At 44.1% G+C, this 57,671-nt stretch carries 57 protein-coding genes, 1 tRNA gene and 2 pseudogenes (1 of these 60 running past the window's edge); 31 read left to right on the plus strand and 29 right to left on the minus strand.

Annotated elements, in window-relative coordinates; translation table 11 throughout:
• Together JCM15907_RS11080 and JCM15907_RS06020 are read right to left on the minus strand one after the other, a co-directional pair.
• Positions 1-547, minus strand: a 547-nt coding sequence (locus tag JCM15907_RS11080; protein ID WP_036885584.1) for a hypothetical protein, incomplete at its 3' end; no start/stop codon positions are given.
• On the minus strand, positions 547-837 hold the full coding sequence (locus tag JCM15907_RS06020; RefSeq protein ID WP_025843112.1) for a hypothetical protein: 291 nt from the start codon (positions 835-837) through the stop codon (positions 547-549). The genes JCM15907_RS11080 and JCM15907_RS06020, both read right to left, overlap by 1 nt.
• 172 nt (positions 838-1,009) lie before the next feature.
• Between JCM15907_RS06020 and JCM15907_RS06025 the strand changes: the two genes are divergently transcribed.
• The 8 genes from JCM15907_RS06025 to JCM15907_RS06060 all read left to right on the plus strand — a co-directional run bounded on the left by JCM15907_RS06025 (position 1,010) and on the right by JCM15907_RS06060 (position 5,643).
• The gene (locus JCM15907_RS06025) at positions 1,010-1,927 is read left to right on the plus strand and encodes an HK97 family phage prohead protease (protein ID WP_025843113.1); all 918 of its coding nucleotides are present in this window, start codon (positions 1,010-1,012) and stop codon (positions 1,925-1,927) included.
• 25 nt (positions 1,928-1,952) lie between these two features.
• Positions 1,953-2,750, plus strand: a complete 798-nt coding sequence (locus JCM15907_RS06030) for a hypothetical protein (protein ID WP_025843114.1) — start codon at positions 1,953-1,955, stop codon at positions 2,748-2,750.
• A 1-nt stretch (position 2,751) separates the two neighbouring features.
• A complete protein-coding gene (locus JCM15907_RS06035; protein WP_025843115.1) occupies positions 2,752-3,144 on the plus strand; it encodes a hypothetical protein in 393 nt (130 codons plus the stop codon).
• Between the two features lie 164 nt (positions 3,145-3,308).
• On the plus strand, positions 3,309-3,473 hold the full coding sequence (locus JCM15907_RS13010; RefSeq protein ID WP_159099922.1) for a hypothetical protein: 165 nt from the start codon (positions 3,309-3,311) through the stop codon (positions 3,471-3,473).
• Entirely contained in the window at positions 3,473-3,817 is a 345-nt protein-coding gene (locus tag JCM15907_RS06045; protein WP_025843116.1) for a hypothetical protein, read from the plus strand. The genes JCM15907_RS13010 and JCM15907_RS06045 overlap by 1 nt, the downstream gene beginning before the upstream one ends.
• Positions 3,774-4,148 (plus strand): hypothetical protein, encoded by a 375-nt coding sequence (locus JCM15907_RS06050; protein WP_148297474.1) that lies wholly within the window; start codon positions 3,774-3,776, stop codon positions 4,146-4,148. The genes JCM15907_RS06045 and JCM15907_RS06050 overlap by 44 nt, the downstream gene beginning before the upstream one ends.
• Position 4,149: 1 nt before the next feature.
• A complete protein-coding gene (locus tag JCM15907_RS06055; protein ID WP_025843118.1) occupies positions 4,150-4,611 on the plus strand; it encodes a phage tail tube protein in 462 nt (153 codons plus the stop codon).
• 192 nt (positions 4,612-4,803) lie between these two features.
• A complete protein-coding gene (locus tag JCM15907_RS06060; RefSeq protein WP_025843119.1) occupies positions 4,804-5,643 on the plus strand; it encodes a DNA adenine methylase in 840 nt (279 codons plus the stop codon).
• A 234-nt stretch (positions 5,644-5,877) separates the two neighbouring features.
• Here the strand turns inward: JCM15907_RS06060 and JCM15907_RS06065 are convergent, their stop codons facing one another.
• On the minus strand, positions 5,878-6,351 hold the full coding sequence (locus tag JCM15907_RS06065) for a PaaI family thioesterase (RefSeq protein WP_036885586.1): 474 nt from the start codon (positions 6,349-6,351) through the stop codon (positions 5,878-5,880).
• Between the two features lie 289 nt (positions 6,352-6,640).
• On the opposite strand from JCM15907_RS06065, the gene JCM15907_RS06070 reads away from it, so the two are divergent.
• The 15 genes from JCM15907_RS06070 (at position 6,641) to JCM15907_RS06140 (ending at position 15,449) form a co-directional block, all read left to right on the plus strand.
• Positions 6,641-6,943 (plus strand): hypothetical protein, encoded by a 303-nt coding sequence (locus JCM15907_RS06070; RefSeq protein ID WP_148297475.1) that lies wholly within the window; start codon positions 6,641-6,643, stop codon positions 6,941-6,943.
• Positions 6,944-7,058: 115 nt separating this feature from the next.
• Positions 7,059-7,421, plus strand: coding sequence for a hypothetical protein (locus tag JCM15907_RS06075; protein WP_025843122.1), 363 nt, complete (start codon positions 7,059-7,061; stop codon positions 7,419-7,421).
• 67 nt (positions 7,422-7,488) lie between these two features.
• Entirely contained in the window at positions 7,489-7,797 is a 309-nt protein-coding gene (locus tag JCM15907_RS06080) for a hypothetical protein (protein ID WP_025843123.1), read from the plus strand.
• A gap of 186 nt (positions 7,798-7,983) precedes the next feature.
• Complete coding sequence (locus JCM15907_RS06085) at positions 7,984-8,166, plus strand: hypothetical protein (RefSeq protein ID WP_148297476.1); 183 nt, start codon at positions 7,984-7,986, stop codon at positions 8,164-8,166.
• 160 nt (positions 8,167-8,326) lie between these two features.
• Positions 8,327-9,430, plus strand: a complete 1,104-nt coding sequence (gene ychF, locus JCM15907_RS06090; RefSeq protein WP_025843125.1) for a redox-regulated ATPase YchF — start codon at positions 8,327-8,329, stop codon at positions 9,428-9,430.
• A 78-nt stretch (positions 9,431-9,508) separates the two neighbouring features.
• On the plus strand, positions 9,509-10,690 hold the full coding sequence (locus JCM15907_RS06095) for an N-acetylmuramoyl-L-alanine amidase family protein (RefSeq protein ID WP_081773812.1): 1,182 nt from the start codon (positions 9,509-9,511) through the stop codon (positions 10,688-10,690).
• Positions 10,691-10,739: 49 nt separating this feature from the next.
• Positions 10,740-11,183, plus strand: a complete 444-nt coding sequence (locus JCM15907_RS06100; RefSeq protein ID WP_025843127.1) for an MlaD family protein — start codon at positions 10,740-10,742, stop codon at positions 11,181-11,183.
• Positions 11,144-11,641, plus strand: a complete 498-nt coding sequence (locus JCM15907_RS06105) for a hypothetical protein (protein WP_159099923.1) — start codon at positions 11,144-11,146, stop codon at positions 11,639-11,641. Before JCM15907_RS06100 ends, JCM15907_RS06105 begins: the two co-directional genes overlap by 40 nt.
• 2 nt (positions 11,642-11,643) lie before the next feature.
• Entirely contained in the window at positions 11,644-12,501 is an 858-nt protein-coding gene (locus JCM15907_RS06110) for a hypothetical protein (protein ID WP_025843129.1), read from the plus strand.
• A 15-nt stretch (positions 12,502-12,516) separates the two neighbouring features.
• Complete coding sequence (locus JCM15907_RS06115) at positions 12,517-13,191, plus strand: DUF4271 domain-containing protein (protein WP_025843130.1); 675 nt, start codon at positions 12,517-12,519, stop codon at positions 13,189-13,191.
• A 25-nt stretch (positions 13,192-13,216) separates the two neighbouring features.
• A complete protein-coding gene (locus JCM15907_RS06120) occupies positions 13,217-13,972 on the plus strand; it encodes a uroporphyrinogen-III synthase (protein ID WP_025843131.1) in 756 nt (251 codons plus the stop codon).
• A complete protein-coding gene (locus JCM15907_RS11085) occupies positions 13,962-14,459 on the plus strand; it encodes a ribonuclease P protein component (RefSeq protein ID WP_051522416.1) in 498 nt (165 codons plus the stop codon). Before JCM15907_RS06120 ends, JCM15907_RS11085 begins: the two co-directional genes overlap by 11 nt.
• A gap of 26 nt (positions 14,460-14,485) precedes the next feature.
• Positions 14,486-14,749 carry a membrane protein insertion efficiency factor YidD gene (yidD, locus tag JCM15907_RS06130; protein WP_161782528.1) on the plus strand — a complete coding sequence of 88 codons (264 nt, stop codon included), beginning with the start codon at positions 14,486-14,488 and terminating at the stop codon, positions 14,747-14,749.
• A 143-nt stretch (positions 14,750-14,892) separates the two neighbouring features.
• Complete coding sequence (locus JCM15907_RS06135) at positions 14,893-15,270, plus strand: TatD family hydrolase (RefSeq protein WP_025843134.1); 378 nt, start codon at positions 14,893-14,895, stop codon at positions 15,268-15,270.
• Positions 15,261-15,449 (plus strand): hypothetical protein, encoded by a 189-nt coding sequence (locus tag JCM15907_RS06140; RefSeq protein ID WP_025843135.1) that lies wholly within the window; start codon positions 15,261-15,263, stop codon positions 15,447-15,449. Before JCM15907_RS06135 ends, JCM15907_RS06140 begins: the two co-directional genes overlap by 10 nt.
• Positions 15,450-15,563: 114 nt before the next feature.
• Here JCM15907_RS06140 and JCM15907_RS06145 read toward each other — a convergent pair whose 3' ends face one another.
• Genes JCM15907_RS06145 through JCM15907_RS11090 form a run of 3 tightly spaced genes read right to left on the minus strand, consistent with a single transcriptional unit; the run spans position 15,564 to position 19,660 of the window.
• Positions 15,564-16,586, minus strand: coding sequence for a hypothetical protein (locus tag JCM15907_RS06145; protein ID WP_025843136.1), 1,023 nt, complete (start codon positions 16,584-16,586; stop codon positions 15,564-15,566).
• Between the two features lie 34 nt (positions 16,587-16,620).
• Positions 16,621-17,313: a hypothetical protein gene (locus JCM15907_RS06150; protein WP_025843137.1), complete on the minus strand. Its 693-nt coding sequence runs from the start codon at positions 17,311-17,313 to the stop codon at positions 16,621-16,623.
• On the minus strand, positions 17,306-19,660 hold the full coding sequence (locus tag JCM15907_RS11090) for a TonB-dependent receptor (RefSeq protein WP_025843138.1): 2,355 nt from the start codon (positions 19,658-19,660) through the stop codon (positions 17,306-17,308). The genes JCM15907_RS06150 and JCM15907_RS11090 overlap by 8 nt, the downstream gene beginning before the upstream one ends.
• A gap of 665 nt (positions 19,661-20,325) precedes the next feature.
• Between JCM15907_RS11090 and ung the strand changes: the two genes are divergently transcribed.
• From ung to JCM15907_RS11095, 6 genes and pseudogenes are all read left to right on the plus strand, one after another.
• On the plus strand, positions 20,326-20,994 hold the full coding sequence (gene ung, locus JCM15907_RS06160) for a uracil-DNA glycosylase (RefSeq protein WP_199897231.1): 669 nt from the start codon (positions 20,326-20,328) through the stop codon (positions 20,992-20,994).
• Positions 20,995-21,186: 192 nt separating this feature from the next.
• Positions 21,187-22,908, plus strand: a complete 1,722-nt coding sequence (locus tag JCM15907_RS06165; RefSeq protein ID WP_025843140.1) for a glutamine--tRNA ligase/YqeY domain fusion protein — start codon at positions 21,187-21,189, stop codon at positions 22,906-22,908.
• A gap of 31 nt (positions 22,909-22,939) precedes the next feature.
• Positions 22,940-23,623: a DedA family protein gene (locus tag JCM15907_RS06170; protein WP_025843141.1), complete on the plus strand. Its 684-nt coding sequence runs from the start codon at positions 22,940-22,942 to the stop codon at positions 23,621-23,623.
• Positions 23,604-24,527 (plus strand): hydrogen peroxide-inducible genes activator, encoded by a 924-nt coding sequence (locus JCM15907_RS06175; protein ID WP_025843142.1) that lies wholly within the window; start codon positions 23,604-23,606, stop codon positions 24,525-24,527. Before JCM15907_RS06170 ends, JCM15907_RS06175 begins: the two co-directional genes overlap by 20 nt.
• A 101-nt stretch (positions 24,528-24,628) precedes the next feature.
• Positions 24,629-26,344 (plus strand): phosphoethanolamine transferase, encoded by a 1,716-nt coding sequence (locus tag JCM15907_RS06180; protein WP_025843143.1) that lies wholly within the window; start codon positions 24,629-24,631, stop codon positions 26,342-26,344.
• Between the two features lie 95 nt (positions 26,345-26,439).
• Positions 26,440-27,395 (plus strand): annotated as a pseudogene (locus JCM15907_RS11095) (NAD-dependent epimerase/dehydratase family protein).
• Positions 27,396-27,630: 235 nt separating this feature from the next.
• Here the strand turns inward: JCM15907_RS11095 and JCM15907_RS11100 are convergent.
• Positions 27,631-28,170 (minus strand): CD225/dispanin family protein, encoded by a 540-nt coding sequence (locus JCM15907_RS11100; protein ID WP_025843144.1) that lies wholly within the window; start codon positions 28,168-28,170, stop codon positions 27,631-27,633.
• A 406-nt stretch (positions 28,171-28,576) separates the two neighbouring features.
• Positions 28,577-29,953, minus strand: coding sequence for a tRNA (N6-isopentenyl adenosine(37)-C2)-methylthiotransferase MiaB (gene miaB, locus JCM15907_RS06200; RefSeq protein WP_025843145.1), 1,377 nt, complete (start codon positions 29,951-29,953; stop codon positions 28,577-28,579).
• Between the two features lie 497 nt (positions 29,954-30,450).
• Here miaB and JCM15907_RS06205 point away from each other — a divergent pair, with 497 nt between their 5' ends.
• Together JCM15907_RS06205 and pckA are read left to right on the plus strand one after the other, a co-directional pair.
• Complete coding sequence (locus JCM15907_RS06205; RefSeq protein ID WP_025843146.1) at positions 30,451-31,941, plus strand: butyryl-CoA:acetate CoA transferase; 1,491 nt, start codon at positions 30,451-30,453, stop codon at positions 31,939-31,941.
• Between the two features lie 51 nt (positions 31,942-31,992).
• On the plus strand, positions 31,993-33,603 hold the full coding sequence (gene pckA / locus JCM15907_RS06210; protein ID WP_025843147.1) for a phosphoenolpyruvate carboxykinase (ATP): 1,611 nt from the start codon (positions 31,993-31,995) through the stop codon (positions 33,601-33,603).
• Between the two features lie 159 nt (positions 33,604-33,762).
• On the opposite strand, the gene JCM15907_RS06220 is transcribed toward pckA, so the two are convergent.
• The 21 genes and pseudogenes from JCM15907_RS06220 to JCM15907_RS06320 form a co-directional block, all read right to left on the minus strand.
• The gene (locus JCM15907_RS06220; protein ID WP_025843148.1) at positions 33,763-35,166 is read right to left on the minus strand and encodes a YihY/virulence factor BrkB family protein; all 1,404 of its coding nucleotides are present in this window, start codon (positions 35,164-35,166) and stop codon (positions 33,763-33,765) included.
• Positions 35,167-35,283: 117 nt separating this feature from the next.
• On the minus strand, positions 35,284-35,847 hold the full coding sequence (locus JCM15907_RS06225) for an isochorismatase family protein (protein WP_036885588.1): 564 nt from the start codon (positions 35,845-35,847) through the stop codon (positions 35,284-35,286).
• Positions 35,844-37,502 (minus strand): tetratricopeptide repeat protein, encoded by a 1,659-nt coding sequence (locus JCM15907_RS06230; protein WP_242396824.1) that lies wholly within the window; start codon positions 37,500-37,502, stop codon positions 35,844-35,846. The genes JCM15907_RS06225 and JCM15907_RS06230 overlap by 4 nt, the downstream gene beginning before the upstream one ends.
• A gap of 46 nt (positions 37,503-37,548) precedes the next feature.
• Positions 37,549-39,963, minus strand: a complete 2,415-nt coding sequence (locus JCM15907_RS06235; RefSeq protein ID WP_051522417.1) for a YfhO family protein — start codon at positions 39,961-39,963, stop codon at positions 37,549-37,551.
• A gap of 137 nt (positions 39,964-40,100) precedes the next feature.
• Positions 40,101-40,316 (minus strand): hypothetical protein, encoded by a 216-nt coding sequence (locus JCM15907_RS13850; RefSeq protein ID WP_306305479.1) that lies wholly within the window; start codon positions 40,314-40,316, stop codon positions 40,101-40,103.
• The gene (locus tag JCM15907_RS11105; protein WP_306305480.1) at positions 40,304-41,074 is read right to left on the minus strand and encodes a glycosyltransferase family 2 protein; all 771 of its coding nucleotides are present in this window, start codon (positions 41,072-41,074) and stop codon (positions 40,304-40,306) included. Before JCM15907_RS11105 ends, JCM15907_RS13850 begins: the two co-directional genes overlap by 13 nt.
• A gap of 20 nt (positions 41,075-41,094) precedes the next feature.
• Positions 41,095-42,570, minus strand: a complete 1,476-nt coding sequence (cysS, locus tag JCM15907_RS06245; RefSeq protein WP_025843152.1) for a cysteine--tRNA ligase — start codon at positions 42,568-42,570, stop codon at positions 41,095-41,097.
• A 315-nt stretch (positions 42,571-42,885) separates the two neighbouring features.
• Positions 42,886-42,957, minus strand: a tRNA-Met gene (locus tag JCM15907_RS06250).
• Positions 42,958-43,209: 252 nt separating this feature from the next.
• Entirely contained in the window at positions 43,210-44,376 is a 1,167-nt protein-coding gene (locus JCM15907_RS06255; RefSeq protein WP_148297480.1) for a hypothetical protein, read from the minus strand.
• Between the two features lie 269 nt (positions 44,377-44,645).
• Positions 44,646-45,887 carry a hypothetical protein gene (locus tag JCM15907_RS06260; RefSeq protein WP_025843154.1) on the minus strand — a complete coding sequence of 414 codons (1,242 nt, stop codon included), beginning with the start codon at positions 45,885-45,887 and terminating at the stop codon, positions 44,646-44,648.
• Positions 45,884-46,396, minus strand: coding sequence for a T9SS type A sorting domain-containing protein (locus JCM15907_RS06265; RefSeq protein ID WP_081773815.1), 513 nt, complete (start codon positions 46,394-46,396; stop codon positions 45,884-45,886). The genes JCM15907_RS06260 and JCM15907_RS06265 overlap by 4 nt, the downstream gene beginning before the upstream one ends.
• 1,146 nt (positions 46,397-47,542) lie before the next feature.
• Positions 47,543-48,625: an RluA family pseudouridine synthase gene (locus JCM15907_RS06275; protein WP_025843157.1), complete on the minus strand. Its 1,083-nt coding sequence runs from the start codon at positions 48,623-48,625 to the stop codon at positions 47,543-47,545.
• Positions 48,626-48,642: 17 nt separating this feature from the next.
• A complete protein-coding gene (locus JCM15907_RS11110; protein ID WP_025843158.1) occupies positions 48,643-49,242 on the minus strand; it encodes a PASTA domain-containing protein in 600 nt (199 codons plus the stop codon).
• 99 nt (positions 49,243-49,341) lie between these two features.
• The gene (gene mraY, locus JCM15907_RS06285) at positions 49,342-50,601 is read right to left on the minus strand and encodes a phospho-N-acetylmuramoyl-pentapeptide-transferase (protein ID WP_025843159.1); all 1,260 of its coding nucleotides are present in this window, start codon (positions 50,599-50,601) and stop codon (positions 49,342-49,344) included.
• A 13-nt stretch (positions 50,602-50,614) separates the two neighbouring features.
• Positions 50,615-52,113, minus strand: a pseudogene (locus JCM15907_RS11115) (UDP-N-acetylmuramoyl-L-alanyl-D-glutamate--2,6-diaminopimelate ligase).
• Between the two features lie 28 nt (positions 52,114-52,141).
• Positions 52,142-52,348: a PASTA domain-containing protein gene (locus JCM15907_RS06295; RefSeq protein WP_025843160.1), complete on the minus strand. Its 207-nt coding sequence runs from the start codon at positions 52,346-52,348 to the stop codon at positions 52,142-52,144.
• A 5-nt stretch (positions 52,349-52,353) separates the two neighbouring features.
• The gene (locus JCM15907_RS11120; protein ID WP_025843161.1) at positions 52,354-53,910 is read right to left on the minus strand and encodes a peptidoglycan D,D-transpeptidase FtsI family protein; all 1,557 of its coding nucleotides are present in this window, start codon (positions 53,908-53,910) and stop codon (positions 52,354-52,356) included.
• A 38-nt stretch (positions 53,911-53,948) separates the two neighbouring features.
• Positions 53,949-54,458 carry a penicillin-binding protein 2 gene (locus JCM15907_RS06305; RefSeq protein ID WP_025843162.1) on the minus strand — a complete coding sequence of 170 codons (510 nt, stop codon included), beginning with the start codon at positions 54,456-54,458 and terminating at the stop codon, positions 53,949-53,951.
• A gap of 18 nt (positions 54,459-54,476) precedes the next feature.
• Positions 54,477-55,136, minus strand: a complete 660-nt coding sequence (locus tag JCM15907_RS06310; RefSeq protein WP_025843163.1) for a hypothetical protein — start codon at positions 55,134-55,136, stop codon at positions 54,477-54,479.
• 342 nt (positions 55,137-55,478) lie between these two features.
• Positions 55,479-57,281 carry a M6 family metalloprotease domain-containing protein gene (locus JCM15907_RS12320; protein ID WP_025843164.1) on the minus strand — a complete coding sequence of 601 codons (1,803 nt, stop codon included), beginning with the start codon at positions 57,279-57,281 and terminating at the stop codon, positions 55,479-55,481.
• A 75-nt stretch (positions 57,282-57,356) separates the two neighbouring features.
• Positions 57,357-57,671: the end of an Omp28-related outer membrane protein gene (locus tag JCM15907_RS06320; RefSeq protein ID WP_025843165.1), read on the minus strand. The gene runs 1,602 nt beyond the window's last position; 315 of the gene's 1,917 nt are visible here — the last part of the coding sequence; its start codon lies off the right edge, out of view; it ends in the stop codon at positions 57,357-57,359.

Genomic DNA, 57,671 nt, shown 5'->3' on the forward strand with positions numbered 1-57,671 from the left:
TCACACTCTTACCAGGATCTCCTTTCTCTCCTCTTACTGACACCTTAAAGAGCTCATCTTTTGCCAACACTGATGCGACAGAAAAAGAGTCAGGTATTATGGTTAATATTGAGTAGGGGTTATAGACAGATAGCTCTCCTTTTATCTCTTTGTCCTGATATATGTTTACGAGTACAGGAGGCAGGAAAGGGAAATGCCTTAGAACATCTGCAAAATTAATTTTACAAACAATCGATGCATAAATAGATACACCAGGAAGATCCTCTTTCCTTAAGTTGACCTCCCATCCTGTAGCGGTCCACTCGCTATCTGTAACACTCCAAAGGGGAGTTATATCCCTTAATTGAGATGTAAAGTCTATGCCATTAGCGGAGAAAAGACGTGCATTAAGAGTCGTTTCTTGAAGTCCTTGATTAAAATGTACTCCATTTGTCGATTCAAGTAGTAGCGTCCAACCTTGCGGGAGAAGATGTGTATAAGATTCCTCTTCTTCCGCATTTTGTTTATGCTTACTATAAATTTTTTTTGCCGCTCTGAGGTAGATCATTACTTAAACTGCAAATCGATAGAATTAAGCTGTTCGAACGAGATGTGATCTGCAAACTCCTCGTGACTGGCAAAAGGGAACTCCTTTTTATCTACTCTTGCCGATGACTTACAGATACAATAGAGGAGGATAGCTGAGTCCTCAAGATTGGATTCGTCGAATTTATCAAGTTCTCTACCCGTCTCTTTTTTGAATGATAGTAGTACTCCCATGCTCATACGCACGTTGTACTTTATACCTGCTACTTCGATGTAATTCTTTTTCTCCTGAGAGGTCTCTGTTTTTTTCATAATAAGGTCTATGTTGAATTGAAATTCAATGCAAACTTAAACCCTTAAACAGCAGATAATAAAACAGATAGGACACTATGTCCTATCCGTTTCTATGTCTGTTTGTAAAAGTCAAATTTTGCACCAGAAATAATGCAACAAATAATGCAACAAATAATGCAACAAATAACACATGAGAATCATAATTAACGATGAATCGGTTACAAATGATCGTGGCTGGAGACTATCGAATGCAGGGGTGGATTTGACTCGTTATAAAAACAATCCTGTTTTCCTACATGACCATGAAACCAAATACCTAATCGGTCGCTGTGTTAATCTACATGTAGAAGGGAGTCTTTTAGTTGGAGATATCGAATTTGATGAAGAAGACGATCTCGCCAAAGAAGTCAAAAGAAAAATGGAGAAAAACTTTTTACGAGGTATTTCCCCAGGATTTCACATCGAACAAATGGGTTTTGGAGAAGAGTTCGATACTGTTGAAAAGTGGGAACTCGTGGAGATATCAGCTGTAACTCTACCGTCTAATCGTGCAGCAGTTAAACTCTATTCAAGGCATGGTATTTCTCTTAATGAAGATGAGGTAAAAGAACATGTAGCACAACTAAAGTCAAACTTTAATCTTAATAATACAATGAACAAACAACCAGAACAGATTGCTCTTTCATCGGAAGCCTATATCGCTCTCGGCTTGGACACAACTGCAAAAATGGTAGATGTCTCGGCTAAAGTCATTGCGTTGTCTGCCGAGTGTGTAGAACTCAGACAAAAGTTACAAGCACAGGAAGATGCCGAACGAGATGCTCTTATTTCTTCTGCAGTAAGTGATGGGCGCATCAAAGAGGCGGACAGAGATACCTACAAAAAATTGTACGCATCAGACAAGGAACTCTGTAAGAGTGTGCTTGCTTCGATGACGCCAGCGACCTCTCTCTCTGCTCAAGTACATCAATCCTCAAAAGGTAGTTCTCATTACGAAACTCTCTCTTGGGATGAACTCGACAAGCGTAATATGCTTGCTTCCCTCAAACGAGCCAACCCAGAACTCTTTACAAAGAAGTACAAAGAACGCTTTGGAACTTCTCTATAACATAACCTAATAAATCTTACAACACATGCCAATTCTTGTAGAAATTTGGATTAATACATTGGTCGGTAATCTTTTTGCTGACGACTCCATCTTATCAAAAGCCGTTGACCACTCTGAATTTGTTTCTGGACATTCCGTACATGTCCCTAATGCAGGTGCTCCCGCGGAAATTGTTAAAAATCCGACTTCTTTCCCCGTTGAAGTCGGCAAAAGAGAGGATACAGATCTCAAATATGATATTGATACCTATGCGATTAAACCGATTCGTGTAGGTCGAACAGAAGAAGTCGAACTCTCTTATAACAAACGTGAATCTGTAGCAGGAGACGCACGTTCAGCACTTCGTGAAGAGGTCGCTGTCGACACTGTGAAAAAATGGTGTGAGACTGCGAAAAAGAAAGTGGTGAAAAAGCCATCCGAATCGGTTAAAGATTGGATCAAAACCGCGGCAAAACAATTCAAAAAGGACAAAGTCCCATTTGTGAACCGCTATGTCATGTTGACGGAAGATGGATATTATGACTTTTTGGATTCTCTTTCAGAAAGCGAAGCAACAGCCTTTTCTGCATCAGCTGATGTGGCAAAAGGAACCCTTGGTAAGTACTATGGATTTGAGATTGTGCAAGAAACAATCTTACCTACAGGTGTAGAAATGTTTGCTTGGCAAAAGCAGAGCGTTTCTGTTGCGAAAGGGGAAGTAGAACTTTTTGAAGATGAAGGCAGCCCCACAATGTATGGTGATGTGATTTCTGGACAAGTTCGTGCAGGTGGTTCTCTCGTGCGCAACGATGGTAAGGGTTCTTACGTTGTGAAGACTGCTTAATATGGGAGAAATAAAACGTAATAACCCTGGAAACATTCGCCCTGCAAAAGTAAAGTGGAAGGGCGAATGTACACGACCAGGACAACCCTTTTGCGAGTTCCAATCGATTGAATATGGCTGTCGAGCAATGCTGAAGTTGCTTTCAATCTATATGACAAAGCATGGACTTACAAGCATACAAGCTATTATATCAAGATGGGCTCCACCTTCGGACAACAATAATACACAGGCATATTGTGGTTATGTTGCTCGTATGACTGGCTACAAGACAACGCAAGTTTTAGTGTCAAATAAGCAAACACTTATCAATCTTGCAAAGTCTATGACCAGGGTGGAACATGGAATAAATCCCCCTGCAGATGATGTTTGGAATAAAGCATGGCAACTTCTTTAAGTAGCTTTTTTCTGCTCTTTATAACCTATATAGGTTTTTTCCAAAACCTATATACCTTTTGCCGAAAACCTATATACCTTTTTTCACAGACCTATATAGGTCGTTTAGGAGCTTAGCAAGAAGACTCTAACCACTATTTAATTACCATTTAACACACCAATGAAATGACACTGATTATTGCATTTTTCTTAGGCTTCATCTTAGGGTTCCTCTTAGGTTATTATACACGCTATAATCAACTTGAACGACGTATAGAAGACATACAACTTGCGCAAGAGTCTCTACACATAGAACTTCGAGAAATGCGTAATCAGTTGCCTCCCTTCTGATGAACGACTTAGTACAAATCATTATTTCCCTAATCGGAGGCGGAATTGTAGGACAGTTGATAAATCTAATCCTCTCACGACGAAAGCGTAAAACGGAAGGTATTGAGACGTATTCAGAGACAATAGATAAACTTCTTGAAAGTAACTCTCGCTTAATTCAAGAACAAATCAAGTTGAGAGAGCATATCGCAAGACTCTCTGTAAAATGTCCTGTCTCTTTTCCATCTGCTGTAAACCAACCCCTTTATATGAAGCGTCGTATCCCTCCCATTAAGCCAACACAATCGAAACCAATTGACTATGAAGAGAATTTACCCGTTGATGCTCCTGATGAGCCTCCTTAGTCTCTCTCTTATCTCATGCAAAACCCGCTACATACCCGCAGAAATACATCACTATCACACCTCCGATTCTGTACGTAGCGAGCGAGACACAATCCTAATTCGTGATAGTGTTATCGTGCAACTTGCAGGAGATACCGTGGTAATAAGAGAAGTAAGAGAAAAAGAGCGTATCAGAGAAGTAGAGCTAAACAAAAGACGAAATGACTCTATCTCTCCTCCACAACCAATTTCTCCAACTCTCTACACAAACTCAAAACCAACACAAGAAGTGCCCTTCTTCTTTTATGTAGTTGCTCTTCTTGTAATAGTAATCATGATTAAAAACAGATAAAATGGCAGGACAAAAAAGAACTGGATATGTAAACGGGAGTGATATCGTACTCCTTGTAAATGTTGCCAAATCGGGAGCGGAAAGCTATAAGGTACTCTTAGGGGCAAAACAACACAAACTCTCTGTTAAGTCCAACACGAAGACAATCGTGGATAAGGACATGGGGAATCCCAAATTCCAAAAAAAGTCTGTAAAGACAATAGACGTCTCTATCAGCGTCGATTGCTTTGTGAAACTTAGCGATGATGGTATTAGCGCACAGGAAATCGAAGACTTGCTCTATGAAGGAGCAGAAGTAAAGCTGCGCTATGGATTCCGTAAAACTCAGCAGGGAGACACGTACAGAGAAGGATTTTTTATCATTGACTCTTTCGAAGAAACCTCTTCCGCTCAAGAGGAGATGACATTTACAGCTTCTTTCTCCAACTCAGGAGAGGTAAAGCGAGTAGCAGCTTCCGTATAAACAATCGAGGGGACGTAAAAAGCCCCTCGCCTTCTATCCACTTGTCGCCAAACATTCTTGGATAGAACAAAGGGTGCCAAACCACCAGCGAGGGGAATATATCCCAGGGTGGTTTGGCACCTATTATTTTCAAAAAAGAATGTTTGGCACTACAAAAGTAGTGCATTTATACAGAACCTAAATCTTAAAACTATGATTAAATACACTGCTTCTGCTCCTCTTCCTTTTGCTGGTCAAAAGCGAAGATGGATAAAACCTCTTGCACAGCTGCTGCAGACAACCCCTCCTCCTAATGTTATTGTAGACTTGTTCGGAGGCTCTGGACTACTCTCGCGACTTGCAAAAGATATTTTCCAAAATACTCGAGTAATCTATAATGATTATGATAACTTCTCCGAGCGTCTTAAACATATTGATGAGACCGAACTTCTGAGACAAGAAATAGCAACTATCCTCTCACCTCTTGATAGAGATAAACGCCTACCTGATGAGTATAAGGCTCGAGTTCTACAATCTGTCTATCGACACCAAGAGCGTTATCTGTATGTTGATTGGGTAAGCCTATCAGGGTGGCTATTGTTTACGAACAACTTTGCTTACGACTTCGATGATTTCGCCTCCAGAGGATTTTACAACCACCCGAGCCGTACGGCTCTCTCAGATGCTAATGCATCCGAGAGATATTTAGATGGTTTGGAGATTGTCTCTCTCGATTATAAAGAGCTTCTATCTAAATATCGAGAACATCCTAATGTGCTCTTTATAATAGATCCTCCATACTTTGCGACGGAGTGCGGAGGGTACAAAGGACGTACTTGGAGTAACGATGATTATCTCGACCTTCTTGTCTCTATTCCCACCTCTAACTACTTGTACTTCTCTTCGACCAAGTTTGACCTGGTCCCTTTTCTACGACGTACATCCGCGTCATGGGGATATAGACATCCATTTGTTGATGCTGAGGTGCTAACTCGCTCGAACCCGTTCGGGAGTGGAGGTAATAATACCGAGATACTCTATTATAAACTCTGATTAACTACCGTTTAATCGGCTTCTAAAAGTAAGGAGGGACTTTTTTTGCCCCTCCTTTTTGTACTTTTTGTTTGCGTGTTTCTTTGTGTTAAATATGTACTTTTCGTTTTTCGACTTTGTACTTTTCGTTTTTCCGATTATATGTGGGCTGTTGAGAAGGGAGTGAAGGAGTCCTTTTTACTGCCCCTTGCTCCCCTCGATACCCTTTTTGAAAACTTCCGTAAGGCTCGCTATTTAGTGGTGGGCAGGTATGCGCACCGCTACCATCATAGCCGTGGCAGTTTTCTTATCGCCCGCCCACATCTCCATTTTCATAATGACTTTGCGAGCTCCCACTTCGGTAGGCGTGGCTATAATCCTAAGCTCTTGTTGCATAGGAGTGGGAGTCAAGTAATCGACCTCCAAGTGAGCCGTGACGAAGCGTTCGATGTTTTCTGCCGTAACCTCTATACCATGGTGCACCATGTAGAAGCCTGCCGCCGAACCCGTACCGTGGCAATCGAAAAACATAGCAATGGCTCCGCCGTAGAGGTTATGAGGCACTCCCCCCGTATAGTAGTCGGGCGGTGTGATGCGACACTCGGCTTCTGTGCCACTGTCTGATAGATAACTTTTTATATGTAGCCCCGTGGGGTGTATCTGTCCGCAACCAAAGCAGTGACTGTATTCGGGAGCGTAAAGCTCTTGTAGGGAGGTAGGGTATTTCATCGTTATGCGTAGATTAAGTTTTTTTATTGCGCCGACAAAGATACCCTATTTGCAAGGAGTCACAAATAGCGAGGGGCATAGCTCGTAGCGGTAGCCCTTCTTGGTAGGTTTACCAATATGTTTTAATATTTCTATTGTTCTTTTGATTTATTTTGGTGTATGTGATGGTTGATTTGGGTTAAAGGTATAACTTTGTAGAGCAGACTTGAATGGTGATAGATACCTTGGTTGTGCAGAAACAGTATACGGAGATTATGGTGATAAGAAGTAAAGTTTAATGCCTACTATTATGCAACAGAATAAACGAGACCCTTGGGTTATTTTTACTGCTGTTCTAGTTATTATTCTGACTTTTACTTTTCCTTGGATAACAAATAATGTTTGGGTTATTTTTACTACAGGGGCTGTTTTGGGGATACTAGGTCTTGCTTCTTTAATCTATTTTGTAGAGTTTGCTCTTAGAGAGAATGATACAATGACTCGTAAAAAGAATCGTTTGCTTATGATAGGACTTCATATAGCTTTTTTGGGGGCTATGTTATTGGGAAGGTTGGCTGTCGCTTTGATGTTAGACTTCCCTAGAGTAATCTAAGTATTCTATTGTAGGAGTAACCTTTTCTATTACATTTTTTGCATCGAAAAATTACCCCCTTGGTTTAATCTGAGGAGGTTTCTAATTTCATAAAAAACATTTTGATTACATTTGTATGACACATCGAAATTACAAAGAAGAAGCAGATATTTCACCTCAAACACAGATGGAAGAGAAAGAGTATAGAAAAGTGGATCCTTGGGATATTGTAGTCCCCGTTTTAGTTGTTTTATTGGCTGATTCTCTCCCTCGGATTATAGGAGATGCTTGGATTGTTTCCATTATAGCTTTCGTTGTGGGAGTTGCAAGTTTCTTTTTCTTAGCCTTTTTTGTGGGGAGAATTCTGAGAAAAAACAAACCTGTAACTTATAAAATGACACGCTTTCTTATGGTAGCTATTTTTGCAGGAATATTGTCCCTTGCTCTTTTGGCGAAAGTAGTTGTATCCTTATTGATGGACTTTCCTAAGCTAATCTAATAGCCTACTCTTCGGGGTGAACGGTAGAAAGCGGTTTATGAACTGAAAGAATAATACAATAGTAGTTATGGAGCAGAAAGAGTACAATGTAGATTTTTTTATGACGATTGTGGCTATGTTGGCCCTTCCAGTGATTTTTTTCTTACCTTTTTTTGTAAGAAATCATTGGGTCATATCCGTCATAGCATTTATCTTAGGCTTGGCAAGTTTTCTAACCTTAATGATTATTCCCGGTCGTGCTCTAATAAAAAAACGACCTATAACGCGTAGGTTGATTTATATCTTTATAGTCTCTGTCTTTGCCCAAATGGTCTCTGTGGGACTCTTTACAGATGTGATTATAGACGTTTTGATGCGAGGTTACAATCCCATCTAAATACCCTAACTTCCCGAATGAACAGTGGAAAGCGGTTTTTGAACTAAAAAATAATACAATAGTGGTTATGGAACAGAAAGAAAAGAGAATGGATGTGTGGAGCTTGGTTATTATAGCTCTGGCAGCTGTTGGGGGAGCTTCCTCCGATTTGTAATTTCTGACCCTAAGATACTCTTCGTGCTCGCTATGGTAGTGATGGTAGTACTCCTTTTCTGCTTGGCAGGCTATGCAGGGGCAGCCTTTAAGAGTAGGAAGAATAGCACTGCCAAAGAGCGTCGCATATCTGCACTGCTTGCGGCGATACTCCTCTTTTCGGGTTGTATATTCATACAACTCTTTTTCCCAACTTGTATGAATGGATGTGCCTGACGCTTAGTTCATACTCCTCCGAAATAGTGAAGCAATGATTGCCTTAGGGTGGTCATTGCTTTTTTTGTACACTTTTGAGCCTCCTTTATTTTCGGTAATATCTGCAAAAAGGCTATTTTTGTCCTGATAAACTGATAGAAATAAAGATAGTTACACAATAATGTCGTTACAATGCGGTATCGTTGGTTTGCCCAATGTAGGTAAATCGACCCTCTTCAATTGCTTATCCAATGCAAAGGCACAGTCTGCCAATTTCCCTTTTTGTACCATAGAGCCCAACGTGGGGGTTATTACAGTACCCGATGAGCGTCTCAATAAGTTGGCAGAGATCGATAAGCCTAAGCGCCTTATCCCTGCTACGGTGGAGATTGTAGATATAGCGGGTTTGGTCAAGGGTGCCAGTAAGGGCGAGGGCTTGGGCAATAAGTTTCTCGGCAATATACGAGAGACCGATGCCATACTGCACGTACTGCGTTGCTTTGACGACGATAACATCACGCACGTAGACGGCTCGGTAGACCCCATTCGAGATAAGGAAATCATCGACACCGAACTACAACTCAAAGATTTGGAAACGGTAGAGAGTCGTCTTGCTAAGCTCGAAAAGCAGGCTAAGACGGGCGGAGACAAGCAGGCTGCCCTTGTGGTAGGCGTTTTGCAACGCTACAAAGAGGCACTCGAAAAGGGACTCAACGCACGTACCGTGCAGTTTGACAAGAAGGAGGAGCAGGAAGCTGCGCGCGAGCTTTATTTGCTTACTGCCAAACCTGTGCTTTATGTATGTAATGTGGACGAAGCCTCTGCTATTAAAGGCAATGCCTATGTAGAGCGAGTGCGCCAAGCTATTGCTAGCGAGGGGGCAGGTTTGCTCATCGTGGCAGCGAAGATAGAGAGCGAAATAGCCGAGTTAGAGACCTACGAAGAGCGTCAGATGTTCCTCGAAGAGATAGGCTTGGAAGAGTCGGGAGTAAGCCGCCTTATCCGTGCCGCCTATGCGTTGCTCAACTTACAAACCTACTTTACTTCGGGAGCTGACGAGACCCGCGCGTGGACCTTCATTAAGGGGAGCAAAGCTCCTCAGTGTGCAGGCATCATTCATACTGATTTCGAGAAAGGATTCATTCGTGCCGAAGTAATTAAATACGAAGACTATGTTGCTTTGGGCAGTGAGGCAGCTGTAAAAGAAGCAGGCAAAATGAACGTAGAGGGCAAAGAGTATGTGGTGCAAGATGGAGACATTATGCACTTCCGCTTCAACGTATAAGAGCGACAAGAGAGAAGAGTAAACGAGATTGTTATCTGACTAAAGAGTAAAACCGATTAGTGCTAAAAGGCATATCCTATGGAATATAAGTGGATAAAAACGGTACGTCTGTGTTGCCTACTCCTTCTTATCGGAGGCATAGGGGCTACCTCCCTTTGGGCGCAACGAGGCGGAAAGAACCGCTTTACGGTAGTTATCGACCCTGGGCATGGAGGCAAAGATGCAGGGGCAGTAGCCCATGGTGGTAAGGAGAAAGATATTAACCTTGCTGTGGGTCTGCGTGTGGGAGAGATGATAAGCAAAAGATTTCCCAACGTAAAGGTGCTATATACCCGTAAAGATGATACTTTCATCGGTTTGCAACAGCGTGCCAATTTTGCCAATAAGAACAAGGCAGACCTTTTTATGAGTATTCATACCAATTCTGCCAAGTCTTCTGCTTCGGGCGTAGAGACCTATGTGCTTGGTCTGTGGCGTAACGAAGACAACTTGCGAGTGGCGATGAAGGAGAACGAATCCATTCTTTTGGAGGAAAACTATGAACGCACTTATCAGGGCTTTGACCCTTCTTCGAGCGAGAGCTATATCATGTTCGAGCTTTTACAGAACAAACACCTTGACCAGAGCATAAAGATTGCCAAAGCGGTACAAGACCAGTTGGGGGCAACATCGCTTATCAATCGTGGGGTACGTCAGGCTGGTTTCTTAGTAATCCGAGAGACTGCTATGCCGAGTATCCTTATTGAGTTGGGCTTTATTTCTAACCGTAATGAGGCTGCCTTCCTATTAAGTCAGCGAGGGCAACAAACCCTTTCTAATGCTATTGTAGAGGGGTTTAGCAATTACTACAAAGCCTATAACAAAAGTTTTGGACTTACTACGGTGGAGAATACTCAAGTTAATGAGCCTGAGCCTCCCGTACAAGAGCTCGAACCCATAGAGGAACCCTCGCCCGAGCCAGCTGTTGAGGAGCCCGAAGCAGAAGAGAAAGCTCCCGTTGCAACACCCTCTACCTCCGCCAAAGGGGAAACCTATGCCATACAAATCATGGCTTTGAAGAAAAAAGTATCGACCAAAGACCGTGATTTTAAGGGAGAGAAAGTTCGTTGTGAGCGCAACGGCAAGATGTACTGCTATGTGGTAGACGTAGTAGGTGATAAAGACAAGGCTCGTAAACAGCTCAAAAAGTATAAGAAAAAGTTCCCCGGAGCCTACATTGTGATCTATAAGAATGGTGTTCGAAAGGGTACTATATACTGACAACGTATAGCAATAAACAGAAATACACACCACAAAAACATAGCGATATATGAAGAAAACAACGAAAATAGCTCTTGTAGGATTTTGGGTAGTGCTTGCTGCTCTAATCCTTTATTTAGGTATAAATTATTTGAAAGGGCTCTCCGTCTTTAGCAATGAGAAGTACTATTATGCTCGTTTCAAAGATGTTTCGGGTATTGTGGTTGCTTCTCCTGTTCTCATCAATGGATACAAAGTGGGCACGGTGCAGGGCTTAGAGTTTGATATGGAGCATGATGCTACTACTTTGGTAAAGGTAAACATTGATAAGTCTATACGTCTGCCCAAGGCACATCTGCCACTGCTCGCCTCTCCCTCTTTGGAGGAGCACAGTTGGATTTGCATTTGGGTGCTTCTTCCGAAATCTTGGAACAGGGAGGATATTTGGAGACTGTTCCTCCCGATAATGACCCTATGTCTGTGGTTACGAATACTATCTTACCCACTGTGGTAAAGATGTTGCCCAAGATAGACTCTACCCTCTCTGCTATCAATACCATTGCCAACGACCCCGTAATACGGGCTACTCTCAAGGAGGTACATGCTACTGTACAGAGAGCCAATGTAGCAATGCAAGGTATAGAGGGTGTTGTTGCCAAGGTAGATGGTTATATGAAAGGAGATGTGGCGAATATACTCCGAGCTGCAGATTCTTCTGCAGTACGTCTTGAGCGTTTTACTCGTCAGCTGGACGAAATCGAACTCAAAACATTGGTGCAAAACTTAGAGACCTCCAGCGAAGAGTTGCGTAAGATAACTCAGCAAATCAACTCTACTGATGGTACTATTGGCAAGTTGGTGCACAACAATGAGTTGTATAACGAAATCAATAGCTTGCTACAAACCATAGATACCCTTGTTAAGGATATTAAAGCTAATCCGAAGAAATATCTCAAAATAAGTGTCTTCTAACGATGAAAAGAGAAATAGCTTTTGGGGTGGGTGTTGCCCTCCTTATGACCTTAGGACTGGGAGGCTGCTCCTCCGATAAGAAAGAACGTAAGCAGGCATTGGAGCAGTTGCAGAGTTATGTGGCAGAGGGGGCTTTTGTACAGGCGATAACCCTTGCCGACTCTATTGATAGCGTATGGGCATCTGACCTCGCTTTGCGAGAGGAGGCACTTGCTTGGCGTCGTAAGGCTCTTTCGCAGAAGTACACCTTTCTCTTAGACTCCATAGAGCAGGCTCTCGAAGGGCTTCAGGTGCGTTTAGATAGCCTCGAAGAAAAGATGGTTTTTATACCTGAGAGCGAACTCCAAGAGGCTAAGTATTGTGCGCAGAATCATAGGCAGGTTCCAACGCAGATGGGTAATTATCTCTACGCTTCGGCACATCCAAAGGGCTTTTTGAGCCTTACACATTATTATATAGGTAGCAGACCTTTGAAATATGATGCTATCGGACTGACCTCTTCGCAAGAGATTGCCGTGCGCTCAAGAGTTTTCGACACAGGAGATGACCATAACCACACCTTTACGGCTGGTGGGAGGCATCATGCTACATTACAGTTGCCCCCGAATGATAGTTATGCTTTGGGGCTTTATGTATATATGTGCTATCAAGATAGTGTACCGCTAAGGGTGGAGCTACACCATGAGGGAAAAATAGTTACTCGCTATACTCTGAGCCGTGCGGATCAGAAGCCCTTGGTGGAGACTTTCCTCTTTGCCCAATGGGTACAGCAGAGAGAAAGTCTCAAAGCACGCTATACACGTTATCAAAAGGCGTTAGGACAAGTAACTGAAAAAGACCCCCTCGCGCCTCGAAGCTAAATCATTGCTACTGCTATGCCCTATGCTTACTTTTGGACAGGACAGATTATCTATGACGTTGCTTATCTGTTGTTGCTCTTAGGGTTGCTCTTTTTGGGGTTTGCATCGTATCGTATCCCTCGTCTCTACCCTCGTCTTTTTGAGGCAGCAGTTTACTATAAAGAGAGTATCTTCTTCGAAGAGATTAAAAGGTATATAGCTCCCTCTTTCTTCCTTCTCTTGGGGCGCTTGCAGTTTACGCTCTCGCTCTCGCTTATTGTCTACCTTTTTTTAGATGCCAAGGGGCGTTTGGTAGGTATAGCTTTGGAAGAGACATTGCTGGTGCTATCGTTACTCTTTGTGGGCATATATCTCTATTTCGTTTTGCATAGGTTACTCTATCGGACTTTGGGGTATGTGTATCTCACCCCCTCTCTTTACAACTCGTGGAGAGACGGCTATAATCTCTTGGAGTGGTTATGGTCTTTTCCCCTTTACATCGCTATTCTTATGATGACTTATTCGGGTGGTTTCGAGATAGGTATATGGCTCGCCAGCATTACGTTTGTGCTTTGGAGGCTCTTTATTATACGGCGTACGTTGAGTGTGTTGAAAGAGACAAATATTACATATCTACAACTTTCTTTGTACCTTTGTACCCACGAAATAGCACCCTTTGCCCTATTGGCTTGGATGGCTATACGGGGGTAGTATTAATTTTGTAGTAATAGAAAATATGACCACACCGACCAAAAAGATACTCATATCGCAACCAGAACCGACTTCTGGACGATCTCCCTACTACTCTATTGCCGAAAAGCATGGTTACTCTTTAGAATTTCGTCAACTCATTAAGGTGGTTACGGTAGAACCCTCAGAGTTTCGTCGACAGAGGGTAGATATCCTCTCTCACACAGCGGTAATCCTCTCTTCTAAATCGGCTATCGACAACTTCTTTACCCTTGCTAAAGAATTACGCCTCACTATACCTGAGTCGATGAAATATTTCTGTCCGAGTGAGTCTATTGCCCTCTATTTGCAGAAGTATATAGTGTACCGTAAGCGTAAGGTCTTCTTTGGAGACAACGGACAGCTTGCAGACTTGGTGGCAACCATTGCCAAGCATCCTAAGGAAACCTATTTCCTTCCCGTTTCGGAGAATGCAGAGAATACGCTCTTTGATATGCTCACGGAGAAGAAGATCACCTTTAACCACGCTGTAATGTACAGAACGGTAACACGTGGTTTGGATGAAGAACCAATGGCTTTTGACCACGATATTATTCTTTTCTTCAGTCCTTATGGAATCAAAGCTCTAAAGGAGTTGTGTCCTAACTTTGAGCAAGGAGACAAGGTGATAGGTGCTTTCAGCGATTCGGCTGCAGAGGCGGTTGAGCAAGCTGGCTTACGACTGGACTTTGCAGCGCCCGTACCGGGTGTGCCCTCTATGCCTGCCGCGCTTGACCTCTATCTCTCTCAGCATGCAGAGTAGTAGACTTCAGAAATCAGAACGAATATATTTAAGAGATACCCTCCGCAAGCTCTTTGCAAGCGGAGATACTTTTGTGGCATACCCATTTAGGGTAGTCTACCGAGTGGTTCGAGAGAGGGGTAGAGAGGCTCCGCTTGCTCTACTTATAAGTGTGCCGAAAAAACGTTTTAAGCACGCTGTAGACCGTAATAGACTCAAAAGGTTGGTGCGAGAGAGCTTCCGCCTTCAGAAAGCTCCCCTCCGCGAGAGTTTGGAAAAGGCTGATACTTCTCTGCATTTCGCAGTATTGATGATAGCCGATGAGATGCCTTCTTATGCCACGGTCTACAAGGCTATGGAGAAGATACTCCGTAGGTTAGAGCGAGAGTGGCTCAAGAGAGAGGAACATCGCGATAACGATTGTCCACCCAATCCCTCTGTAGAAAAGAGCATAGATAGCACCACAGCACTTCAAGGAGAGGGCGATGCGTCAGAAAATCCTTCATGAGTCAAGTAGTTTCTTATCCTACTGCTATGAGTAAATTAGCATCTTTTGGACAGAAAGTTTATCGGGCATTGCGCCACCTTCTTGTGCTTATTCTCTCTTTTCCTATTCACTTCTACCGAGGGGCTATATCTCCTCTTTTTCCTCCCTCCTGTCGTTTCACTCCTACTTGCTCGCAATATGCTTTAGAAGCCTTGCGCAAACATGGGCCGTTCAAGGGGCTCAAACTCACTATTCGACGCATCTTGCGCTGTCATCCTTGGGGTGGAAATGGTTACGATCCAGTACCTTAATCAATAAATCAACACTTCGTTATGGCTCCATTTATAGATCTGCATACCCATTCTAAAGGTTCATTTCATCTGAAGTCTTAGCGATAAAAAGCATAGACCTCTGTACTCAGGGAGCAGATGATATAGGAGAACAGCCTGTTTCCGTGGGCTTACATCCATGGCATATAGAGCAAGCAACACTTCAGAAGTTACTCTATCTCCTTGAGCACTATGCCCAACAGGAGAATATACTAATGTTGGGAGAGATAGGTTTAGATCGTAATAGTCGAGTCGATATGGAGTTACAAAAGAGTGCTTTCGAGATGCAGTGTCAAATCGCCTATCAGCACCATTTGCCTTGCATATTGCACATCGTTAAGGCGTGGGAGGAGTTGTTTGCCACGCTAAAGAGGTTGGGGCGAGAACAACCCCTTTTCATCATTCATGCTTTCGAGGAAAGCCCGATTTGGCAAAGAGTCTTATTGACAAGGGGTTTTACCTTTCATTCGGAAGCCACTATTCGCAAGAATCTTTGCTCGTAGCTTGGCAGGCACACCATCTTTTCTTAGAGACCGATGAGGCAGAGCTTTCGATAGCTACCCATTATCAGCAAGTAGCCGAGATGTTAGGAATCACTTCTAAAACCCTTAGAGAAACTATTTTTGAACAGGGGGCAGAACTCTTGCCCTTGCTCCCTTACTTGCTCTCTTCGATGCGTTGAAACCTCCATGAGTAACTTTTGTTAGCTTCTATTAGAAATAAGAAGGAGACCATTTATAAATGGTCTCCTTTTTTTGTATCTATGTAAAAGTGCAATGCTTTCGTATGGTCTCAATTACATAGAGTAGTATTCTTTTTTACGCTCTTCTTGAGGGATATTGCGAGCCTCGTCCCACATTTCATGAACTTGTTCTTCAGTGAGTTGGAACTCCTTAGCAATATCTTTGAAAAAGATATTGAGGGTTTCCTTGTCATTAGGATGTTTGGTTACGATGCGCACAGGTATCTTAAAGCTACATAGGGTCAAAGCATTGAACGATTCCTCCCAGGCGAAGGCATTGCGATGCTGATTGCCTTTCATCTTATCTTTTGGTGTTGCAAAGCGAACAAAGTGATATACAAGGTCGAAAGCTACATAGCTCTCACGCACTCCAATAAAGTTTTCGGCTTTTTGGGTAGCAGGATTGTTGAAGTAGCCCTTGAAGCCGATGTTGGCGTTAGAGAGTTCTACTTTTTCGTCGTCATCGTGTCTTAGAGTACCAGCGTGTGCATGGTCTCCATGGTCATGATCGTGGTCTCCGTGGTCGTGGTCATGATCTCCATGATGATGTCCATTCTTTTTTCCGAACATAAGATGCTCTGGATTGGTGTCTCTATATACAAATCCGCTCATCATCATCTCTAACGACTTGTTGAGTGTAGCACCTTCTTGTGCTTGTCCTGGGGTATATTGACGCACATTTTCTGCTGTCAAGAAGAACTGGAAGAGGTCTTTTTTGTCATTTGCAGTATAGTAGCCATTCAAACGCTTGTTGTCACGATCCGAGAAAACAATCTCCGAAGACCACACACGATTGGCTATTAGGCGGATAGGCTCATTGCTTAGAGGCTTATAGCTTTTGCCATCAGCTTGCAATTCGAGAGTTACGAGAGCTTTGTTTTTGAGTGGGAAAGCGACTTGCGATAGGGTAGCATCGGCATGAAATAGCGAGCCATGCATGTGTCCACCTCGCATTTGTAGCTCGATTTTTTGAGGCATAATTCCTTCCACCTTGTTTGTAATCTCTTTTTTCTTACAAGAAGAAAAGGAGAGCGCTACGCTTGTCGTGAGCGCAAGCATAAAAATGATTTTCTTCATAATCAAATATAAATTGTATTGAGTAAATAGTAGTTTATTCCTGTACTATAATAGGTATTTGTAAATCTATATCAGTAACTCCTAAGAGGTGTTCGCCCGGTTCGTCAAAAGGATAGTAGCTACCCTCCTTGCTCTTTTTAGTAGCGGGAGGTACTACGTGTACCAGTTGGGTGCGCAAGTTAAAGTCCGTGTAGGCAAGCTCTTCTTTGAGGCGAAGCACTCCTTCAAATCCGATGGGTTGTCGCTCTCCGCCGGAAGGAGCAACATCCATATACTTGTAAATGACTTGGCTTGCTATTTTGGAAGGATACTTTTGAGAAGTATTTTTCAATCGAGTGCATACGAAGAAAAATTGATGCATAGATGCCTGTTCGGGGGTCAAGTATTGTGCATTGAGACGCACCTTGGCTTTGTTGTAGAAGTTTATATTTACCTTGTACCATTGGTTCTTTGCCAAGCGGATAGGTTCGGGCTTACGGATAGTACCATCGCTATCGTCGGTGGTAATGGTGTAGCTGAGAGTTTCTCCTCCAGAAGGGGTAAATCGTTCGGCATAGAGCGTTGTGGTGTCTTGTGCTGTACCTGGGGTAAAGAGAACTTCGATACTCCAAGGGAATTCGTGCCCTCTTTCCTCGACATGGTTCTTTACTTCAGGGGCTTTACATGCCAAGAAAAGGAGCGAAAATAGGCTTCCCCAAAGAAGGGAGGCAAGATGCTTTCTATTCATATCTATTGTTTGTTGGTTTATTCTTGTTATAGCGTGTAGCTATAGAGAGTTGCACATCTCTGCCCTTTTCATGGGCATAGTAACGAAATCGGTTGGTGTATTCTTTATAGAGTCGGTTGAGGAGATTTTCTCCCTTTAATCGTACCTCCAATAAGCCTTTACCTATGGGAAAAGAGGCTCCTACAGAAGCTCCGAAAAGATGATAGGCAGGAGGTGTTTGAGGAATGAAATCTATATCGGGGTCAAAGCGTGTTTGTTGCGTTACGTAGAGATGTTGGAGTGCAAAAGATAGCTCTCGAATGTTTTTTAGTGATAGGGTAGGGCGCCAATCGATGCGTTGTGAATAGCGATCCGAGGGGATGTAGGGAAAGAACCCTCTGGTCTCTCGGTTGATAGCTCTTATCCACTGTCCTTCTACATGATAGCTTATGCCTTTCCAAGGTTCGAGGGTTAGACTCATATCGCCTCCATAAAATAGGGCATTGGCCTGTCGATAGCGAAATACGGGAAAGACTCCTGCAATCAATTCTTTTACTTCGGCTTTACCCGTAGAGGTATCTTTTTGAGGAGCGTCATAGATGTAATTTTTTACCCATTGTGCAAAAAAACTCGTCGTGAGCGAGAGGAAGCCAGTATTGTAGTTAAGCTCATTGTTCCACTTCCAAGCGGCTTCGGGAGCAAGGTTCGGGTCTCCTATTTCGTAGGAGGCGGCTCCGTGATGTAGGCCATTGCTGTAAAGTTCGTTTACATCGGGTGCTCTCCATGCTAACCCTAAATTGCTGCTAAAAGAGGCTCTGTCGCCCAAGCGTCTCATTGCAGATAGTGAGAAAGAAGGACTCTTAAATGTACTTTCACCCCCATAGAAGCGACCTAAGTTATCATATCCTTTGGCGTCGAGATACTTATAGTCATAGCGCACCCCTACTTCCAACTCATAAAGGCGTTGGATATACTTGGTTATGGCATACCCTCCTATCGAAAAAGAACCGTAATTGGGGATGAGAGGTACAGCTCCAGTATCGTTACGATTGGCATTTTGCTGGAAATTGAGAGAAGTACCTACTATGAAGCGTAAAGGGATATGCTTGTCTGACTCCCAGCTTAAATGTCCCGAATGGGTCGTTAGGAAGAGACCCATCGAGGGAGCATGCTGGAAGCGACCAGGGCGATTTTCAAACTCGTCACGAGCATTACTCTGTACGTCATATTGCATACGTATCAAGCCTTTTATGCCCATGGAGTACTCTCCAGAAAGACGCCCAATAAGGTGAAGTACTTCTTGCTTGGGGTGTTTGATAGCGTAGGAAGCTGGTACGGTGTGCATAGGACGTCCCTTTTCAAAACGAGCCAAAAGGTCGTCCAGAGTGCCGATATGCGCTCCATAGAATACTCCCAGCTGTGCATAGTATAGGCTGGCAAAAGCATCTATGGAAAAGGTGGGGCGTTTGAGTCCAATAGCTATTGTAGAGCCAGCTTCGCGAACCCCTGTGTTATTTAATACATATTCTGCTGTTTGGTAGTCTCCTGCGTAGAGCGAAGAGGCTTGCAAACGCCACTTTAGTCCATCAATAGGTTTATAACCTCCGTAAGTATCGGCATTTATGCCCCAACTTCGAGCGTTGGAGGCTCCTTGTAACGAGAGTTTCCCTCCCCATTGACTTTCTTCCGGTAGGGTAGCAGTGTTCATTAGTATTACCCCTCCTATGGCACCAGCTCCGTAGCGGATAGATTCAGCTCCCTTAATAACTTCCATGTCGGTTACCGAGGAGGCATCTACCTCGGGCGCATGGTCGGCACCCCACTGTTGCCCCTCTTGGCGCACCCCATTGTTGATAAGTAGTATCCTGCTACTGTGCATGCCTTGAATAACGGGTTTCATGATGGTAGCTCCACTGCTGATGCTACTCATCCCCGGTACTTGTTGGAGGATTTGTGCTAAGTTTTTACCCACATTCTCTTTGAGTTGCGCCTGACTCATACGTACCGAGACTGTGGTTCGCTCGCGCTTTCTTTTATCAGTGGTAACGACGACTTCGTCGAGGACTACATTCTGTAAATAGAGGGTAAGAGGGGCATTGCCCACTTCGTCATAGGTAAGCTCTTTTTGTAATTCTTGGTAGCCCACGGCATGTACCATAAGGTGTGCTTTACGCCCCGAGGGCCATTGGAGGTAGGCTATACCTTGTGGATTGGTGATTGTATGATACTCTTCTATACGCACTACAGCTCCTGGGATAGCTCTTGGGTGTGTGCTTCCAAGATGACTATTTCCAGCTGTTTGCTTACTTTGCTCTGAGCAAAGAGGGTATGAGGTGCCAGCAAAAGCAATAGAAGAGAAGCAAGGCATTTGGCGTACGGCATCAGTGTATTATATAGGCGTCTCATGACGGGTTTCGGGCGGTGGCGGTAAATAATAGGTGGAGTTTTGTTCTCTTTGAGACTATTATATACAGGTTTCTTTGGTCGATTTTCGATACATCTCTTTCGTAAGAACTAAAACAAAGATAGATGATTTTTGGGCTTTTTGCAAATGGTAATTATAAAGTTGAGGTTTTGAAATCTCTTTTAGCTCTTTATAATAAAGGATTTTCCTGTTTTTGAAAAAGAACTTTTTTTATTGCTTTTGTTCTTGTAGAGCAATACTTTCTTTAGTCTGAATTCGATATTTTATCCTCTTTTCCTACCTCTCTGAAAGGGTAAAAGATCGTGGAAAAGTGGTAGAGTAAGTGGACGAGAATTGTAATGGGCAGATAGCTTCCTGACACTACCTTTAGCCCCAACATTTCAAACCCTCTGTGTCTATTTTTTAACCATCCGAGCAAACTCTTGAAACCCTCCGTGTAAACTTCCAAAAGGGTTAATCCTTTTGTTCCTGACCTTTATACCTTTTGTTACTTTTGAGAATAGTCTTTTGTATAGCCCTCTCGTCATCGAAATCGTCCCGCATAGAGAAAATGTATATCTTTGGAGTGCGGAAAAACGAGAAGAGTTTTGCTACATCCCCCGACACAAATTATGAATGTACGCATCGAAGAGAGTTGGAAACGAGTCTTGTCCAAGGAGTTCGAGAAGTTTTACTTTACTGCCTTGACCGACTTTGTGCGTCAAAGTTATACCACGGGTAGGGTCTATCCGCCTGCCAAGTATATCTTTAGGGCTTTCGATGCTTGTCCGTTCGATAAGGTGCGAGTGGTTATATTGGGGCAAGATCCTTATCACGAGCCAGGGCAAGCTGAGGGATTGGCGTTCTCCGTGCCTGAGGGTATTACTATTCCACCCAGTTTGCGTAACATACTCAAGGAGGTCGAAACCGATTTGGGTCGCCCCTCTATCATTCGTTCGGGGCATTTGGGACCGTGGGTAGAGCAGGGAGTGCTCTTACTTAACGCCACGCTCACAGTGGCTGCGCATAGTGCTGCATCGCATCAAAATAGAGGTTGGGAAACCTTTACCGATGCTGCCATAGAGGCGCTCGCCAAGCAGCGAGAAGGTCTTGTTTTTATGCTTTGGGGGAGTTCGGCTCGGCGCAAAGCAGCGATGATATCGAGCAGTAAGCACGCTATACTCGAGGCACCTCACCCATCGCCTCTGTCGGCTTCGCGTGGCTTTATCGGTTGCAAGCATTTTAGCAAGGCGAACAAATATCTCATAGCACAGGGCAAAGAGCCTATCAATTGGTAACTTTCGTGCGCCCTCTGTCCGTTTCTCCCATCTGCAGGGGCTAATAGAGGGGAGACAGGGGGTTATACATCAGAGGATATATTTTCGATTTTTAACCGAAAAGGTTTATCTTTGTTCTGTTATAGGTGTCCCGTAATTCGGTGATGGTCTTTAACTTTTTTCTGAGGTGTACCACTTGTTAGAACAAGAAAGATGAACGAAATCAATAATAACAATCCGTTAGAAACTGCCAAAGAGGAGAAACGCTCCTTAAACTTCGTAGAGCAGATTGTGGAAAAAGATTTAGCAGAAGGAGTCAATGATGGTCGTGTGCAGACACGTTTTCCACCAGAACCTAACGGCTATCTGCACATAGGTCATGCCAAGGCGATATGTATTGATTTCGGAATGGCTCAGAAGTATAATGGGGTCTGCAATCTTCGTTTTGATGATACCAATCCGACAAAGGAAGATGTTGAGTATGTCGATGCCATTGTCGAGGATATACATTGGCTCGGCTTTCAATATGGAGCTATTTACTACGCATCGGATTATTTCGAAGATTTGTATGCTTTTGCCGAACGTTTGATTATGGAGGGGCATGCTTATGTAGACGAACAGAGCGCCGAAGAGATTGCTCAGCAGAAGGGTACGCCCACACAAGCAGGTGTCGATAGCCCTTATCGCAATCGTCCCAAAGAGGAGAGCTTGGACCTCTTCCGCAGGATGAATGCAGGCGAATTTGAAGAGGGAGCTATGACTTTACGTGCCAAGATAGATATGGCATCGTCCAATATGCACTTCCGTGACCCTATTATCTACCGTATTATCAAGCATCCTCACCACCGTACAGGTACGCAGTGGAAGGTGTATCCGATGTATGATTTTGCACATGGACAGAGCGACTTCTTCGAGGGTGTAACGCACTCGATTTGTACGTTGGAGTTTGTTCCTCATCGTCCGCTTTATGACTATTTCATAGACCTTCTTAAGGATAAGGATAGCCATTATCGTCCTCGTCAGTATGAGTTTAATAGATTGAACCTTACTTACACTATGATGAGCAAGCGTAAGCTGCTGCAGTTGGTCAAAGAGGGATTGGTGAATGGATGGGACGACCCCCGTATGCCCACTATATGTGGTTATCGCCGTAGAGGTTATACTCCTAAGGCTATCCGCAATTTTATTGATAGCATCGGCTATACGAAGTACGATGGAATGATCGATGTGGCACTCCTTGAGCATGCCGTGCGTGAGGACTTGAACAAAGAGGCTATTCGTGTTTCGGCTGTTTTAGACCCTATTCGTTTGGTAATAACTAACTATCCCGAAGACCAAGTGGAGTACTTCGATGCAGTCAATAATCCTGAAAATGAAGCCGATGGTACACACTCTATCGCTTTCTCACGGGAGCTGTGGATAGAGCGAGAAGACTTTATGGAAGAGGCTCCAAAGAAGTATTTCCGCCTAACCCCAGGCAATGAGGTGCGTTTGAAGAATGCCTATATAATACGATGCACAGGCTGCAAGAAAGATGAAGCGGGTAATGTGCTCGAAGTATATGCCGAGTATGACCCCGATACTCGTAGCGGATTGCCAGGAAGTAACCGTAAGGTAAAGGGTACGATACATTGGCTCTCTACCCAGCATTCAATAGATGCCGAAGTGAGACTCTATGACCGTCTTTTTGTAGACGAAGACCCCTCTTCGGTGGAAGGCAAGACATTACAAGAGATGCTCAATCCTAATTCGCTACAAGTGATTTCCAACGCAAAAGTAGAAGAGTACCTACAAGGGGCTTCTGAGGGAGATAAATTCCAGTTCCAACGTACGGGCTACTTTGTGGTAGACAAGGATAGTACTAAAGAGCACTTGGTGTTTAACCGTACCGTATCGCTCAAAGATACGTGGAGTAAGATTGTCGCCAAGCACTAAGCTGTTGTAACCCTCACAACTCTTTATCGTTATGCAGGCTTTTATAGCGTGGTATTTATCGCATATTAATTACCTGACAATTTTTCTCTTGATGACTATCGAGAGTAGTTTCATTCCCTTCCCGAGCGAGGTCGTAGTGCCTCCTGCTGCCTATTTGGCAGCTCAGGGAGAGTTGAACGGAAGTCTTGTTTTGTTAGTTTCCACATTGGGAGCTCTTTGTGGGGCTGTGATCAACTATTTCCTCGCTTTATGGTTGGGGCGTCCGTTGGTACATGCTTTCGTTCGTAGTCGTCTGGGACGCGTTTTGCTCTTGAGTGAAGAGAAGTTGGTACGTGCCGAACACTATTTCGACCGCAAGGGAGCTGTCTCTACCCTCATAGGGCGGTTGTTGCCCGGTATCAGGCAGTTGATTTCTATACCCGCAGGTTTGGCTCGTATGCGCCTCTTATCGTTTATGCTCTATACGACGTTAGGAGCAGGGGTGTGGAATGTTATTCTCTACATCTTGGGTTACTCAGTATCCAAAATACCTGGTATAGAGACCAAAGAGCAGTTAATCGAAAAGGTGACGGTATATAGTCACCAGATAAGCATCGTTATCCTTATCCTTTTTCACCTTATTATTATACCATTGGTACTAACTAAGGTGTACAAAAAGAGGAAAAATAGAAAACAAACTATTGTGCCTTCTAAAGATGACTCTCCAACAACTTGAATACCTCTTAGCTTTGGACAGACATAGACAGTTTGCCAAAGCAGCTGCCGCTTGCGACATAACGCAACCGACACTTAGCACTATGATTCAACGGCTCGAAGAGGAGCTGGGCGTTACTCTTTTCGACCGTACCCAACAGAGGCCTACTGAGATAGGGCTTAAAGTAATCGATCAAGCCAAATGTATCCTACAAGAGGCATCGCAGATTAGAAGTATCATTGACGAAGAAAAGCATACTATACAGGGTACTTTTACTCTGGCGGTGTTGCCTACCATAGCGCCCTATTTGCTCCCTATGGTATTGCCTAAGTGGAGGACCAGCTTTAAGGATTTAGAGCTTAGAATTGTCGAAATGAAAACGAGCGACTGTCTGAAGGCCATTGCCGACCGTACCATAGATATGGCCATTATAGCCTCCGATCCTGAACACACAGATATTCGTTATTCGCAGCTTTATTTTGAAGAATTTTTAGGCTATGTATCTCGCAACGAAAAGATATACCGCTCTTCAGTGGTACGCACAGCCGAGGTAGACGCTCAGCGTATGTGGTTGCTTGATGAGGGACATTGCTTTAGAGATCAATTGGTACGTTTCTGCCAGTTAAAGTCTCAAAGCAAAGCGAAGTTGACCTATTCAGAGGGTAACCTTCTTTCCTTTATGCATCTCGTAGAGGCTGGGCAGGGACTTACCTTTATACCGAAGTTGGCAGAGCGCTATCTTGATACAAATCAACGTACGCTAATACGACCCTTTGCAATACCACGTCCCGTGAGAGGCATTTATCTTGCTTATAGAAGAGATTTTGTACGCCAGTCTATCTTGGCACTTTTCGAGGAGAGCATCCAAAGCTCCGTACCCCGAGAGATGCTCTCTATAAGCCCAGAGCAGATGTTGGCTAAGTAAAAATAGCTCCTGAGAGATAGTTAGAACCTGTCTTTCAGGAGTTTTCTATACACTCCACTATGGGAAGTAGGAAAAAGTACACACCACATAACCACAATAACATGAAAGCTTTTTTTCGACTCTTCCAACTCACTCCGAGAAGAGCCTATTTGCTTATGGCTCTCCTCTGCTGGCTACCTACTTGGATTATAGTACTCTCGGACAAGCAAACTTCGGAAAGTATCTTCCTTAGCTCTGCTCTTTTGGTCTTGGCAGCTCTATGTGTAGGGATGTTAGGGGCTATTGGAGGGCGCATTGCTCCTATCTTAGGGGCTGTTTGGCTTCTTTTCTTTCCAGCAGAAGTAGCTTCGTATGTCTTGGCGGGAGAGCCTGTTTCTTTTGGTTTGGTACAAGCTACATTTCAGACCAATTCGGGAGAATTGATGGAACTCTTCGGGCTTTATATCGTGATTGCAGCGATTACTTTACTTTATTGGTTTATGTACTATTGGGCTTTTTTGGTATGGAAAAAGCGACCTATTGTACTCTCTGCCAAAATTCGCTCTGCCATTGCCGTGGCTTTCTTTCTTTTCTTAGGAGCAGTTGCGGTACAGATGTATAAGCTCCCCAATAAGCGTTCCACCGTGGCATTCAAACTCGACTTTGCAGTTACCTATACGGCATCCAAGCTCTGCAAGGTATTCCCGATAGATATTCTTTATAATACGGGGCGTTACATATCGGTGCGTCGGGAGGAGAGGTTCTACTCCAAGCAGATTGGTGATGGTGCTTTTGAGATAACTTCTTCTCCTATTACGGAGCAAATGCCTGCATCGGAATATCCAATTGTAGTATTTATTATCGGAGAGACGGGCAATGTGTCGCACTGGCAACTCTATGGCTACGAACGCACGACTACTCCTCTTTTGGCGCAGAGGGAGCGTATGATTATTTTTTCGGATGTACTCTCGACAGCGACACTTACCTCTATTGCCGTGCCTATGATGATAAGTAGGTCTACACCGCACGACTTCAAACGTTGGCAACATGAGGGCAGTTTGATTCATTTGTTTAATAAGGCGGGTTTTTTGACCGCATGGCTGGGCAATCAAGCCTCGAACTTTGCCATTGTTCGTGCTTCTTCCAACAAGGTAGATTATTACTTTAATACGGGTAAAGATGTCGAGAATTTGGTCTCTTATGATACTGTCATGCTCGCTCCTCTGGATGATTATTTGACCTCTGTTGTAGAGCGCAAACAGCCGGCTTGTATCGTGATGCATACCATGGGAAGCCACTTCCGCTACGATGCTCGCTATCCCATCGAGTTTGAATGCTTTACTCCTACTACTCGTAGCTATAAAACTACTAATAGCGTGCTTCATCCCTCTAATCACAAAGCCCTTATCAATAGTTACGATAATTCCATTCTTTATACCGATTTCTTCCTTAATGAAGTTGCAAAACGCATTGATGCACTCGACCGACCAGCCCTCTTTCTCTATGCTCCCGACCATGGTGAAGGATTAGGAGAGATAGACCCTCGAGCTCTGTTGCATGGGTCGGAACACCCTTTGAGAGATGAGCTTCAAATCCCCCTCATTATCGTGTATAACAAAGCCTATGAAAGGCTTAATGCTCCGCTCGTTCGGACTTTGCAGGAGAAACGAAATACCCCTATTAGCATAGTCGATATACCTCCTTTGTTGGTACGACTTTCGGGTATTGCTTCGCCCGACTTTCCTATCTCGGTGGCAGATACTACCTATCGCCCTCGCAAGCGTTACTATTTGAGTCCTAATCTAAAGGTGCGCTCGGCAGACGATACACTGCATTAAAGATATAGAACGAGATGCTTGTAACGACCGAAATAATACGTAATTTTGCACTGTCCTTTTGAAAGGCGTAATATAGTACTAATCAATCAAGCGTAATGAAAAATATTCTCATTATCGGCTCTACCGGTCAGATCGGTTCAGAGCTTGCTCTGAAGTTGAGGGAAACATATCCCTCTGGTAATGTTGTAGCAGGATACATTCCTGGGGCTGAGCCAAAGGAGCGTTGGCAGAGACTGGTCCTTGCGAAGTGGTAGATATTACCAATGCGCAACAAATAGCAGAAGTTGTAGATAAGTATAAGGTAGATACGATTTACAACCTTGCCGCACTTCTTAGTGCCGTAGCAGAAGCGAAGCCTCAACTCGCGTGGCACATCGGTTTGGGCGGACTTTTCAATGTTTTGGAAGTAGCTCGTGAGAAGAAGTGTGCCGTATTTACTCCCAGCTCTATTGGAGCTTTTGGAGAAGATACTCCTAAGGACAAGACCCCTCAAGATACTATTCAACGCCCTAAGACAATGTATGGGGTAACCAAAGTAGCAGGAGAGTTGCTCAGCGACTATTACTTCAAACGTTTCGGAGTAGATACTCGTTCGGTACGTTTCCCTGGGCTTATTTCTAACGTTACGCTACCCGGTGGTGGTACTACCGATTATGCGGTGGATATTTACTATGCAGCGGTAAAAGAGGGACGCTTTGTATGTCCTATCAAGGAGGGTACTTACATGGATATGATGTATATGCCCGATGCGCTTCGTGCTTGTATCGAATTGATGGAAGCAGACCCTACACGTTTGGTACACCGTAATTCATTCAACATCGCATCTATGAGCTTTGAACCCAGTCAGATTGCTGCTGCGGTGAAGAAGTTAATACCTAATTTCGAGATGACTTACGATGTAGACCCTCTTCGTCAAGGTATTGCCGAGTCTTGGCCTAACTCTTTGGATGATAGTTGCGCCCGTGCTGAGTGGGATTGGAAGCCACAGTACGATATGGACTCTATGAGCGAAGATATGATTCGCATCCTCAAAGAGCGTTACGGCAAATAAGTATTGATTGCTTTTCTTTCTCTCCTTCGGGGGTAGAAAAGAGCTACTAATAAACCCCTTGTTCTATGGTTGTAGAGCAAGGGGTATTTTTATAAGTGGGTGGTTAGAGGTCTTTTGGGAACTCTCTTCCCGAGAGTACTTTGTCTTCCTATTGTGAGAGCGAGGGATACCCTTCGAGAGGGCGGAAGTAGGGTTCTCTTTTGCTGAACCTATTCAGCCATGCTGGGCGTTACTCTTAATAGAAGAAGTGGGGGAATAGCTCCGTAAAATCGCCCTCCGTTGCCAAGGCAAACGTAAAAATCAAGTAAAGTGCGGAGAAGATAAAGCCGAAGATAGCTCCGAAAACGATGAGTCCGAGTGCTCTTTTGCTCTTTCTTTTTGCCTCTTGATAATCGCCTCTACGGTAGGCAGACTGCACTCCTGCCGAGCTGATAATGGCGAAGATGCCCAAGATTTGACAGCAAAATAGCGTGATGAGCACCGACCAAACCAAATAGGAGGGAGGGCAGGGTTCCTTATACTCTTCTACTATGAAATCTCTCTGTGCCGAGGGAGATGTATAGGAGGGTGGAGGAGTGGTGGGCTGAGGTCTCAAGTGTCGTGCCACTTCGAATACCTGCGAGGCTTTTTTCCAATCGGGCATACCCTCTGTCCATATTGGAGTGTCGAGGGTAATATCTCTTTTCAAAAGTTCCTCTAAAGTAAAGGGGCCCTGCTGTTGTTCATGCAGAATGCAGTAGTATAATTTATCCATAGGTCGGTAGCGACTAATCATTTGTCATTGTTCTTTTGAGCCTATTGCTTGGAAGGATGTGTGTCCTTTTTTCTATCCCAATGGTGGTAAGCCCTTAAAGTATTATAATTTTATTTCGTAAAGGTATATCTTTTTGTTGCAATAGAGATGTGTGCCAGAAGAAAAGGCAATAGAAAAAGGTCTTATCAGAAGAAGATATTATTCTCTTGATAAGACCTTATGAATAGGTATCGTATAGCTTGTTAGAAGTGCCTTTGGGGCAGGGAGAACCAAAGGTATAATCCTTCAGAGAGTTTGCACGGAAGGTTTTGCAAGTTTGCACGGAGGGTTTTGTGCAAAAGGGTCTATGCTTTTTCAAGAAACCATAGACCCTTTTGAGTGAAAGCATAGACCCTTTTGAAACGAAGGATTAAACCCTTGAGAACTTTTATTGCTGCCCTTGCTCCACCTCTGTGGAAACTTCTCGCCCTAAGAGTGTGGCAGACGTGGCTTCGAGTACCTCTACCTGTACGAAGCTACCGATGCGTGCCTTGACTTTGGGGAATACCACTACCTTGTTTTGCGAGGTACGTCCAAAAAGTTCGTTGGGCGACTTTTTGCTCACCCCCTCCACGAGTACCTCAAATTGCTTGCCTATATCGCTCTTGTTGGAGCTAAGGCTCAATTCGTTTTGTAGAGCAATCATTTCGTTAAGACGTCGTAGTTTGGTCTCTTCGGGTACATCGTCTTCGAGATATTTCGCTGCGTAAGTGCCAGGTCGTTCACTGTATTTGAACATGAAGGCAGAGTCGAAGTGTACCCTACGCATAATGTCGAGCGTCTCTTGGAAATCCTCTTCCGTCTCTCCACAGAAGCCACAAAAGGCGTCCGTTCCTATGGCACAGTCGGGCATAGCCTTGTGGATGGCAGCTACTCTATCGAGATACCATTCGCGAGTGTAGCTTCTCTTCATGAGTTTCAGTATCCGATTGCTACCGCTCTGTACAGGCAGGTGGATGTGCTTGCAGATGTTGGGGTAGCGCGCCATTATAGCGATGGTCTTGTCGCTCATATCCTTGGGGTGGGGCGAAGTGAAGCGGATGCGCATCTTGGGGGCACGCTCTGCTACGGCTTGCAGTAGGTCGGCAAAGTCGAAGAGGGTACCATCTTCCTGTTTGATTTGATACGAATTGACATTCTGCCCGAGGAGTGTTACTTCTCGATAGCCCAATTGTACCATGTGATCTATTTCTCGGAGTATGCTCTCTACCTCTCGGCTACGCTCGTGCCCACGTGTGTAGGGTACTATGCAGTAGGTGCAGTAGTTGTCGCACCCACGCATAATGGAGACAAAGCCCGTGATGTGAAGCCCTTCCATCTTGAGGGGGATAACATCGCGGTAGGTCTCGGTGCGTGAAAGCTCTATGTTCATCGCTTTTTGCCCCATTTCTACAGCAGCAAATAGGTTGGGTAGGTCGGCATAGGCATCAGGCCCCGCCACAATATCTACACCATGATTGTCAATAAGATCTTGGCGTACTCGTTCTGCCATGCAACCTAAAACCCCTATTATAGAGGGGTGTTTGTGTTTGCGACGGCAAGCATTATAGTATTCCAAGCGGTTAAGTACTTTCTTCTCGGCATTGTCTCGTACCGAACAGGTATTGATTAGCAAGGCATCTGCTTGCTCGGGCGAGTCTGTTATCTCGTAGCCCGCCATCTCCATGATAGCAGCTACTACTTCAGAGTCGGCTACGTTCATTTGACAACCATAGGTTTCTATGTGTACTTTCCGTGATATATTTTTGCTTTCTGTGGGTTGCATTTTATGTAATCTTGTTTTAATCGGCTCGTTTGTATGGGTGGATAGATAAAATATTATCTAAAATGTTTTTTGTAATATCAAATTAATTGTATATATTTGTAGTGAATAATAGGACTTTTCATAAGTTAAGGTTTTGGTTATGTTGGGAGGGGTGAGCTGAGAAGTTCGCCCTTTCTGTGTGTAGAGGGCATTGCGTAGGAGTGTTTGCCACAGTAGGCAAAAGAAGACCCCCCATGTTTTTATGAGGCACTGGGTACGCTGTAAACATCTCTTTGAACATTCTCTGCATTTTATTCCTTTACTACCAACCTATATTTCCTATAAAAGGTTCGGTAAAAAACATCCTTTTAGATAAGGATACTTTGATGAATACTTCGTATCTTTGGGTGTCCATACTCGGTACAAAAGTACAAAAGAGAATGTGAACTATTTAGAACAGAGACATGGCGCCTCTTAATACAAAATATTCATAAGGATAATAGACACAGAGGAAAAAGATGAAAACCAAAATTATGTCGGCAGAAGAAGCCGCAGCCTTTATTCAAAATGGAGATAACGTTGGGTTTAGTGGTTTTACTCCAGCGGGTTGTCCAAAAGTAGTACCCGCAGCACTTGCTCGTCGTGCCAAAGCAGAGCACGAGGCAGGGCGTCCTTTTGCCATCGGGATGTTTACCGGTGCATCAACGGGCGATCGTCTTGATGGCGAATTGGCTCGTGCTAATGCAATAAAGTTCCGCACACCTTATCAGTCCAATAAAGATCTTCGTAAGTTAATCAATACAGGAGGTACACAATATTTCGATATGCACCTTTCTATGCTGGCACAGGAGTTACGCTATGGGTTTTTAGGTCCCGTAGATGTAGCTATTGTAGAGGCTGCCGATGTAACCGAAGATGGTCAGATCGTACCTACTTCGGGTGTGGGGATACTCCCCACTATATGCCGCATGGCGAAAAAGATTATCATCGAGCTTAACGAGAAGCACCCTAAAGAAATTCGTGGTATCCATGATTTGGTAGAGCCTCTCGACCCTCCTCACAGGAAAGAGTTACCTATTTATACGCCCAGCGACCGTATCGGTAAGCCCTATATACAGGTAGACCCCGAGAAGATTGTTGCCATTGTACATACGAGCGAACCTAACGATGAGGGCGATTTCGCTCCCTTGGACGAAGTTACGAAGGCTATTGGAGACAATGTGGCTCGTTTCTTGGCCAATGAACTCAAGTGCGGACGCATTCCTAAAGAGTTTCTTCCTATCCAAAGTGGGGTAGGTAATGTGGCGAACGCTGTTTTAGGTTCATTGGGAGACAATGAGGTAATTCCTGCTTTCGATATATATACGGAGGTTATTCAAGACTCTGTAATTGCATTGATGAAAAAGGGGAGAGTACGTTTTGCCAGTGGTTGCTCTCTTTCGGTGAGTCGCTCTGCTATAAAAGAGGTATATAGTAACCTCGATTTCTTCCGCGACAAATTATTGCTCCGTCCTGTAGAGTACTCCAATAGTCCCGAGATTGTACGCCGATTAGGTGTTATTACCATCAATACCGCTCTTGAAGCGGACATCTTCGGTAATATCAACTCTACCCACGTTAATGGTACTCGTATGATGAACGGCTTGGGTGGCTCAGGAGACTTTACTCGCAATGCCTTTATATCTATATTCACCACCCCCTCTACCGCCAAGGAGGGTAAGGTAAGTGCTTTTGTACCTATGGTATCGCACGTAGATCATAGTGAGCATTCGGTAAAGGTTATTATCACAGAGTATGGTATTGCCGACTTGAGAGGTCTCTCTCCTCGCCAAAGAGCGCGTTGCATTATTGATAATTGTGTACACCCTGATTATAGACCTCTTCTCAATGAGTATCTCGAAAGAGGCATTGAGGGGCAAACACCACAAGACCTCGACAACTGTTTTGCTTTCCACAAAGCAGCTATCGAGAAAGGGGATATGCGCTTGGCGGAGTACTCCAAGAAGTAAATGACCCTGCGAATAGAAAAGATTGAACATACATTTTATAAGTAATAGATGATGAAAACACCAGATTTAAGTAAGTACAATATCCACGATGCTGCCGAGATTGTCTACAATCCCTCGTATGAGCAACTCTATGCAGAGGAGACCAAGCCTGAATTGACAGGCTATGAAAAGGGACAAGTGACAGAACTCGGAGCTGTTAACGTGATGACAGGAGTCTATACAGGACGTTCGCCCAAGGATAAATTCTTCGTAATGGACGATACGACCCGTGATACCATTTGGTGGACTTCCGACGAATACAAGAACGATAATAAGCCCATTACTCCAGAGGCTTGGAAAGAATTGAAGCGTATTGCTACGGAACAACTCTCTAACAAACGTCTCTTCGTAGTAGATGCTTTTTGCGGAGCTAACCCCAATAGCCGTCTTAAACTCCGTTTCATTATGGAGGTGGCTTGGCAGGCACACTTTGTGAAGAATATGTTTATCCGTCCTACCGATGAAGAGTTGGCAAATTTTGGAGAGCCTGATTTCGTTATCATGAACGCTTCTAAGGCTAAGGTGGATAATTATAAGGAGTTGGGATTGAACTCAGAGACAGCCGTAGTTTTCAACCTTACTGAAAAGATCCAAATCATCTTGAACACATGGTATGGTGGTGAGATGAAAAAGGGTATGTTCTCTTATATGAACTACCTAAATCCGCTCAACGGACGTGCTTCTATGCACTGCTCTGCTAATACCAGTCTTGATGGTAAGGAAACAGCTATCTTCTTCGGACTTTCGGGAACGGGTAAAACCACACTCTCTACCGATCCTAAGCGTCAGCTCATCGGAGATGACGAGCATGGATGGGACGATGATGGAGTCTTCAACTACGAAGGTGGTTGCTATGCTAAGGTTATCGACCTAAGTAAAGAAAGCGAACCCGATATTTATAAGGCTATCCGTCGTGATGCTTTGCTCGAAAACGTTACCGTAGATGCTAATGGTAAGATAGACTTTACGGATAAGAGCGTTACAGAAAATACGCGTGTGTCCTATCCTATCTATCATATCGATAACATCGTTAAGCCTGTTTCTAAGGCAGGACATGCCAATAAGGTTATCTTCCTTTCGGCAGATGCTTTCGGAGTGTTGCCTCCAGTATCTATACTCACTCCAGAGCAGACACAATACTACTTCTTGAGTGGATTTACGGCTAAGTTGGCAGGTACAGAGCGTGGTATTACTGAGCCTACGCCTACTTTCTCAGCTTGCTTTGGTGCAGCCTTCCTCTCACTCCACCCTACTAAGTATGGACAAGAGTTGGTAAAACGTATGGAAGCTGTCGGAGCTAAGGCTTACCTTGTAAATACAGGTTGGAACGGAACAGGCAAACGTATCTCTATTAAGGATACACGTGGTATTATTGATGCTATTTTGGACGGTTCTATCGACAAGGCACCTACTAAGAAGATTCCTTTCTTCGACTTCGAAGTACCTACTGCTTTGCCCGGTGTAGATAGCAATATTCTCGATCCTCGCGACACCTACAAAGATGCTTCCGAATGGGAAAACAAGGCGAAAGACTTGGCAGAGCGCTTTGTGAAGAACTTTACTAAGTTCACAGGCAACGAAGCCGGTAAAGCTCTTGTAGATGCAGGTCCTAAGGTAGACTAATTGCTATCATTTGAGCGTCTCACTTAGAGACTTTATGAGCTAAAAAAGAAGGGAAGCAACATTGTGTTGCTTCCCTTTTTCTTTCAATAGAGGATTGGGATTTGCTCTTATACCAAGAGGAGAGCGCAATAATTGCAAGAGAGCGCTCGATAGCCTTTGTTAGTTACCGAGCGGTAAGTCCTTGAGTAGGGTGTCGGCAGAAGTCTCTTTGAGTCCGCTACGTGTTGCCAGTGTAAGTTGCCATTCGGTAGCATAACGTTGGCGATCTACTTTGAAATTTTCACTCCCCTTGGCATCCAATAGTTGTACTATATAGCCTATGCTAATTTTATCAGGGTCGAGAGCTGGATAGTAGTAGCCTGTTTTGAGATCTTCGGGGTAGTTTACTTCGATGATGATACCCAGTTCGATGAGTTCTCGGATAATAATCATAGTGAGTCGAATGGGTATCTTGCACGTATTGGCAATGCTCTCTGCTGTGTGTGGTGTCTGTGTGGAGATATCTACAAAACGCTGTATGATGTGCCCTGCTACAAGGATAGTGAGGAAATCGCTATACCTTCTGGAGACTAAAGTTGTCTCCTTTTCGTAGTAGAATTTATCTACATTCTGTATCGCATAGCAGAGCTTGGCGCAGAAGAGTATGATAATCCACGTAAGTTGTATCCACAGAAGTAAGAGAGGGAAAGCAGCGAAACTACCATATATGGAGTTGTATTTTGAAATCCACATCATACCGTTGATGTACATCACTTGGAAGGTTTGAAAGGCAATACCTGCCAAAATACCCGACAGCAATGCAGGTAGGAAGCGTACCTTAACGTTGGGCATGGCCATGAACATACCTACAAAGGTAAAGACGATAAGTACGAAGGGTATGAGGTGCAGTACTAATTCGGAAATAGGTCCTATGATGATGTAGTCTTTGATAAAGCTATTCTTAATAGTGCTCATGGTGAGTGTCAATCCCGAAGATACGGTAATGATTACGGGAAGGAGAAAAAGCATTGTGAAATAGCTTGTAATCTTTGCTTTGAGCGGACGTCCTTTAGGGGTTTCCCAGATGTCGTTGAAAGCACTCTCTATAGTAGAGAGTAGGTTGAACACAGTGTATAAAAGCAAAAGCAACCCGAACCCGAGGAAGATGCCACTACGTACCTGATCTAAGTAGTTGTCTACAAAGCCAAAAGAGCGGGTTAGTTGCTCCTGATGCGAGGGAAAGTAGTCGAGCAGAGCTTTGTAGAATATATCTTGTATGCCAAATCCCTTGGCGATGCCTAAAAGCACTGCCAGTAGGGGTACTATCGAAAGTACTGTGCTATAGGTTAAGGCAGAGGCTTTTTGGGTTAAGTTCTCTGCAACAAAACCCTTAATAGCCATATAGATAGACTTAAGCGCATTGATGTAGAGTCTATGAATACCGCTTACCTCATGCTCTCGAATGTGCCACATATCTTTCGTAATGAAGAAGAAAATCCTATTGAATAGATAGGTGCACTTACGGAAGAAGCGATTTTTTTTCTTGGGGGTAACTGGTTCCGAGCGTTTTGCTTTTTTCTTCATAGGGATATATTTAATAGTTAGATGGCTAAGAGGTAGGTAATTGGGGATAGATGGTTTGTTTCTTTTGAGTGGGAGAAAAGAGAGGTATAGGAGGAGAAGTTGCCCTCTTTGAGAGGCTTAAAGGGTACGCAACCCCTCTTGCTGTATGCAGGAGCGGAGAGTAGTGCCGTCATCGATACTTGCGATGCCTTGCTCCAAAAGGTAGAGCTTATCGCTTAGATTGAAACGAAGCAAATCACGTACCGATTGTAGTACGCAGTAGTCTCCAGCAATACCTGCCACCACTATGTGTGTCGCCTTTTGAAGTAGAGGAGGAAGTTCCTTTTCAAAGGCACTATACGCATCTTGTTCGGCAGTCGTTGCTTTTTCTACCATTTGGTAGGGGATGCCTCGGACTATCACCTGCTCTATGAGTGGAATAAGCTCGGGTGTGAGAGCTGCTCCTATGGTGTGACGGATGCAATGAGGAGGCCATACACCTCCATAGGCTTTGAAGCTACAGTGATTCCACGTGTGCTGATCGGAGGTAATAATAAGAGCTTCCATATCTTCTATATGGAGGTTGCCCCACTCTGTTAGTTGCTCCATAGCCTTCGCCGCATGCGGTACTGCTAAAGAGCCGCTAACAAAGTCTACCTGAGGGTCTACGACCAGCAGCGTATAGGGTTTAGGGATATTCATCGTAGTAATACTTGAAACTCTCCGTCTTGCGATAGATTGGCAAACTCTTTGTCTACACGTAGGCGATTTACCATATTGGGGTTACGACGTAGGGCTTCACGAAGATAGTTCATTGCTCCTCGTTTGTCTCCTATTCGGTTGCTTACAATCGCTTTGAGGTAGTCGGTAGTGGCGTTGCTTCTCTCTACGCTTTCGAGTATTTCAAGGGCTTTTTTATAGTTTTTCGTGAGAAGCTGTGCAATGGCTGCATTGTTGCTCTTTGTCTCACCATAGGTGGCTAAGGCTTGCTCATACTTACCTTGTTTGAGATAGAGTAGAGCGATTACTTCGTTGCTTCCTTTCGAGGAAGTCGCTACGGAGGTACCGATTAGTTCTTCGGCACGTTTCAAATCACCTTTGTCGAGGGAGAGTAAAGCGAGGTTCAAACGAATCTCTGGGAGGTCTTGTACCGAACGTGCGCGTTCATACCATTCGAGGGCTTTTTTTTCTTCGCCCTTTTGGAGATAGAGCGAACCTATATTGTTGTAGGCACGAGCATCTTTGGGATAGAGTTGAGAGGCTTTTAGGTAAAGACGTTCTTGATTGGAGGGATTACCTTCGAGAGTTACGGCGTAGAGTAATTCCTCTATGCTGAGCGTTTCGGGAGAGGTATGTGCCAAACGACTTAACTCCTCATCGCTTTTTCCAATAGTTTCGATATTTGCAGTGAGTCGAGAACGACGTAGGCGAGGCAAAATCTCTTTAGCCAATTGATCATACACGACGCTTATGTTACGAATCTCCTGTTCACGCTCTTCAGGGTCGCTGTACATAGAGAGTACACGGAGGATGAGTTCCTTGTCTTGGATAGAACTTTGCTCTACAAAGGTGCGGAAGCCTTCCCAATCTTGTGCCGTGTAGTGGGCATTTATGGCTACGTTCTTCTTCCACTCCTTATTGAGGGCAGAAGTGGTGTTTCGTTCTCTTTGTGCAGAAAGTTTCTCGTTGAGTTCTACTCCTCCATCGGGAGAGGCATAGGCTTGTACCTCTACCGAAACACGCTGATTAGGTGTTTGTTGAGCATTTTCCACGAGTTCTTTCCATTCTTGTACATCCTCTTTCTTCCATTCTTGTGAACGTATGTTGGCCTGCTGTATAAGAAAGTGGATATCCGCATCGAAACGTTCCTTAATAATCCTTTGAAAAGCATCGGGAGCAATAATAGGCGTAGCTCCCGAAGCATCTGCCAGTGTCTGTGTGGCAAGAGTCCCCTCTCCGATTTTTACTTCGGGCAGCTGCACAGTTTTGCCATTGATAGTGGCATTGAAAGTCATATAAAGGTCACTTTGCATTAGGCGAGGGTCGCTGTAATCAAAACGAGTGTTTACTCGTATGATACCCCCATCTACATAGCTTACCGAGCGATGATTGTCCAAAACTTTCTCTCCTTGGATAGTTTCGGTCATGCCCCAAGTTTCTCCTCCTGCATAGCGTAATACGGGAAGGAAAGATACTTTGGCCTTTTTGTGCATCCATTTAGTGGGGATATTGACCGATATAGTGGTCGGTATGTACCCTCCGACCAGCTCTAAGGGGTGAGGTTCGGCTGTGAACTGCTGTTCAGAAAGTGGCTTTAATTTGGGGCTACATGATGCCATCATTAAAGCTGTAGTCATACACAATGCGGTTGTATGCAAAAATCCTCGAGACATATTGGGTTTATTATTTAGTGGTTTTATTAGTTCGAAAACTCCTCGCAGATTGGAAAATTGTGCCTAAAAGGAGTAAGAAGAGTAGGATGAGAGCGACGAAAGCAATCCTTTCGGTTGTGGCAATAGATGTAGGAGCAAAGGTGAAGCGCACTGAATGTTTGCCCGCAGGTACGATGATGCCCCTAAGTGTATAATTGACTCGGATAATTGGATGTTCCTCTCCATCAATGGTAGCTATCCAACCCTCGGGATAGTATATTTCGGAGCAAACTAAGAGGGCATCTTGTCTGTTCGAAGTACTGTACTCTACTCGATTGGGTGTGTGCAGGGTAAGCGTTACCTCTGCTATACTATCAGTAAGGGGTAGCAGTTGTTGGAGCTTATCGTCTACAAAACGTTTATCAACTATTGCTGTTGTGCGCAAGTCTTCTGTATCAAGGGCTTGCATCTCGCTGTTTGCATTGGGCACTACCTTTATTTTTTGTGCAAACCAAGCAGGTCCATAGGCTTCTTGATTAAAGAAGGGGATAGGTACTCGGGTCTCTGGGTCGGGTTGGATAATATAACGGGTATTGAGCATATTTACGACCCCTTGATTGCCTTTGAGCAACTGATGCGTTATGATGTCTTGATACCGTTGTAGTTTGGCTGCGTGGTAGCCCCCAATACTTTTGTGCCAACGGCTGGTCGTAGCATCGTTGAACGAATTGACAGACATATTCCAAACACGATAACCAAGGGTCTTGTCGTTCAAAATAATACGATCTGCCTCTGTTTGTGGGGTAGCCATAGCCTGCACTTGCGTGGGTTGTTGGTACATAGCATCGTGTAGATAACGCTTATCTACCTGCCACAAGTCGACGAAAGTGATAACTCCTAAGAGGATGAGAACAGGTGTAGATTTTAATTTTCCCTTGGTGTAAAGAATAATTACTCCAGCCGAAAGGGCGATAATCACTATCGAGCGAAGTGCATCGCTACGGAGCATCTCTCTACGTATCTCTACTAAGGCATCTCTAAGTCCCATGTATTCGGGATGGGAAAGAATGAGCTGACCGAATTGCTCCTGCTCTTCCGAAGAGAGAAAGCTAAAGAACCAGTCGGGGAGTATAACAAAGAGTAGCAACGCCACCATCGGTAACCCTACAGCGAAGAGCGTAGCCCATTTTTTCTCTCTTAGTATGTTGGGTGTTTTGATCACCTCAGCTAAGCCTAAAATAGCCAGTACAGGGATGGTAAACTCGGCAATTACCAAAATTGAAGAGACTGCTCGGAAGTTATTGTATAAGGGAAAGTAGTCGATGAAAAGCTCCGTCAGGGGCATAAAATTTTTACCCCAAGAGAGGAGTATAGAAAGTAGGGTCATGGCAAGCATAGCCCACTTTATAGGGCCTCGAACTAAAAAGCAGCCGAGGAGAAAGAGAACACAAACGAAAGCTCCTACGTAGACAGGACCCGATGTGAAAGGTTGTTCTCCCCAGTAGGAGGGTGTACCTAAGAGCAACGGACGGTATATCGAAGGAACGTTGTTCAAGCGTTCGGCTTCTGTGCTTAAAGGTACAGAAGCACCTCCTCTGATATTCGGCACGAGTAGACTCCAAGTTTCACCCACTCCGTAGCTCCATTGAGTAATGTACGCTTTATCTAAACCGCTACTATTTTCCTTTGTGTGTTGTGGCGTTAAGAGATCTTCGGAGGAGAGAGTCAGCTCGCTACCGCCTCGCATGGTCTCTTGAGCGTAGCGATAGGTATGATATAAGTTCGATGCATTAACGGCTATACCGATAAGCCCTGCTATAAGAGCTACCCCCGTGGAGCGGAGAAAGTGTCCTATACGCTTTGTGCGTATCGAATCTATACACCAACCTATTACCATAGAACCCATAACGAAGAGAAAGTAATAGGTCATCTGTACGTGGTTGGCGAGGAGTTGTAACGCTGTGAAGAGAGCCAATACAAAAGCTCCTTGCAACCATTTACCCCGATAAATCCATACCAGCCCTGCGATGGTTGGAGGTATGAAAGCCAATGCCATGAGCTTCCAAATGTGTCCTGCCGCTATGAGGATAATAAAGTAACTCGAGAAGGTCCACATAATAGCTCCTATTGTGGCAGGAATATTCTTTATCTGTAACGATTTGAGCAGTAGGAAGAACCCAATTAGCATGGCAAAGAGTAACCATGGAGAGTCTCCCATAATCTGTAAGGGCCAACGCAAGGTGTATGCTTTCTCGGCTATTGATAGGGCTTCTGTAGAGGGATAGGAGGGAGATATTTGGTACATCGGCATCCCCCCGAAGAGACCATTGGTCCAGTAGGAATGCTCGCCTGTAGCTACTTCATGGTCTCGCACATCTTGTCCATTGCCTGAAGCCCCCGCTACATCTTGCTGAAAGAGTACGCGCCCTTCCCACGTAGCTGGCATGAAATAGGCAGTGGCTATAATGCCGAAGAGGACTACTATAACAGCATAGGGCCATAATGCTTGAGGCGTTGTAGGAGTGTATTCTTTGAGGGGAGAGTCATATTCATACGTAAAGAGCTTGATGCTTATTAGTGTATTTATGTGGAGTGTGAAAAAAGAGCTGTGATGAGTCCTAACCCATACCCGAAGATTTGAATGAAAGAGGCTATAACGGCACAACCCGCTACTTTAAGGCTTCGGGTTTGCTGGAGTGCATCTAAAAAGAAGAGAAGAGTAAGCCCCCCTATTGGCAACCATGACCAAAGGCTAATAATTCCTCCCAAGAAAAGGAGAGAGAGACCTATTGTTCCCACAGAGGGGAGTAGATGAATGGGGCGGAGAGAGCTCGATGGCGACGACTGAGTGCCACTCGAGCACCGCCGAACTTGAATACTTGTCGGTAAAATTGTGCAAAAGTGCTACGTCTTTTATGGTATACAAATGCCTCGGGTATGAGTCGTACGTGCGCCCCTCTCTCGTGCAAACGCATACTAAAGTCGAGATCTTCACCGTAACGCATAGAGGTATCGAACCCGCCCATCTCTTTATAGAGTGCTGTACGGCAACCCAAATTGAAACTTCGGGGGTAGTAATGACTGATGCGCTTCTTTCCGCCTCGTATGCCTCCAGTTGTAAGGAAAGAGGTCATCGAGTAGTTGATAGCCTTCTGTATGGTAGTAAAGTCGGTATGTGCTGCATCAGGCCCTCCAAAAGCATCTAAAGGTTTCCCCTGCTCTTGGTAGCATTGAAGGGCTTGCTCTATAGAGGCTATGTATTGGGGGGGGAGGATAACGTCGGAGTCTAAGATGATAATATACTCCCCCTCTGCCCACATACTCCCTGCATTACGAGCCTTAGATGGTCCTCCATTAGGAATGCTGTGATACTGTATGGAGAGATGCTCTTTGTAGCGGTCTACCTCCCCATGGCAGGGATGGGAAGAACCATCCTCTACGATAATCACCTCGAACGTTTGTAACGTTTGTTCTACAAGACTTTGTAGTAACTCTGCCACTTCTTCGGGGCGGTTGTAGACCGGTACGATTATAGAGTAACGAGGAGGAGTAGGCATAGTTGCATCCTATGAATAGCTTATTCGTTGAGTTGCCATTCAGCACCCTCTTTGGTATCTTTTATAGTAAAGCCGAGTTCTGTCAAGGCATTTCGGATTTTGTCCGAAGTAGCCCAATCCTTTTGGCTCTTAGCAGTTTGACGGATGTCAAGGAGCAGATTGACCGCTCCCTTGTAGGCTTCGGTGCCTGTACTACCCGATACACGCTCGTCTTTCATACCCAAAATGTCGAAGAGATAGAGGCGATAAATGCGCTTCAGTTCATCCAAATCTTCTTGAGAGATCTGCTCTTCGCCATTGCGGAGGCGGTTGATGAGCTTTGCGGCGTCGAAGAGGGTGGCAATAACGATAGGCGTATTGAGGTCGTCATTCATAGCTTCGGCGCATTGGGTAGCTATCGAAGCTATATCATAACTGCTCTTGCTACTAGTGGTGAGCTTGTCGAGTTGGTCGTTGGCATCCAAAAGACGTACTAACCCCTTGTTGGCAGCCTGCAACGCTTCGTTGCTAAAGTCTACTGTTCCTCTGTAATGCGCTCCTAATATAAAGAAGCGGATGGTCATTGGAGAGTAGGCTTGTGTTAGTTTGGGGTGATCGCCTGTAAAGAATTGGTCAAGAGTGATGAAGTTGCCCAAACTTTTTCCCATCTTTTTTCCCTCGATAGTAATCATGTTGTTGTGCATCCAATAGCGCACCATCTGATGTCCTTGGGCGGCTGTGGCTTGGGCTATCTCGCACTCATGATGGGGAAAAACCAAGTCCATACCTCCTCCGTGGATGTCGAAGTTCTCACCCAAATATTTTCTACCCATAGCAGTACATTCGCAGTGCCAACCGGGAAAGCCTTCGCTCCATGGTGCGGGCCAGTGCATAAGGTGCTCGGGTTTGGCACATTTCCACAGGGCAAAGTCAAGCGGATTACGCTTTTCATCCTGCCCATCTAAGGTACGAGTATTGGCTATCATATCTTCTATGTTACGACCACTCAGGATACCATAACCAAAATCTTTATTGAATTTCTCTACATCGAAGTAGACCGAACCTTTGCTTTCGTAGGCATAACCTGCTTGTAGAATCTCTTCAACCAACTGAATTTGCTCTATGATATGACCACTTGCCATAGGCTCTATGCTTGGCGGCAACACGTTGAGCGACTCCATAGCATGACGGTAGCGAGTCAGGTAGTATTGCACCACTTCCATAGGCTCCAACTGCTCCAATCGTGCTTTCTTAGCCACTTTATCCTCTCCATCATCGGCATCGGCTTCTAAGTGCCCTACATCGGTGATATTACGTACATAACGTACTTTGTAGCCTAAATGGGTCAGGTAACGGAATAGTATATCGAAAGTGATTGCTGGGCGAGCATGCCCCAAATGTGCATCTCCATAAACCGTAGGACCACAAACGTAAAGTCCCACATGAGGGGCTGCGATAGGGATAAATTGCTCTTTGTTTCTACTGAGCGTGTTATATAGAAAAAAAGGATGTTCCATAATTAGCTACTATTATGCCAAAATATCTATACAAAGATACAGTTTATCGGTCAACTAAAGTAGAGACTATGGGCAGAGGTCTTCAAAAAGGAGGCATACTCCCTTTTCATGGAAGATGTGTCAGGGTAAAATGAGACAAGGGTTTGAGAATGAGGGGAGAATATGGATACTTTGTAGCACTTTCTGAATGTAATGCCACGAGCATGCTGTTGGATGAAACCAGAAGTTCAGGAAGCAAGACAGGAAAACGAAAAACGTTGCCTCTATAACATATAGAAAAAGGCAACGCTCTCTAAACTCATTTATTTCCTTAAGTTGCGGGGAGAGGACTCGAACCTCTGGCCTTCGGGTTATGAGCCCGACGAGCTACCACTGCTCCACCCCGCGATATAGTCAAAGCAGATTGTAGACACAGAAAAAAATAAGGTCTTTTGGTCTGATTTGCTCCACAAAGGTAGCCCTTTATTTTGAATTGACCAAATGAAGGTGCTGTATGCTATTTGTTGTAGATTCCTGTATCAAGTGCTACTTCTCTCTTGGAGAATGTATTAACATGCGCTATGAATTGAAAAACGGAGCTTCTACCCATTGATAAAAGCCCCGTTGTAAGAGAGGTTTGTAGTCCTCTACTTATTGTTGTCAATCAACATCGAACTCAATATAGAGTACGTAGCTATCGTCGTCTGTGCTGAAAGAGTAGGTTACTTTGTTCTTGTAACCCGATACCAGTTCTTCTAATGGGAAGTGGAAAGCCAAGTGATGCTTGCCTGCGCTGAGATTACCTTCGTATATGAAAGGATTTACATCGCCAGGTTGACCGAAGCACGCATTACCCATGCACCATTGAAGTGCATTTTGGAAGTTCTTTTGGTAAGTAGCCTTAGCCTTGTAACCATCTTTGGGGAACTCAAGGTCGATTACAGGAACGTATTCGCTACCTTCGTTTGCCATAACGGTGTGTACCTTTATAGTAGCTCCATTAGGGAGATCTTTCCCGAAAAGACTTGCTTTCATCTTAGAGGCGGGTAGAGGGGGTTCTACGAGAATGATTTCGTCAGCTTTGCCTACAATAGCTTTAGCTTTGAGAGGAAGGCGGAATGTTTTGCCTCCATACTTGGCCACCAAGTCCGCTTTGAATTCCCCTGCTTTTTTTGCTTTGAAGATAACTCCTACGATGCCAGATGGAGCAGCTTTTTTCTTTCTATCTTCTATTTTGTCATGACTGATTTGGAATAGGTTGGCATCTACACCCTCCAATGAGAGTAAAATAGCCTCTCCGACTTCACCTCCCTTGCCATCAAGGCGGATGTTTTGGAATACATCAACGCCTGAATAATTGGCAGGATACTTAGCTTCAAAAGTTGCTTCTTCTACAGTGCCGTTGATAGAAAATTTTACCTCACTATCATTAACGATAGGGGTGGCAGATACCTTAGCTTTTAGAGTTACCTCTTTAGAGAGAGCACCAGCTACTACTTTGAGTACAGCGGTAAACTCGCCTTCGGTTTCTGCTTTGGCTGTAACCTCTATTTTGCCGCCCTCTTTAGGAAGTTCTTGAGTATTAAGGGCAAATTGATTGGCATGAGTGCCTTCCAATGTGAGTTTAATACCACTTGGTAACTCTTTACCTGTTACAGTGATTTCTTTCTTAGCAGGTTGGTTGTGTTTAATATCGCCAAACTCTACGCTTGTAGGGGCAACATCGAGAGATGGATTCTTCAAATCGGGTCCACAAGCTACGAGCCCGATGGCTGTTGCCAACAGCATAATTACTGGGAGCAGAAATTTTTTGCCTTGTTTCATCATACTTTATTGTTGTTTTTGATTTTCTTCCGAGCGCAAATCTAATAATAATATACTAATGAGCTATTATTCAAATTGTTAATAATACATTAAACCTCTACTTGATAGAGGTTTATGTATTAAACAAAAAGAACTACCCCATCTACACTTTCCTTTTCGGTAAAAGGTAGGTGGGGTAGTTGTCGTATTGTTATCTCCTGTTTAAGAGTGCATTATGAATTTCTTATTTGAGCGAATTGGTTGCATGCTATCACTTAAAGGAGCGTAGAGATTTACTTTATCACTCTTGCAATAATACCTGATTGGCTCTTAGGAGTGGCAGGTGCAGATTGTGAAGTCAAGGTTTTGAACTCTACTTTTGTCAATGTCCCCCATTGGTTGTCTGCATTCATACCCATAGCAATAGCATAGTAAGAGGTGTTAGGGGTTAGTTCTGACCAAGTAAATTCGGAGTCTCCAAATTCGAAAGGTAAGTTGATGTTTTCTGGAGTATTTTTGATGAAGTCCATAGCAAACTCTTCAGTGTACTTATCTTTCTCCATTACAAAGTAGCGATACTCAGAAGTATTTGCATCGGGTTTGCATTTGACAGTTGCTTTAGTAGAGGTAACATTATCTACTGTTACTGTAATAGTAGAGGTTTCAGATGTACCTGCTTTCTGAGTTTGTACTTTATGCTCAATTAGTTCCGACATCTGACCATCTGCATCAACCATAACTACATTGATTACATACTCCTTACCAGGGCGTAAGCTATTAAAAGTTTGCTCCTTGTTGCCAACGTGAGGTTTTCTGGTTCTGAAGTCTGCTCCGAAAGCTACTACATAATGCATCATGTCGGGTATGTGCATCATCTTCATAGTCTCTTCGATACCAGGATCACCTTTCATTGTAAGAAGGTAGTAGTAGCCAGCGCAATCTCCATTGGGCTTAAGAGCAACTGTAAACTCTCTTTGTGTTATATTAGAAAAAGTTACACCTACTTGAGGATTGCCCTTAAGAGGTCCCTTAGCTACTTGGAACGCTTGGCTGGAAACAGGTCCTATACAGCCATACTGATCCATTGCATAGATAATTCCAATGTAAGAGTATCCTTGCTGCATCCCTTTAAGCTCAAACGAAGTTGTTCTTACATTAGGATCTAACATATTTACTCTATAAACACTTTTCTCAGGCAAACGAGATACGAGTTTTATCAGTTCGTTTTCTGACAGATTTTCTGGCACCAGATGTTTTTCGGGGAACGCCATGCAGATCTTTTTTACATCTTTTCCTACGGTAACATTGAGCTTAACTCCACCTGTTACCCCACTCAAAGGAGATGTAGTCATAGACGAAGTAAGGTCTACTTGATCTGTCAAGAACATTATGCTATCGGTATGGTCTACTCTTATACCATAGGGGTCTCCTGTTTTAGGGTAGATAATCATGCGCTCTTTTACCTGCGCAGTAGCCATAAGAGCCGAAGCAAAAACGGCAAGAGTTACAATAAATAAAGTATATATTCTTTTCATTGTTTTACGAACTTGATGGGTTGGTTGTTAATGCTTATCAGATAAACGCCGGCACTCCAAAGAGAGGTGTCGATAGATTGAGAGGATTGGAATTGCTTTGCGGTGTAGATGAGACTACCCGATACATTAAAGATGCGTAGATTGTAAGAAGTTTGCGCATCCAAGCCGTTGAATTTAAGCCTATCTTCCTCTTCATAACAAGAGTAAACTCCTTCGTTGGGTACGATGGCTTCGTTGTCTGTGGTAGGTAGCTCGGTAGAGAAGGTGCATTTTTCTATCTGTTTGAGAGGGAAAATCCCATTCTCTGGGAGAGACCATCCGTTTTGCATTGTTACGTGCATCTTACCTGCTTCGAATGTTATCTTGTGCAACTGGTGCAGATAAAAGACCTGTGTAGGTTTGCTTTCAAGTCTTTTTATGACTAAGGATGTGGGGTATTCGCCCTGTCCATAGGCACACGAAACAGTTAAGAGTAGCCCGAACAACAATAATAACTTATTCTTTTTCATAGGCAACTATAATATAAATGTGTGATAATCGAGACAAAAATTCTCCATCTTTGCAAAGGTACTTTTTGTTCGGCGATGTACCAAATGCTACCTAAGAGTCGCATAAAAAGAAGAGGGCTTTGTATTTTCAGCCCTCTTCCAAATAGTCCCTATTTAATCTATGGATTCTAAATGAATGGTAGCATTTACAACGCTTCGTTAATGGAACTCACAATACCTCCACTAACAGATCCCTATTGTCGGGTTGCTCACAACCACAAAAATCTTTGTTTGTACAAAGACTCATAAAAAGTACCTATGGGGAGCATCTTGATAAGTTTCGTAATCTAATGCTATTCCTTGACTTGCCGCTTAGACTTCGATTTAATAAGTAGAAAGAGAAAGGCGATTAGGAACAAACATCCAGTAAGGATGAATCCATAAACGAGGCTTGTTTTGATGTCGCATAAGAGGTTTACGATAAGCATTCCAACCACAGCGGTTATGAGTGCATATATAAGTGCCAATAAAGCAATTCTAAACAAGGGTTTCCTCAAGAAGGGAGAAATCTGTCTTTCTTTCATTTTCAGTCTTTTCTTTATTGATCGTCTTTTTGACGTGGTTAATTACTTGTTTATCTGCATTTATAGGGAAGGGATATGTTTTGACGAATATACCCTTCTGCTCTTATTGCATTATTTGTTGTTCACCACAATCTTGTTAAACAGTGCGAAAATATAAATGATTTTTCTAAAAGCCATACCTTTAATCTTAGGGTTGGTTGATTTGTATTTTTAGGTAGGGTTGATTGTTTTTCTTGATAACTGTTGTGCTATCTACTGGGTTGACAACCAAGTTATGAAAAGAGGATTGATAGTTGCTACTAATAGGAAGTAGCTCTCGAATCTTTTCTTAGCCCCCTTTTTTACGTTCCGATAGAGTTTTTTGCGTTGCACTTACGACTCAAAAAAATAAAATGCCCGCTCTTGAAATCTATACAGTATATAGGTAAGGCGGGCAAGGTATAATGGTTACGTGTAAAAGGGTCTATGCTTTTGGACAAAAGGCTCCGTGCAAACTTGGAAAACCATCCGTGTAAACGAACGAAAGGGTTAATGGTTACTTAGCCTGCTATCCATCCTTTTGAAAAGGGAATGTAACCCTCTCTTAGAGAATAGAGAGGGCATACTTGCGCCACTCGTCGATGAGCGACTGCATATCTTCGGGTATGGGCACTTCAAAGCGCATCGTCTCTTTTGTCGTGGGGTGCACAAAACCCAGTGTGCGGGCGTGTAGAGCCTGTCGAGGGCACAGAGCAAGCATTCGTCGAGCAAAGGATAAATAAGCAGAAGTGGGGCGACCTCGCAAGATTTCGTGTCCGCCATACTTTTCGTCGGAAAATAGGGGATGATTGATAGACTTCATATGGGCACGTATTTGGTGCGTGCGCCCCGTTTCCAAACGGCACTCGATGAGCGACACGAAAGCAAATGTTTCGAGTACTTTATAGTGCGTTACGGCAGGCTTGCCCTCCTCTCCATCGGGAGGGAAGACCAACATGCGAGTACGGTCTTTGGGGTCTCTGCCGATGTTACCCTCTATGCGCCCCTCTTTTTCGGAGAAAGCCCCCCATACCAAGGCATGGTAGGTGCGTTCGGATGTCTTCTCGAAAAACTGCTTCCCCAAGGCGGTTTTGGCATCGGGTCGCTTAGCCACTACGAGCAGTCCACTTGTATCTTTATCAATACGATGTGCCAAACCAACGGCAGGATCGTTAGGGTCATAGGTAGGATTGTCTTGTAGATAGAAGGCTAAGGCATTGACCAAAGTGCCCGTATAGTTGCCATTGCCCGGGTGGACTACCATACCTGCGGGTTTATTGACCACTAATAAGTCGTCATCTTCGTAGACAATATCGAGGGGGATCTCTTCGGGCAAAATGCCTTTCTCAAAGGGTGGACGTTCCAAACGCAGGGTAATAATATCTCCTGGGCGTACTTTATAGCTACTTTTTATAGGTGTTTCGCCTGCAAATAGGTGTCCAGCCTCTGCCGCTTGCTGTATGCGGTTGCGTGAGCTATGTTCTAAGCGGTCGCCCAAAAACTTATCGACACGAATAGGGGTCTGCCCTTGGTCTACGATTACTCGAAAGTGTTCGTAGAGTTCATTGCCTTGCCCTTTGCTCGATGCAGAGGGGAGGTCAAAGCTTTCCTCATCGTCCCAAAGCTCGTCAGTATAGTTCTCTTTCATACTATATAGATGCTATCTTACCACCAACTCTCTTCCTCCTCTGGAGAAGCGGGGGGGATGGGAGCCTCTTCGGGCATCACAGGTTGGTCGGGCGTTGTGGAGAGGTCTTCGAGTCTGAGGGGAGTATTCCCTGTAACTAAGAGAACGAGCGAAGACTGCGCTTCGAGCTTGGTGCCGGGGGCTAAAGAGAGCCCTTTGGTGTCTTCTACACCTACCGTAAGTCCTTCAAACTCTCCCGGCACTTGGCGGATCTGTGCTATCCTAAAGCCTAAGCCTTCTAAGGTCGCTTTCGCCTGACGCATAGACATTCCCTCTAAATTGGAGGGTAATTGTACCAGCTTCGGTGAAGTGGCATTAACTGTCAAGAAGATAATGCGACCGGGCTTTACTTTGGCTCCCGCTTCGGGTAGGCTTTCATAGACGCTACCTGGGGCTAAGTGTTCGTAGTAATTGGAGTCCACGACTTCGCCTCGCAACCCTTGAGCCTTGAGTTTTGCTTCGGCATCTTGCCAACTAAGCCCTTGAAGAGGAGGAACAATCACAGCATCTCCATGCTTTGTATAGTGTCCTAATCCGAGGAGTAGTATGATAACGATAGCTATACTAACAGCAATCATCAGAAGAATGTTGCTTATAAGAGGGTTTTACGTAAAAACTTCATAACAAAAACAGGTTTATTGCAAGCCTATATTGAGTAGTAGAGGGGTATAGGTAACTTATCGCATCTTGAGAGTAGCTACCGATAGTGCCGCCAAGATAATAGCTATAAGCCAAAAACGCACTACAATTTTGTTTTCGGCAATCTTCTTGTGTGGATGTTGTATGATAGACTTTATTTGGTCTGCATCTCCCTTTTGGAAATGGTGATGTAGGGGAGCCATGCGTAATATCCGTCGTGGTTCGCCATAACGTTTGCGAGTATATTTATAATAACCCACTTGAAGCATAGTAGAGAGCCCCTCAATGATAAAGAGTCCACACATAATGGGGAGCAGAAACTCTTTGCGGATGATGATAGCAAAGGCGGCTATAATCCCCCCGAGAGCGAGGCTACCCGTGTCTCCCATAAATACTTGTGCAGGGTAGCTATTGAACCAGAGGAAGCCGATAGTAGCTCCTACAAAAGCGGCAGCGAAGATAACCAGCTCTTCTGCCCCTGGGATATACATAATATTAAGGTAGGAAGCCATCTGTATATGGCTCGAAACGTATGCCAAAATCAATAGCACCAGTCCGACAGGTGCCGAAGACCCCGCCGCCAGTCCATCCAATCCATCCGTCAAGTTCACACAGTTGCTCAAATAGGTGATAATCAAAATCGTTATCGTTATAAAGAGCAACCAGCCAACAACCTGCTTGTATTGGTCGGGAACGGGAAGGATGTCGGCATAGTCGAAGTTGTTGTTTTTGAAGAAAGGAATAGTCGTTTTAGTACTTTTTACTTGCTCCTTCTCAAAAAGAACATTCTCAATAGTTCCCTCATTACGTACCTCTTTGTTTTCCCGAATAGTAGCTTCGGGACTTAAATAGAGTACCGTGCCGATGATAAGCCCTAAGATAACTTGTACCAATATCTTATACTTGCCCTTTAACCCATCCTTATTTTTGCGAAAGACCTTGATGTAATCATCCAAAAAGCCTACCATGGCCATAAGTAGGGTGGTGATGATCATTAAAATAACATAGATGTTATCGAGACGAGCCCACAACAAGGTCGGGATAAGGATAGCTAAGATGATGATAATACCCCCCATAGTAGGTGTATTCTTCTTGGAGGCTTCGCCCTCTAAGCCTAAGTCTCTTACTACCTCTCCTATTTGGTGCTTGCGCAGATAGTTGATAATACCGCTCCCTACCCAAGTTGCCAAAACGAGAGCAAGTATAAATGCCATAGTAGCTCGGAAGGAGACATAGTAGAAAAGTCTACTACCAGGGATTTGCCATTCGGTTAGTAAATCGCTTAAATAGTATAACATAGTGCGTAGTACGTTAAGATGGATTGTTCAGTAAAGAGAGAGCTGTGCGAAGCTCCTCACGGTCGTCGAAGTGATGGCGTACACCCGCTATCTCTTGATAGGTTTCGTGCCCTTTGCCTGCCACAAGGATAACATCACCCTTCTGTGCCAAGCGACAGGCGGTGCGTATTGCTTCTTTTCGATCTTTATTGATGAGTGTTTGTAGCTGCTCTTGAGGGGTAAGACCCTCAAGCATATCTTGGATTATTTGTTCGGGTTCTTCGTTGCGGGGGTTGTCGCTGGTCAGCAAGAGCAAATCGCTACGACGGAATGCCTCTTGTGCCATAATGGGTCTTTTGCCTTTGTCCCGATTGCCCCCTGCTCCAACTACTGTTATAAGGCGCGCTCCCTCGGAGAGTAGGGGACGGATGGTCTCTAATACCTTGATTAACGCATCGGGCGTATGAGCATAGTCTACGATGGCGGTGCAAGTGCCCGAATAGACTACTTCGAAACGCCCCTCTGCGGCTTGTAGATTGCTAAGAGCAGTAAGAAGTTCTTCGATAGGTAAATTGGGGAGTAATAAGCGAGTGGCAGCGTAAACTACTCCCATATTATAGGCGTTGAAGTTGCCTACTAATCGGCTCCATACTTCCTTATTGTCTAAGAGTAATGCCGTGCCGTTAAGGTCTCTCTCGATCACTTTTATAGAGAAGTCAGCAGCCCTATTGAGAGAATAGGTGTAAACTTGAGCACGACAGTTTTGTATCATAGTGGCTCCGTTCTTATCGTCTGCGTTGATAAGAGCGAAGGCTTCTGTAGATAGGCTATCGAAGAAGCCCTTTTTGGCACGAATATACTCGAGCATAGTGCCGTGATAGTCGAGATGATCTCTTGTCAAGTTGGTAAAAATGCCCCCTCGAAAGAAAAGAGAGCCTATGCGTCTCTGTACCACCGCGTGCGAAGAAACTTCCATAAAGACATACGAACAGCCCGATATGTACATTTGGTGAAGTAAGGCTCCTAAGGATATGGGGTCGGGAGTAGTATGTGTGGCGGGGATAACCTCTTTGCCAATTCTGTTCTCTACAGTACCGATAAGCCTGTTTGGTAGCCTAATTGAGAGAAAAGGCGGTAGAGCAGTGTAGCAGTCGTTGTCTTCCCATTGGTGCCTGTTACCCCGATTAATTGCATCTTTTCTGAAGGGTAGTCCCAATAGAGAGCTACTAAGGCGGCTAATGCCTCGGGCGAAGAGGAGACTTGAATATACACCACATCGTGCGTAGTGAATAGCGTTTGTTCCTCTTGGGTTAGTGTAGGTTCTCCTACAATCAGACGGACTCCACCCTCTACTACTTGGGAAATGAAGCTCCACCCCTCTACAGCCACGCCAGAAATGGCCACGAAAATACCTCCAGCAACCACTTTGCGAGAGTCGGAGGCTATGTTAGAGAAAGCAAGTTCGGGAACTTCTTGTGGTTTGCAACTAACGAACCATGGTTGCAGGCTCTTGATAATCTCCTTTAGGGTGATACTTCTTGGAGAAGTACAAGGGTATGGCTTATCGTTCATTTTGCTTATCTGGGGTCGAAATATCTTTGGGGGGAGTGGAGGGGCTATGCCTGGGCTGTAAGTGAAGCAGTACCTTTTCGCCTTTCCCTATTTTACTTCCGCTCGGTTTAGACTGTGCTACTACCTCTCCCCTGCCTTTGAGCTGTACAGACAAGCCATGGTTTAGGAGCAGATAGTAGGCGTCAGAGGCAGACATCCCTATCACTGAGGCATAATCTCTTGTCGCTGTGCGTTGATAGGCACTAAGTCTATTTTACTGTCCTTTTGTGTTTGTGGGGCTACGTAGGATGTTTTTTGATGTTCTTTATCGGAAGAGAGAGAGAGACCCGCCTGCTCTGAAAAACCTTCAACAGAGGGCCTTCTGCCCGAGAGTAGATGGGGAGCAATGGGAGAAACTTTGCTTGCGTTCAAATCTTCAAAATTGATTTGCTTCTGACGCTGAGCATCGGCAATGGCAATAGCTTTTACAATAGGACCTGCCATCAGTGCTGCGGCAGGGCGTCCCTTGGGGTTTTGGGGACGTACTATATTGGCATAGACTGTATAGCGAGGGTTTTCGGAGGGAAAGAAGCCACAAAAGCTCACCACGTGTTCATCGGGGATATAGCCTCTTCCAGGGTCTGTGTAGCGTGCCGTTCCTGTTTTACCACTGATAGACACAATGGGTGTCCGCAAATGTTTTGCTGTACCCTCGGTTACTACCATACGTAGCATAGTGCGCACGGCATCTATCGTGGAAGGCGTAGCAATGTCAGACTTCAAAACAGTAGGCTTATTCTCCAAAACAATCTCTCCTTTAGAGTTGATTACCCTATCTACAAGGTAGGGGCGCATGATGCGTCCGCCGTTAGCAAGGGCGTTATAAAAAGTAAGGATATATATTGGAGGGAGTTGCATAGCATATCCATAGGACATACGAGAGAGGGTAAGTTTGTCCCATGCCTTACCTCCTGGAGAATGGATAATAGGTATTGAGGGGTTGGGAATGTCGCTTCTAAGAGAGTCTCCAAAGCCCAACGCTCTAAGACTCTTTACAAATCGTTCGGGGCGATGTTCATAGCCTGCTGTTATCATTTTCGCAGAGGCGATATTACTGGAGTTAGCAAGAGCTTCCTCGTAGGTTAATACCCCTACATTATGATCTTTAATGGGCTTGCCACGATAGTGCCATACCCGATTGTTACCAATATCAATGGTTTCTTTGGGGTGTACCAACCCATCGTCCAAGGCAATAACCATACTTGCTGTCTTGAGCGTACTTCCTGGCTCTATAAGGTCTAAGAAAATATGGTTCCCCGTTTCCTCGATTTTATTCGTCTTTAGATCTCTTTTCTTATTTGAAATAGCTACAATACGTCCCGTATTGACTTCCATAACAGCTACAGAACCTCTATGGGCTTGGTAGGAGTCGATTTGTGCTATAAGAGTCTCTTCGGCAATGTCTTGGAGCGTCCAATCAATGGTTGTGTAGAGGTCGGCTCCGTCTATGGGAGGAGTTTTGCGTATGGTAGTAGAGCGTGTGGTGCGGAAGCTCTGCTCTTTGATGCCAAAAGAGCCTGCTAAATACTTGTTGTAATACTCCTCAATGCCTCCCTGTGCTACAGTAATGCTATCTTGTGTGCGCTCTAAAACGAAGCCGAGGATAGATTTAGCCATATCCCCATTGGGAGAGCTACGTTTCGATATTTTGTCCGAATTGAGTGCTAAATAGAAGGGGCTACGACCTTTCTTCTTGCCATCTTTCTTGTAGGTCCACATAAGAGAGTCCCTTTTCAGAGCTTCGTATTCGTCGAAGGTTATGTTATACCATATAGGTCTGCTCCTCTATTACCCTTATTGGACTGTTTGAGCCAGCGTTGCACCAAAGCCTCTTCTGTGTTGGCTTTGTCCAAAGTGCGCAGACGGGGGATACTACGAAGCGAAATCTGTGCCAAGGTTTTCAAAACCTCTCGTTCGTTGCATCGATTGCTGTCGCAGAGAGCAAGATACCCTTCGGAGCGGAAGTCGAAGCGCATACGGAAAAGAGGAATGGAGACACGAAGCAATTCGCCCGAAGAGGTGTAGATATTACCTCGTTTGGGATATTCTACTACATCTTTAACTGGGCGATGTGCTCGCTCTATGCGTCGCCACTCTGCTCCATCTACACCAGCTATCCAGTAAAGACGTCCCCAAACTACAAATGCCACAATAACGAAAACCCATGCTATTGAATAGAAGCGAAGTACAATCTTTTTGTGAGCACGTCTATTCTGTTCGATGCGTTCTCGTACAGAGTGAGGTATATTATCTTTTTCCGTGGGCATAGAGAGCGAGTTGAGAGGTTAGTTATTATCTTCTTCGTATAGTCCCTCGGGTTCTACAACATAGAGCAAAAAGGAAGATTCGTTAGAGGGAGCAAGAGTAGAGCCAATGGTCTGCAAACGTAGTTCCACTTCGTCGGGACGTATAGCTGAGTGGAGCTTGGAGCTAAGTTGTTGTTGCTTACGATAGGTAGTTTCCAATTGAGTCTCTAAATGATCTATACGAGATATGAGATTGTTTGTTTTGTAAGATTGCCATATTCCCAACGTACTCCAAAGTGCCACTACACAAAATATCGTAATAGCCCATGGGTATTGGCTCAAAAAAGCTCCCGACAAGATTTGAAAAAGTTGTCCTCGTACCGAAGCCTTAGGAGTCTTGTTGCCGTTAGATGGAGATGAAGTATTTGTCTTTTTGTATGAGGTTTGGGGGTGTGATGCTCTTCGCTGACCTGTTGCTTGTATTGGCGCAATAGTTTCCTCCACTGCTTGCTCTTCTTCGTTGTGTGGAGAGGGTTCTATGCCCACTGTCAAATCTTCCCGAATAGAAGAAGTTGTGTCGTTTCTCTGTAAGTCCATTGACTCCTCTTGAAGGCACTCTTCGGGCATATAATCCGCCGAAGAAAATGCATCGTGAGGCTCATTACCTCGATAAAGGTCGTCCTTATTTTTTTCTTCCATAAAACAGATAATTGCTTTAGATATACCCTACTGAAAAACCATACAAAGGTAATCATACTAATAAGGATATGCAAGAGATGTAAAAAGAGATAAGGATTTCTTTTTTAGGACTTTTGATGAGAGCTTGTAGAACAGCGTAGTCACAAGATGTTGCTACCAAAATTAAAAGAAATGTACAGAAGTAGCTACCATAAACTAAATGTCGATAATAGCGCAGTATGTGCAGTAGTAGACAATAGTTTCTATCCTCTATACACAAAAGACTCCTCCATTTACATCAATAGAGAAGCCTTTGCCGAAGTTGTATGCAACAACTTTGAAACAGGTACAAAATGTTTTATCTTAAGGAACCAGCACCTTGTAGCTCTTTGCACCCACCTGTACCACATAGTTGCCCATAGGAAGAGGTAGACTATTCTTGCCTTCTATCGAAACAAACTGAGCAACTTCCTGACCAGCTAAATTATAAACCTCAACTCTCTTTCCTTTTGACATCGTGAGATTAAGTACTCCTTTTCCTAAAGAGACTATAACCTCTTCACTTCTCACATCATTGAGGTCTACCGTTCCTCCCATAAAACTAAATGAAACTTTTTGCTCTTTCTCAGTTATAGCGGTAATAGGTTTACCCAGATAACCTCCGCTGTACAATGAGGCTGCAGGAATTGAGGTGTCGGTAAACTCCGTTTTATTTAGTGGCCCAGGGAAAAGGTCTTCCGCTTCATCATTGTAAGAAGGAGAATTATCTGCTGCTACTATCTGAAAACGGGGATGGCTATTGCCTGTTCTATTAACGCTGTTGCTTTCCCAAAAAGATTGAGAATAATCAACATGAGTAATCATCAAACCATTGCCTGGAAGGTAAGCATCCCATCCTGTTTTTTGTCTATTCTCAAAAAGAAAATATTCATTAGGGTTGGCATCGGAGTGAATAATGCAAGCCTGATTATGAGTGTTAATAGGGTTTAGTATTACAAGTGTAGGTCGAGTCAACTGCTTGGGTTCTAACCAACCTACAAACATACGCTCGTAAGAGGTGTAGCCTGCGGGAGTGTGCGAAGAGTTGTTATAAGAACCTCTGTCCATTAAACTCCAGCTACCCACACCATAATTACCCGAAAAAATCGATGCCGTATCATAAAAGTCAGGAAGCCCCAAACAGTGAGTAAACTCATGACAGAAAGTACCAATCCCATCTAAAAAGGCCCCAAAAGAACCCTTTAACTCTGAAGTGCAGGCGTAACGATCTACTTTTAAATCTCCCAGTTTAACCCCACTGTAACCCGCTTCGGTCAAAGTCCATGCGTGGGGCCAAATAGATGCTGAAGGTCCTCCCTGCGACTCACTATATCCAGCGTATATGAGAAAGACCAAGTCTATGATTCCATCTTTGTCATTATCGTACTGACTAAAATCGATGTTTCGTTTCGAAAGCTCTTCACATGCCTCTTTTACCATTTCTGGAGCATGCGCATCATACTTCAGATGGGTTCTCTGTCCGTAATAAGCCATAGGTCGTTTTAAAGTAATGGGTTCAGTTACATCGAACGAGGGAGTGAATTTTCCATACGATTGATCTGAGAAGTAATCAAAGGCACTGCCCGTAGCATTGCCCTTCTTATAGCCTTTCTCATTCATTTGCGCATCAATTGCCTTTTGAGGCTCTGCGATTTGGAACTTTATATCTTTGTATTGGACTAAAACAACCAATCCCTTAGGGCTTCCCGTTGATGGGAATTTACCCCTTGAAAACTTCTCTCGAAGAGGGCTTTCTGCACGTTTTTGGTACACAGCCCTTTTAAAGTTTTCCACAGACAAAGATGCAAGAAAAGAACGCTCCTCTTCGGAACGATGGGCAGGATCATGACCCACAAAAGAAGAAACAACAATGTCGTAATTTTCAGTAACAGTAGCATACTTCATATAACCATCTGCATCTTCAAGAAGCATAAATCCATCGGAAGTGCTGTGATAGTTAAAATGCTCATCACCTTGCAAGAAGATGGTAAGGGTACTACCATCGGGCTGGGTAAAAAGGCGTATTACTCTATCGGCAGGAGCAGCCTGTACAATGCCTTGCACTAATAAAAAAAGGAAAGAGAGTAACAAGCCTTTATGCACTTGTAGCAAAAAGTTATTCTTCATAAGGCAATACATTTTACGATAAGTAGAAACACCCTCAGAGATTTTTATGATGATTCGCTGAGGGTGCTTGTTCTTTTATTTTACAAGTAATTTACGCACAAGGCGATTGTGCCCATCTGTTAGTTGCACTACATAGTAACCAGAAGAGAGATTAGACGATGCTATACGACGTCCTGAGAGGTCATATACAGCAACTATCTCAAAACCTTTAGTTGCCTGAATAATCCCCTCTGAATACCATACTTGCGCCTCAATATCTGCAAGGATTCCTTCGTTGCTTGTGCCTTTTTTAACACTAAATTCTGCAGCGTTATGTACACGAAGATCTTTGGGCGTAGCACCATAATCATTTACGAAAGCTACCACACGAAGATTTTCTCTATTCCACTT

It is taken from the genome of Porphyromonas gingivicanis JCM 15907 (assembly GCF_000614585.1).
GTDB lineage: Bacteria > Bacteroidota > Bacteroidia > Bacteroidales > Porphyromonadaceae > Porphyromonas > Porphyromonas gingivicanis.

Coding starts and splice junctions, on each gene's coding strand:
- JCM15907_RS06020 (WP_025843112.1), bottom strand. CDS start 837: ATGAAAAAAACAGAGACCTCTCAGGAGAAAAAGAATTACATCGAAGTA.
- JCM15907_RS06025 (WP_025843113.1), top strand. CDS start 1,010: ATGAGAATCATAATTAACGATGAATCGGTTACAAATGATCGTGGCTGG.
- JCM15907_RS06030 (WP_025843114.1), top strand. CDS start 1,953: ATGCCAATTCTTGTAGAAATTTGGATTAATACATTGGTCGGTAATCTT.
- JCM15907_RS06035 (WP_025843115.1), top strand. CDS start 2,752: ATGGGAGAAATAAAACGTAATAACCCTGGAAACATTCGCCCTGCAAAA.
- JCM15907_RS13010 (WP_159099922.1), top strand. CDS start 3,309: ATGACACTGATTATTGCATTTTTCTTAGGCTTCATCTTAGGGTTCCTC.
- JCM15907_RS06045 (WP_025843116.1), top strand. CDS start 3,473: ATGAACGACTTAGTACAAATCATTATTTCCCTAATCGGAGGCGGAATT.
- JCM15907_RS06050 (WP_148297474.1), top strand. CDS start 3,774: ATGAAGAGAATTTACCCGTTGATGCTCCTGATGAGCCTCCTTAGTCTC.
- JCM15907_RS06055 (WP_025843118.1), top strand. CDS start 4,150: ATGGCAGGACAAAAAAGAACTGGATATGTAAACGGGAGTGATATCGTA.
- JCM15907_RS06060 (WP_025843119.1), top strand. CDS start 4,804: ATGATTAAATACACTGCTTCTGCTCCTCTTCCTTTTGCTGGTCAAAAG.
- JCM15907_RS06065 (WP_036885586.1), bottom strand. CDS start 6,351: ATGAAATACCCTACCTCCCTACAAGAGCTTTACGCTCCCGAATACAGT.
- JCM15907_RS06070 (WP_148297475.1), top strand. CDS start 6,641: ATGCAACAGAATAAACGAGACCCTTGGGTTATTTTTACTGCTGTTCTA.
- JCM15907_RS06075 (WP_025843122.1), top strand. CDS start 7,059: ATGACACATCGAAATTACAAAGAAGAAGCAGATATTTCACCTCAAACA.
- JCM15907_RS06080 (WP_025843123.1), top strand. CDS start 7,489: ATGGAGCAGAAAGAGTACAATGTAGATTTTTTTATGACGATTGTGGCT.
- JCM15907_RS06085 (WP_148297476.1), top strand. CDS start 7,984: ATGGTAGTGATGGTAGTACTCCTTTTCTGCTTGGCAGGCTATGCAGGG.
- ychF (WP_025843125.1), top strand. CDS start 8,327: ATGTCGTTACAATGCGGTATCGTTGGTTTGCCCAATGTAGGTAAATCG.
- JCM15907_RS06095 (WP_081773812.1), top strand. CDS start 9,509: ATGGAATATAAGTGGATAAAAACGGTACGTCTGTGTTGCCTACTCCTT.
- JCM15907_RS06100 (WP_025843127.1), top strand. CDS start 10,740: ATGAAGAAAACAACGAAAATAGCTCTTGTAGGATTTTGGGTAGTGCTT.
- JCM15907_RS06105 (WP_159099923.1), top strand. CDS start 11,144: ATGTCTGTGGTTACGAATACTATCTTACCCACTGTGGTAAAGATGTTG.
- JCM15907_RS06110 (WP_025843129.1), top strand. CDS start 11,644: ATGAAAAGAGAAATAGCTTTTGGGGTGGGTGTTGCCCTCCTTATGACC.
- JCM15907_RS06115 (WP_025843130.1), top strand. CDS start 12,517: ATGCCCTATGCTTACTTTTGGACAGGACAGATTATCTATGACGTTGCT.
- JCM15907_RS06120 (WP_025843131.1), top strand. CDS start 13,217: ATGACCACACCGACCAAAAAGATACTCATATCGCAACCAGAACCGACT.
- JCM15907_RS11085 (WP_051522416.1), top strand. CDS start 13,962: ATGCAGAGTAGTAGACTTCAGAAATCAGAACGAATATATTTAAGAGAT.
- yidD (WP_161782528.1), top strand. CDS start 14,486: ATGAGTAAATTAGCATCTTTTGGACAGAAAGTTTATCGGGCATTGCGC.
- JCM15907_RS06145 (WP_025843136.1), bottom strand. CDS start 16,586: ATGAAGAAAATCATTTTTATGCTTGCGCTCACGACAAGCGTAGCGCTC.
- JCM15907_RS06150 (WP_025843137.1), bottom strand. CDS start 17,313: ATGAATAGAAAGCATCTTGCCTCCCTTCTTTGGGGAAGCCTATTTTCG.
- JCM15907_RS11090 (WP_025843138.1), bottom strand. CDS start 19,660: ATGCCTTGCTTCTCTTCTATTGCTTTTGCTGGCACCTCATACCCTCTT.
- JCM15907_RS06165 (WP_025843140.1), top strand. CDS start 21,187: ATGAACGAAATCAATAATAACAATCCGTTAGAAACTGCCAAAGAGGAG.
- JCM15907_RS06170 (WP_025843141.1), top strand. CDS start 22,940: ATGCAGGCTTTTATAGCGTGGTATTTATCGCATATTAATTACCTGACA.
- JCM15907_RS06175 (WP_025843142.1), top strand. CDS start 23,604: ATGACTCTCCAACAACTTGAATACCTCTTAGCTTTGGACAGACATAGA.
- JCM15907_RS06180 (WP_025843143.1), top strand. CDS start 24,629: ATGAAAGCTTTTTTTCGACTCTTCCAACTCACTCCGAGAAGAGCCTAT.
- JCM15907_RS11100 (WP_025843144.1), bottom strand. CDS start 28,170: ATGATTAGTCGCTACCGACCTATGGATAAATTATACTACTGCATTCTG.
- miaB (WP_025843145.1), bottom strand. CDS start 29,953: ATGCAACCCACAGAAAGCAAAAATATATCACGGAAAGTACACATAGAA.
- JCM15907_RS06205 (WP_025843146.1), top strand. CDS start 30,451: ATGAAAACCAAAATTATGTCGGCAGAAGAAGCCGCAGCCTTTATTCAA.
- pckA (WP_025843147.1), top strand. CDS start 31,993: ATGAAAACACCAGATTTAAGTAAGTACAATATCCACGATGCTGCCGAG.
- JCM15907_RS06220 (WP_025843148.1), bottom strand. CDS start 35,166: ATGAAGAAAAAAGCAAAACGCTCGGAACCAGTTACCCCCAAGAAAAAA.
- JCM15907_RS06225 (WP_036885588.1), bottom strand. CDS start 35,847: ATGAATATCCCTAAACCCTATACGCTGCTGGTCGTAGACCCTCAGGTA.
- JCM15907_RS06230 (WP_242396824.1), bottom strand. CDS start 37,502: ATGACTACAGCTTTAATGATGGCATCATGTAGCCCCAAATTAAAGCCA.
- JCM15907_RS06235 (WP_051522417.1), bottom strand. CDS start 39,963: ATGCCAGCTACGTGGGAAGGGCGCGTACTCTTTCAGCAAGATGTAGCG.
- JCM15907_RS11105 (WP_306305480.1), bottom strand. CDS start 41,074: ATGCCTACTCCTCCTCGTTACTCTATAATCGTACCGGTCTACAACCGC.
- cysS (WP_025843152.1), bottom strand. CDS start 42,570: ATGGAACATCCTTTTTTTCTATATAACACGCTCAGTAGAAACAAAGAG.
- JCM15907_RS06255 (WP_148297480.1), bottom strand. CDS start 44,376: ATGATGAAACAAGGCAAAAAATTTCTGCTCCCAGTAATTATGCTGTTG.
- JCM15907_RS06260 (WP_025843154.1), bottom strand. CDS start 45,887: ATGAAAAGAATATATACTTTATTTATTGTAACTCTTGCCGTTTTTGCT.
- JCM15907_RS06265 (WP_081773815.1), bottom strand. CDS start 46,396: ATGAAAAAGAATAAGTTATTATTGTTGTTCGGGCTACTCTTAACTGTT.
- JCM15907_RS06275 (WP_025843157.1), bottom strand. CDS start 48,625: ATGAAAGAGAACTATACTGACGAGCTTTGGGACGATGAGGAAAGCTTT.
- JCM15907_RS11110 (WP_025843158.1), bottom strand. CDS start 49,242: ATGATTGCTGTTAGTATAGCTATCGTTATCATACTACTCCTCGGATTA.
- mraY (WP_025843159.1), bottom strand. CDS start 50,601: ATGTTATACTATTTAAGCGATTTACTAACCGAATGGCAAATCCCTGGT.
- JCM15907_RS06295 (WP_025843160.1), bottom strand. CDS start 52,348: ATGTCTGCCTCTGACGCCTACTATCTGCTCCTAAACCATGGCTTGTCT.
- JCM15907_RS11120 (WP_025843161.1), bottom strand. CDS start 53,910: ATGTGGACCTACAAGAAAGATGGCAAGAAGAAAGGTCGTAGCCCCTTC.
- JCM15907_RS06305 (WP_025843162.1), bottom strand. CDS start 54,458: ATGCCCACGGAAAAAGATAATATACCTCACTCTGTACGAGAACGCATC.
- JCM15907_RS06310 (WP_025843163.1), bottom strand. CDS start 55,136: ATGGAAGAAAAAAATAAGGACGACCTTTATCGAGGTAATGAGCCTCAC.
- JCM15907_RS12320 (WP_025843164.1), bottom strand. CDS start 57,281: ATGAAGAATAACTTTTTGCTACAAGTGCATAAAGGCTTGTTACTCTCT.